The organism is Nonomuraea sp. B12E4 (assembly GCF_039871825.1).
Lineage (GTDB): Bacteria > Actinomycetota > Actinomycetes > Streptosporangiales > Streptosporangiaceae > Nonomuraea.
Map to the genome: position 1 here is coordinate 1 of NZ_JBDPME010000021.1, position 53,607 is coordinate 53,607.

Below are 53,607 nucleotides of genomic sequence, written 5' to 3' on the forward strand. Positions count from 1 at the left end.
GCTACAACACCCGCAGGAGACACTCCACGCTCAGCTACCTCAGCCCCATCGACTACGAGCAGCAGACCACCGCTAGAGTGCTGCTCGCCGCATGACAGCCGGTGTCCACGCTTCGGGGTGAGCCCCCGGCCACCCTGACCACCCAGGGGCGCGCGGTCGGAGTCGGTGTCCTGGCCGCGCTTCAGGACCCGCGCAAAGAGGTCATGAACATCCGCAACCTGTTCCCCGACAAGATCGCCCTCCGGCTGGATGAGTCGGAACAGGTGGACATGGTCCTCGGCGACGGCGCACGTGATCGCGGCGCCCTCGCTGACCACATCTCGCCCGTCCCCGAGATCGGCGCGGGCGTCGGTTACGTCCGGCTGGAAGCCAGCCCCGAACCCATCCGGGTACGCGCTGCCTACGTCTCCGATGCCGACATTTGCGCCATGGTCGACGCCTTCGTCCCGCACGGCGGTGCGGCATGAAGATCTGCTTCCACGGCACCGCCGACGAAATCAGCCTGGTCGCAGGCCGCCCGCTGCTGGTCCTGCTGACCGCTCACGACCTGCCCCACATGCGGGTCTTCGAGCTCTATCACCCCCGCATCCACGCTCACCCGCACCGAGAGCACTACCGGCTTTGCGCCCGCCTGGCCGAAACCACCGACGAGGGGAGGACCGCATGACCCATCCGTACGATCGCGCTCTACCCCGGGCTGTCCGCCTGGCCATGCCGATGGCCCGGGACGTACTCGAAGAGGTCGCCAAGCTCCACGGGGTCTGCATCAGGCCCATCCCTCTGCGGCGGCTCGACATCGTCACCGGCAAGTCGGAGATCATCGACGTTCCGTGCGGAGCCGTCCTCGACAGCAAGTGCCCGCCGTGCGCCAAGCGCAACCGACAGCTCCGCATGGCCCAATGCCGCGAGGGCTGGCACCTCGACAACGAACCCACGATCACACCCGACGAGCCGAACGAGGAGCAGCGCTGGCTGATCGAGTTCCGCGCCGACATGCAGGCCAGGCGAGATGCCGCCGAAGAGGCCGGCGACGACACCACCGACCTGGACGCCGTCCTGTCCGGCCTCGATGACGAGATCAACGCCGCTGGCATGCGCGGCAGCGTCACCGGATCCGCGGTGCCCAAGCGCACTCGATCGACCCGGCGGCGGCAGGACGCGCCCGACCTGCCCAAGCGCAAGATGACCAACACCACCCTTGGACGTACCTTCACCAGCTCCGACGGTAAGACCTACCGGCCGTCGCTGTTCGTCACGCTCACCCTGCCCAGCTACGGCAAGGTCCGTGACGGCGTCCCGATCGATCCCGACACCTACGACTACCGGCGCGCTGCCCGGGACGCGCTGCACTTCTCCAAGCTCGTCGATCGCTTCGTACAGAACCTGCGCCGGGTCGCGGGCTATGACGTGCAGTACTTCGCGGCCGTCGAACCTCAGAAGCGGCTTGCCCCGCACCTGCACATGGCCATCCGGGGCACCCTGCCGCGCGCGGAGATCAAGCAGATAGCCGCGGCCACCTATCACCAGGTGTGGTGGCCATCAACCGACGAAGTCCGCTTCGACGCTGATCAACTGCCCGTCTGGCAGGACGGCAGCGGCTACCTCGACCCGAGCACCGGTGAAGTCTTGCCCACCTGGGACGAGGCCCTCGACGCTCTGGACGAGGATGCCGAGCCTCTACACGTTCTCCGCTTCGGCGAACAAGTCGATGTCCAAGGGGTCCTCGCCGGAACCCCGGATGCCGATCAGTGCATCCGGTATCTGTCCAAGTACCTGACCAAGTCCATCGGCGAGACCCTCAATGGTGGCCAGGCCCAGCGTGAGCACGCTGCTTGCATGGTTGATGCCCTGCGCTACGAGCCGTGCTCGCCGACATGCCCGAACTGGCTGCGCTACGGCGTACAGCCCAAGAACGCCAAGACAGGGATGGCTCCCGGCCGATGCCGCTCCAAGGCCCACAAGCCCGAACACCTCGGCTACGCCGGACGCCGGGTCCTGGTCTCCCGTAAGTGGTCCAACAAGACCCTCGCCGAGCACAAGCAGGATCGCCGTACCTGGGTCCTGGAAGCCCTCGGCAAAGCCGACGAACCAACCGACCCACACCGCTACATCTGGCGGCCCGTACCGGCCGGAGACGCCAACGTGCCGCCCCTCGCCATGCGGCTGCTCCGTTCCGTCCACGAACGCCAGCGCTGGCGAGCCCACCTCCGCGAACTGGAGGCCAGAGCAGCCGGACAAGATCTTTCGGCAATTCGAGGGGAGGCCGCCTGATGGAGCGCCTGTTCTACCGTCCCAAGGATGCGGCAACCGTCCTCGGCATGAGCCGTACGGCCGTGTTCCGGCTCATCAAGTCGGGTGAACTCCGATCGATCAAGCACGACGGATACCGGCTGATCCCGGCAGCCGCACTCGTGGACTATGCCCGTGCCCTTGAGACTCGGGCGTCCGTGGAGGTGGCGTGATGACCGCTAGAAAGCCGAACGGGCGCTCATCGATCTTCCTCGGCAAAGACGGTTTGTGGCACGGCTGGGTCACGGTCGGCATCAAGCCGGATGGGTCACCTGATCGCCGCCACCGTAAGGGCAAGACAGAGGCGGAGGTGACACGCAAGGTTCGCGAGCTGGAAAACCAGCGAGAGTCAGGGCGCGTGAATAAGGCGGGCCGCGCTCCGACCGTCGCCGAATGGATGGCGGAGTTCCTCGATGTGATCTGCGCGCGCCTGGTCCTCTCCGAGAAAATGGCGCCGCGCACGCTGACGGACTACCGATCCAAGACGAGGAATTGGATCGTGCCTCTCCTCGGCAAGCACCGCCTCGACCGCCTCACTCCCGAGCACTTGGACACCGCCTACACGACCATGCTTGAAGAGGGCCTCTCGCCGAGCAGCGTTCTCAAGGTCCACCGCATCCTGTCCCGCGCCCTCACGATCGCCGTACGGCGGGGACGCATTCCTCGCAACGTCGCTACCCTGATCGATGCCCCCTCGGCCACCACTACAGAGATCGAGCCCCTCACGGCAGAGGAAGCGCGGCGGATCCTCGCTGTCGCTATGACCAAGCGGAACGGTGCTCGCTGGTCAGTGGCTCTCGCTCTCGGTATCCGCCAGGGTGAAGCTCTCGGGCTCCGCTGGTCGTACATCGACCTGACGACCGGAGAGATCAAGGCGTGGTTCCAGATCCAGCGGTCGGAGTACGAGCACGGTTGCGACGATCCCCACGCCTGTGGAGAGAAGTGGCACCGTAAGGCGTGCATGAAGAACTGCAAGGAACACCAGCACGACCGCGGCTGCGATCCGGACTGCAAGAAGCGCTCTCACCGATGCTCCAAGCGCTCCTGCCCGAAGGACTGCACCAGCCACGCCGACCGATGCCTGAAGCGCACTGGCGGCGGCCTCGTCTTTCGGCAGCGCAAGGGCAAGAGCAAGCTCACCCTTCAATGCCCTCCGGGGCTCCTGGCCCTCCTACGAGCCCACAAGAAGCTCCAGACCGCCGAACGGCTCAAGGCTGGGGATAAGTGGACCGATCACGATCTCGTCTTCACCACGCAACTCGGCGGCCCGATCGAGCGCACAGAAGACTGGAAGCAGTGGAAAGCCATCCTCAACCAGGCCGGCGTACGAGACGCCCGAGTCCACGACGCACGCCACACCGCCGCGACACTTCTGATCGAGCAAGGCGTCCACATCCGCGTCGTACAAGAGGTTCTCGGCCACACTCGCGTCACGACCACAGAGCGCTACACCCACGTGGCCACCCTCCAGATGAAGGACGCCAGCAACCGCATGGACCAGGCACTCTGGGGCTCGCCCTGACGGACAACTGCAACCCAAACTGCAACCCTGACCCCTGCAGAGATCAAAAAGGCCCTTCCCCAAGACTCGGGAAAGGGCCCTTCACGTGCGGAGGATCGGGGATTTGAACCCCGGATGGGCGGTAAACCCAAACCGCATTAGCAGTGCGGCGCCATAGACCTGACTAGGCGAATCCTCCTGGAGCCAGCGCGGCTCAGCACAGCGTACCGGCCTTCTGCCGAGGCGGCAAAGCGATTGCGCCCCCAGCCTTCACCAAGAGTTATCAACAGCCTGTGGGTAACCGCCTGTGGATGAAGCCCGCCCGAGCAAGGGCGGGCTTTCCGGGTGTGGATAACGTCGAAGCTGTGGATAACCGGGCTGCACTAGGCGGCCGGGTTCGCCTCGCCCTCGACCTCGATCTTGATCTTCTTGCCGATCAGGACGCCGCCGGTCTCCAGGGCCTGGTTCCAGGTGAGGCCGAACTCCTCGCGGTCGATCTCCGCGCTGATCGAGAAGCCCCAGACCACCTGGCCCCAGGGGTTCGTGCCGGCGCCGCCGTACTCGACCTTGAGCTCGACCTGCTTGGTGATGTCGCGGATGGTCAGGTCACCGACGACGGTGAAGTCCTCGCCGGAGTGCTTGACCACGCGGGCGTTCCGGAAGGTGATCTCCGGGAACTTGTCGACCGACAGGAAGTCGTCGCTGCGCAGGTGGTTGTCGCGGTCGGGCATGCCGGTCTCGATGCTGAGCGTCTGGATCGTGAGCTCGGCGGTCGACTCGAGCGGGTTCTCGGCGATCGTGACCGAGCCCTTGAAGTCGCCGAAGCTGCCGCGGACCTTGCTGACCATCATGTGCTTGACGACGAAACCGATATGGCTGTGGGCAACGTCAAGGTTGTAGGTGCCGGCGGCCGGGACAGTCAGCGACTCCCAGGTACGGGTGCTCATTGGGGTTCTCCTCAGTGGAAGGTTGTGGTGCGGATGTCTGCGGCAACAACTGTCTACACGAGGAATATTCCACCCGTCAACTTTCGTCGGCTAAGGTATGAGAGTGCTGAACTTTGACGACTCCCGGCTGACCGCCATCGGCTTGCTAAGCGAGGTTCACTCCGGCCTGATGGCCAAGTTCCAGCCGGCACTCAGCGCGGCGGGGTTGTCGGAGATCGACTTCGAGACCGTCATCCGGCTCGCGCGCTCGCCCGAGCAGCGGCTGCGGATGAGCGATCTCGCGGCGCAGACGAATCTGTCGACCAGCGGCGTCACCCGGGTGGTCGATCGGCTGGAACGGGAGGGGCTGGTGCGGCGCCAGGCCTGCCCGAGCGACCGCAGGGCTTCCTACGCGGTGCTCACCGGCACCGGGCGCGAGCGGCTGGAGTCCGTGGTGCCGCAGCACCTCCAGGACATCGAGGAGTGGTTCACCGGCCTGCTGGAGGATGAGGAGTTGGAAACCGTCCTGGCCTCGCTGCGGAAGATCAGGGATGTCGTACGGCCCTGCGCCACCGCCGGGGCCGACCACCGGCTCACCCCGGAAGTCCCGGCGACCTCCTGAGCGGCCTCAGCGCGGAAGGCCCAGGGCGCTCCTGAGTTTGGCCATGGCCCGCGACACCGTGCTCTTGACCGTGCCGACGCTGATCCCCAGTGTCCTGGCGATCTCCGGCTCGGTCATGTCCTCGTAGTAACGCAGCACGATCGCGGCCCGCATCCGCTCCGGCAGCTCATCGAGCGCCTGCTCCAGCAGTTCGTGCACATCACCGGCCACGTCCTGGGCGGCCGCCGCCGTCACCTCGGGCAGCTCGTCCGACGGGTACTCCTCCAGCTTGCGCCGCCGCCACTGCGAAATGTTGATGTTGACCATGGCCCGCCGCACGTAGCCGTCCAGCGCGCCACGGTCCTCGATGCGGTCCCAGGCCAGGTACGTCTTGGTCAGCGCGTTCTGCAGCAGGTCCTCGGCGTCCAGCGGGTGGCCCGTGAGCTGGTGGGCGGCGCGCAGCAGCGCGGGCCCGCGGGCCCGTACGTAGTCGCGGAACTCGTCTTCCCAGCCGGTGGTGGTCTGCATCGTGGCCAGAATCGCAGCCTGATGCCCTATTAAGCCTGAACCGTAATTCATGTTTCGGCCCGCCGAGGATAAAGGTAGGCCAAGGTCGGTGGCGGTTTCTTCGACACCGGGGGTGAGTTCCCTTCCCCGGGGATGGGTATTTTGCTCCCATCTGCGGGGGTACGGTGTGAGCCACCCCCTAGTCGTGTGAATCTAGTAACCGACGAGGGAGGGGCAAATGGGGTATCCGAGCGTTGAGCACCGCCGGGTGCTCGCCGCGGCCGCGCTCGGCCGCGAACCCGGCGTTCCCGGTCCTCACCCGGAAAACGGGGAACCTTTACGCGCCATCACGGGCGAGATCCTGGACATCAGCCCGCATCTCATCATCATCGAGACCCCCGGCGGCACCGAGGAACGGCTCGTGATCGCGCCGTGGGCCACCGCCTGGCATGGCTCCGACGTGGCACCCGCCGATCTGCCCGTGGGTTCCATGGTCATCATGCGGGGCCTGCGTGCCGGGCGCGTGGTCGAGAAGATCTGGGCCGACGCCACCCGCATCACCGGGACGATCCTCTCGATTCAAGGACGTAAAGACCTGACCGTCGAGCTCGACTGCGGTCCGCATCGCGGCCACCGTACGATCCTCATCCCCTATCGGGCGTCGGGGCGGTTGCAGGTGCGCCATCCCAAGTTCGAGCCCGGTTACCTGTTCGACGCGATCGGGATCAGGCGGGACGGGGCCGGGCTGGCGTTGCTGCCCGCGACCTCGCAGCCGCCCTACCCGGCGCGGGCCGTGCCCGCCGCGCCGTCGGCGTACGCGGGCACGCAGTCGCGCGTCTCCGGCCCGGCCACGTGGTCGGACACGTTCGACGAGGAGGAGCGGGGCGCGGCCTATCCGATGCTGGAACGTTCTGATACCGGCTGCTCCGAGGCCGGGATCTCGTGCGCCGGCCTGCCGTACCTTTCCATCGGATCGCTCCTCCAGATCACGAACCTGTGCTCCAAGCGCTCCGCCAACGTGCCGGTGGTGGCCTGCGGGTGCGTGGCGGGGCACTTCTGCGACCGCTGCGTCGAGTGCGACACCTCGCCGCGCGGGCGGATCGCGGAGCTGTCGCCGTTCGCGTACGTGGAGCTGGGCGGCGACCTGGTCAAAGGGTGCTTCAACGCGCAGATCGGATTGGGGTGACACACGTGCTGGAATCACAGCTCCCGCTGCTGGTCCTGCTGCTCCTGCTGGGGACGGGGGCCAAGGTGGGCACGGTGTGGTCCGGCGGTGAGCCGGGGTCACTGTCCAGGCTGGGGCCCGCCGTGCTGGTGCCGGAGCGCATGCAGGGCCCGGCGCTGCTGGTCTGCGCGGCCGGTGAGGTGACGCTCGCGACGGGGCTGCTGCTCACGACTCATCCGATCTTCCGGTGGGGTACGGTCGCCTTCTTCGCGCTGTCCACGTACGTGCTGGTCGAGCTGCGCAGGCGGCGGCCGGACGCGGGCTGTGGCTGCTTCGGCGAGGTGAGCTCGGCGCCGGTCGGGCTGCGTTCGATCGGCCGGACCGTGGCGCTGACCGGGATGGCCGGAGTCTCGGTGTGGGCGCCGGTGCCGGGCTGGGTGGCCGTGACCGAGCCGTCCTGGCTGACGGCCGCCGGCCTGGCCGTCCTGGTCGTGTTGTCGCCGGAGATCGAGGAGCTGATCGACCGCGTACGGTTCCGCGCCCCCTGCGAGCAGCGCCGCGGCCCCGCCGAGTCGGCCACGCTGGCCAGGCTGCGGTCGAGCGGCACCTGGCGGTCCCACCAGGCCGGGCTGACCTCGGCGGAGCCTTACGACAGTTGGCGCGAGCTGTGCTGGCGGTTCTTCGCCTTCCGCGACAACCAGCAGGACGACGTGGTCTTCGCGGTCTATCTGAGCGGGCGGCGCCCGGCGGTGCGGGTGGCCGTGGTCAGGACGGAGGACAGCAAGTCTCTGGCGGAGTATACGGAAGTATCGGCCTGACGGTAGAGAGCGTTAGATTTCGCTCGACAGGCACGGCGATATAACTCTATTGGGCTGTCTAGCTTCCCCACTAGACAGCCCAATAGAGGTCTAGGGGTGGCGCTCAGATCGGCTGAGCGCGCAGGAACTTCCCGAAGTGCGGCACCGTGAACGCGATCAGGCCGCGCTCGGCGCTGTAGATGAGCCCTTTCTTGATGAGGCTGTCGCGGGCGGGCGAGAGGCTGGACGGCTTTCGCCCGAGGGCGTCGGCCACCTCCGCGGTGGCGACCGGCTCGTCGCCGATCTGCGCCATGGCGTGCATGTAGTCGCGCTCGGCCGGGGTGGCCCGCTCGTAGCGGCTGCCGAAGAACCCGACGGCGAGCTCCTCCTCGGCCTCCGGCGCGGAGACCTTGACGTCTTCGATGGTGATCGGGCTGCGCGGCGCCAGGTCCCAGGCGACCTTGCCGTAGGCCTGCACGAAGTAGGGATAGCCGTCGGCCGCCTCGTAGAGCGCGTCGAGGGCCTCCTGGGTGAACTCCACCTCTTCCTCGCGCGCCGGCAGGATCAGCGCGAGATCGGCGGCGTCCCGGTCGAGCTTGTCGATGCGCGCGTAGCGGAAGAGCCGCTCGGAATAGCTCTTGCTGGCCGACAGCACGCTGGGCAGGTGCGGCAGCCCGGCCCCCACCACGATCAGAGGCCCGCCCGTCTGCGACAGCTCGTGGCAGGCGGCGCAGAGCGCGGAGACGTCGGCGGGCTGCACGTCCTGCATCTCGTCGATGAACAGCGCGATGCCCACCGCCAGGTCGGTGGCCACGCTCGCGGCGTCGACGAACAGCTCCGTGAGGTCGATCTCCAGGTCACCCGAGTCGGCGCGCCCGCGGCTGGCGGGCACCTCGATGCCGGGCGACCAGTGCGAGGTGCCCTTGGCCGCCGCGGGATCGCGCATGGCGAACGCCTTGAGCACCCCGAGGAACTCCTCGATGCGCTCGGGCGCCCGGTGGCGCGGGGCCAGCTCGCGGATCGCCATGTGCAGGGCCGCGGCCACCGGCCGTCTGATCGACTGGTCGGGGCGAGCCTCGATCTTGCCCGTGCCCCACAGCCGCTGCATCGCCATGGACTTGAACGTGTTGAGCAGGACGGTCTTGCCGACACCGCGCAGGCCGGTGACGACCATGCTGCGCTCGGGACGGCCACGGGCCACTCGCTCCAGCACGACCTCGAACTGCTGCAGCTCACGATCGCGCCCGGCGAGCTCCGGCGGCCGCTGCCCGGCGCCGGGAGCATAGGGGTTGCGCACAGGATCCACGCTCTCGGACTTTATTGCCGGATATAGCGGCCGTCTTAGATTTGGGAAGAAAGTGCTACGGCGTGTCCGGGCAGGCGCGGTCGCGAGCACCGTCATCGGGCAACACCCCCTCCCACCAGGCCGAACCCCTGTTCGATTTCGCTACCGAGAACTGTAGCGCGGACTCGAACACCTATGCGATGGTTTCGAGTAAAGATCTTCGCAACGGGCCGGAGGCGGTTGCCCCAAGGGCTTCTCACCAGCGAATCGGCGACACGGCCGGCGAGTGTAAGGCGTTTCCGGGCCGTCCGTAACCCCGCTGAGGGGGCTGAACTTGGCAGCCGTCCCGCCCGACCAATAGCGTTCGTGAGCATGCGGACCTTCGCGAACGTTCAGGAGCTCAAGGCGGCCGTCGGCGAGACGTTCGGCCCCACCCAGTGGCGCACCGTCACCCAGGAGCAGGTCAACCTCTTCGCCGACGCCACCAGTGACCACCAGTGGATCCACGTGGACGTCGAACGGGCCAAGGAAGGGCCGTTCGGGGGCACGATCGCGCACGGTTACCTGAGCCTGTCGCTGCTGCCCTCGTTCATGTTCGAGATGATCGAGGTGCAGGGCATCGCGATGGGGGTCAACTTCGGCCTCAACAAGGTCCGCTTCCCCCGTCCGGTGCCGGTCGGGTCGCGGGTCAGGGCGACGGGCGAACTCACCGACGTCAAGGGCACCCCGGCCGGCCACCTGTCCAGCCTGAAGATGACGATCGAGATCGAGGGCGAGAGGCGGCCCGCCTGCGTCGCCGAGACGCTCAGTCTGTACGTGCCGGCTGAATAACCGCCGTCCTCGTGCAACAGAAGCACGAGTCCCGTGATCCCTGGGGCTGTGAAGGATTTCGACGAGTTCGTCCGGGCCCGGAGCGATGCCCTGCTCCGGTACGGCTACGTACTGGCCGGCAATTCGGAGGACGCGGCAGATCTCGCACAGGAGGCGCTGGCCCGCCTGGGTGACGCCTGGCCCCGAGTGCGCAACAAGCACGACCCCGAGGGCTACGTGCGTACGATCATGGTCAGGCTGCACATCAAGCACTGGCGCAGCCGGCGCCGGGAGGACCTGGTCGCCGCCGTCCCCGAGCGCGGCGAGTTCGACCGGTACGGCGACGCCGACCTGTGGGCCGAGCTCCAGGAGCTGCCCCGCAAGCAGCGGGCCGTGCTCGTGCTGCTTTACTACGAGGACCTCCCCGACCAGGAGATCGCCGAGATCCTCGGCATCTCCCGGGGCACCGTGCGCAGTCAGGCGGCCCGCGCCCTGGACAAACTCCGGATCAGGCGAGAGTCGCCGGTACTGCGGGAGGCGCGATGAGAAGCGAAGAGGACCTGGTCCGGACCATGCGGGCGGCCGCGGAGCAGGCCGGGGGCCACGATCTCGCGTACGGCGTGGCCAGGCGGCGGCGCGCCCGGCGTACCAGGCAGCGGATGCAGGTGCTGCTCGCGGCCGTGGCGGTGGTGGCGGTCGCGGGCGGTACGACGGCGGTCCTGTCGGGCGAGGGCCGGCGGGCCGAACCGGCGGTCACCGTGTCGCCGCCACTGATCAAGGCGGCCGGCGAGCTGTGGCCCCAGGCCATCGTCAAGGTGCCGATGAGGAACGCCAAGGGCTGGAAAATGCACCCGGTGACCAGCTTGAGTGCGACCGAGGTGCTGCTGGCCCCGGAGTCCGGGTTCGAGAAGGGCGGGCGGCTGGAGGCGTACGACTCCGCTTCCGGGAAGACGCGGGTCCTCGGCGACGTCCCTTCCCCGCGGAAGGGGTACTACCTGCAGCAGTTCGCGGTGGGCAGGCAGTACGTCGCCTGGTTCGGCGAGACCCCTCGAAACTCCGATAAATGGGCAGATTTCTGGATCATTCCCCGGGAGGGCGGTAAGGCCAGGCGCGTCGGTGAGGTCGCGGCCGACGTCGAGTCGATCGGCCTCACGGACGACTCCCTTGTCTGGTCGGTCAAGGAGGGCGGTGTCCACCGCATGCCGCTGACCGGCGGCGCTCCGGAGCGGCTGCCCGGCACCGACGGCCTCCACCTCGCCTCCTGGCCGTGGGCGAACGCCCGGGCCGGCCAGTCCCCCATCTCGAACGTGACCCGGGTCGTCAACCTCGAGACCGGCCGTTCCTCCGACGTGGCGATACCGGACGGAGTCGAGATGATGCAGTGCAATGCGCAGTGGTGCGTCGGAAGGCGGCACGGCCTCGCGGTCGTCCAGCGGGTGAACGGTTCCGGGCGGAGAACACTGCCCGCCACGCTCCTGCCGATGGACCCCTGGTGGCTGGTCGGTGACCGGTATGCCATTTTCCGCGTGTACGACCCGAAGAACAGCCGGAGCCCGGGGCCGATCGCCGTCCTGTACGACCTGGCCACCGGGACGATGGCCGGGCTCAGCGAGAGGACGCCCGGCGTGCGGGGCGGGATCGTGAGGCGAGGTTCCCCCGCCTCGTCGCCGCCGAACGTGGTCATCTGGGATGCCGACCAGGAGTACGACGAGGTGTGCCGGAACGAGGCGTGCACGGTCAAGGCACGTGGGGGCGGCAAGGAGTACACGGTCCTGAATCTGGCGGCCGTTCCTGGGTGATCGCTTGGGCGTGCGGCGCCGTCAGTCGTACAGGCTCGGGTTGAGCCCGGTGAAGAACCCGGCGGACAGGATCGACCACAGCGCCCATCCGATCATCAGGCCCAGCCCCAGGCCCCTGGCCCAGGCTTTGCGGATGAAGTGGAGCCCGATTCCGGCACCGAGGCCCACGAGGGCCAGCACGACCCCGCCGGCTGCGAAGTAGGGGGCCTTGGTGCCGCTGTTGTCCAGGATGACGATGAAGAGGAAGAAGCCGATCACGATGTTGACGAGGCTGTAGAGGGCCAGGCCGGCGAACATCGATCCGATGAGCACGCCTGTGGAATTCCTGGAAGGTGGGGGTGCCGTGGATCCCGGCTGCCCAAAGGCCGGAGACCATCCGTACGGTGGTTGTCCGTTGGGCGGCCGGCCATGCCCTCCGTAACCTGGGGATTCGAGGTCGGACCGCTGATCTCGGGGCTGCTGCCAGCGAGCAGCCTCTGCCGGTCGCCCCCGCCCATGAGCCGACCCGCTCTGTCCGCGATCCCCCTGGGAATGCTGCCGCGACCCGGGGGGCTCCTGAGGCGGCGGCATCCCTCGTGAACCGTCCGGCTCCTCCGATGAGGATGGCGATGACGATGACGGCGGTGTGGTCATGAGTTCGACTTACCCCCTGGTCGCCATCAAATCAGCCTCCGTCGATCGACGTCCACACGCTGCTCCGCGACAGCCGTACCAGGGCCTGAACTTACGGCCACCGGTGCGGGACCCGGACCCGCAGCGCTATACGCCCTCCGAGTAGTAAAGCGCGGCCTGCACCCGGCTCTTCATCCCCAGCTTGTTCAGAACCCGGCTGACATGCGTCTTGGTAGTGGCCTCCGCCATGTCCAACTCCCTGGCGATCTCCGCATTCGACAACCCCCGCCCGATACACGCCAGCACCTCCCGCTCCCGAGGCGTCAAACCGCCTGGGTCCGCCGCGGGTTCACGGCGCGGCGCCCGCTCGGCGAACTCCGCGATCAACCTCCGCGTGACCCCCGGCGAGATCAGCCCATCCCCCCGAGCCACCACACGAACGGCCTCCACCAGCGACTCGGCATCGGCGTTCTTCAACAGGAACCCGGCGGCCCCGGCACGCAGGGCCCCGAAAACGTATTCGTCGACATCGAACGTCGTAAGGATCAGCACATCGCAGACACCGGCCAGCTCCCTGGTGGCCGTGATGCCGTCCAGCCGGGGCATGCGCACGTCCATCAAGACCACATCGGGCCGCAACTCCCGGGCCATGGCCACGGCCTGCTCCCCGTCGCCGGCCTCACCGACGACCTCGATGTCCCCGACCCCGTCAAGGATCAGAACGATCCCCGCCCGGACGGCCGCATGATCGTCAGCCACCAGCACCCTGATGCCCATCACACCTCCAGCTCATTTCCCAAGCGACCAGCACAACCCAATCCCCAACGCCGCCACCGCTCCTCCTCCCATGAGCCGGCGCCCCAACGGTCGGGTCACTGTCTGGAACGCGCCGTGACCTCCGGCTTCGAAGCCGGATCCTCACCCGGGCCGGACACCGGCGGCTCCTCGTCACCTGCCGCCTCATAACCTCCGGCCTCACGAGTCGCCAACGCCGGGGACGTCACCCCGTTGGCGGCTGTCGGCTCATGAGCCGTCTTGAGCGACGTGGGCAGCCTGGCCACCACCCGCCACCCATGCCCGTGCGGACCGGCGTCGAATGATCCGCTGACCAGCGCGGCCCGCTCCCGCATGCCGACCACCCCGGCCCCGGCACCAGCCCCAGGCAGCCGGGCGCCCCGCCCCCCGACAGCGTTGCCGACGATCAGCGAAACCGACCCCGCCCCGTAGGTGACGCCAACGGTGGCCGGCGAATCGCCGTGTTTGAGCGCGTTCGTCAACGCCTCCTGCAGGATCCGATAACCGGCCAGATCAACGGACACGGGCAGTTCCCGGGGCTCCCCCTCGATCCTGAGGTCCACGGTCAGCCCCGCCTGCCGGACCCTGTCCACCAAGGTCTCCGCGTCGGCCAACCTCGGCCGGGTCGCCTCGGGCTCGTCGCCTTCCTGCCGCAACAGCCCGATGATGGCCCGCATCTCGGCCAGCCCCTTGACGCTGTTTTCCCGTACGGACCCCATGACCTTGCGTATCGTCTCCTGATCAAGATCCTCGCGGGACAGCGCACCCGTGGACTGGATGGCGATGGCGCTGAAGTGGTTGGCGATCATGTCGTGCAGCTCGCGAGCCATGCGCGTGCGTTCGGCCGCGATGGCCGCCTGCCGGTCCAGCTCCGCCAGGTGCGCCACCTGCTCGGCCCGCACCCGCTCGGCGGCGGCCCGATCCCGCTGCTCCCGCAGCACCAGAGCAGTCGTGACAGGCACGACGAGCACCAGCGCGACCTGCACCCCCGCCATGGCCAGCACCCTCCAGTCCGCGGCGAAGAACCCGGCCACGGCCCCACCGGCGACCGCCAGCCCAGTCGTGACCCCCAGCAGAACCCGGGCGAACCGGGCCGGCCCGTAAAGCGCAGCGGCGTACAGATTGTCGGTGAACACCAGCACAGTCGCCAGCGACGGCCCCACGAACCCGTCCAGCGTGATCCCGAGAACCCCCAGCCCGAGGGAGACCAGGGGCGCCCGCTGCCGCACCACCACCCCGGCGCACGTCAACGCCAGCGGCACGCAGAGCACCCAGTCGGGCCGGCCACGATCGATGGCGCCCCCACCCGCGATCATGATGACCCCGACCGCGAAGGCCAGCACAGCCCACAACGCCGTCCGCTTCATGGCCCCATCCCACCACCCCCCGGCCACGCTGCCCTCCTGCATGGGGCCAGCCTGTGGATACACCTTTCTATGTATCCACAGGTTCGTTTCCACTGACGATGCCCCGGCCAGAAACCGGCCAGAAACTGAAATACGTGATTATCGCCATCCTCATCGCCTGCGAGATCGCCTTCTGGCTCCTCCTCGTCCTGGCCCTGGCAACCCGATACCTCTGGAAGCGCCGCAAGCTCAGCACCGCCCTCCTGATCGCCATCCCGTTCCTGGACGTCATCCTCCTGGTGACCGCCGCAGTGGACATGAAGGGCGGCGCCACAGCAGACATCACCCACGGCCTGGCGGCGACCTACCTCGCCTACTCGATCGTCTTCGGGCACAGCACGATCCGCTGGGCCGACGCCAAGTTCCACCACCGCTACGCCGACGGCCCCCCACCCCCCAAACCCCCACCAGGTGGCCGCGCCCGCACCCGTTACGAGTGGCGCTTCTGGCTCCGCCTGCTCCTGGCCTACGCCATATCCTGCGTCGTGATCCTCGCCCTGACCTGGTGGGTCGACGACCCCACCCGCACCCGCCCCCTGCTGGAGTTCATGCTCGGCCTGGCCAGGGTCCCCGTGATCGCCGTCCTTTGGCCCATCAGCCACACGCTGTGGCCTCGCAAGGTGGAGTCGGCGGAGCCATGATTGCCGTTTCTGGTTCGAGACACTGCCCACAACCCGCTATGCTTGCTTACGCAGCGAGCGGCCGTAGCTCAATGGATAGAGCATCTGACTACGGATCAGAAGGTTACGGGTTCGACTCCTGTCGGCCGCGCTCCAGCTCAAAGGCCCTTTGGGATCATCCCAGAGGGCCTTTTTCGTGGCCGTACAGCAGCCTTGTACAGCAACACGGCCCCACACAGCCGATCCCCCACGCATACAGCTCGTGCCGACGGGACGCCGGCCACTCTACTCAGGCACCGCCGAGGCCCTCTCGTAGGCGGTGGACCCAATCCGCGGGAAAGACCTGCTCAAGCCGCTCCCTGCTGGTCTCCAACATCCCCTCCTTCGCCAAGGGAAGAAGGGCGCCGTCCTGGACGGCCTTGTGATCCTCGGGCGCCGGGCAGATCAGGATGGCGAGGATCCGGCAGGTTCGTTGAAGCTCCTCGATCCCGGTCGTGTGGATCATGCTCTTAATGGGCTCCCAGGCCGTCCGTACGGCTAGACCCACCAGCGCATCGAGGAGAACACTGCGGCCCTCGGCCTTCCGGGACTGCATGATGACCGTCGTCACGTACTCCGGGATTCGGTCCATGGCCTTCGAGAACTTTTCGATGGCCCCGGCCACGGCGACGAGGAGATCGCACCAGAAATGGTTGGTAAGTTTCCTTCGGGCCTCTCGCGGCTTGCTCCCGCCGAACCTCTTATCGAGCTCCTGGATTACGGGGCCAGCAAGGATGTCTCCGATTTCCTGAATGCGGTCGATGGTGTCTGGGTTCTCGGATAGCCAGTCAACAAGATCGGCTGTGGCACTATCGGTGGCTGCTGCCTTTCTCTCCTTGGATGGCTTTCGTCGCCCTATGGGAGGCCGAGTTGCGGCCCAGGCGACGTCGCTGCGATCTCTCGCCTCCTGACGAGCATCGGGAGAGGGGTCTCGGGCCAACAAGAGACCGTTGGTCCAGCCGTGCTGCGCCCCACCGCACGCGGAACATCCGCAGTAATGCCCCTTGGCGCGCTCGCAGATCACAGGGTGCGTCATTCGCCCTCCGCTACGTCTGGCAGGAAGAGAACTGGCGCCTCACTGGAAGCCCCATTCCTTTGAACCACAAGCAACGAGAAGCGAAATGACCACCGTAGCCAGTCCGGCATATCCCTTCGGTTATGACAAGATCCTGTGCACACACATAGGTCCTCTGGGATACCCCCAAAGGACCTATGTGTGGTACCGAGAGATTAGTTATGCCTCGCTTGAACGGTCGAGGCTCTGATTGAGCCGGTCAAGCGCCTTACGGGTTTCGGGACTGGGGATTTGGGTGTAGACGTCCATGGTCATCGAGATCTGCGAGTGCCGCAGGATGCGCATCGCCACACGCGGGTGGACGTCGAGGGCAGCCAGGAGCGAGGCACAGGTGTGCCGGGTGTCGTGCACGCGGATACGCGGGACGCCTGCCCGACGGCAATGGCTCTCGAAGGCGCGGTTGAAGTTACGCGGCTCGATCGGCGTGCCCGTCCGGGTGGTGAACGTCAGATCCGAGTCCTTCCATTCGTCCCCAGCCATCTTGTGTGCCTCTTCCTGGACACGCTGACGGTGCCTGAGTGCCGAAACGCACAGGCCGAAGAGCGGCAGTGAGGCGGTCGAGTCCTCTGTCTTTGTCGTCTGCCGGTGGAGGAGTTGGCCGCCGACTCTGGTGAGTTGACGGGAGATCCAGAGCTGTTCGCCGACGAGATCTACGCAGTCCCATGCGAGACCAAGGACCTCTCCCCGGCGAAGGCCCAGGACGAGAATGAGCACGTACGCCGCGTAGAGAGGGTCTTCGGCCCTCCGTAGGTGTTCGAGGAACCTCCGTGCCTCATCGACGGTCCACACCGTGTGTTGGCGCTTCCGCTTGGTCTTGCTGGCGCTCGGGAGCGTGGTCAGTGAGGCGACGTTCTTCGTGATCAGCTCTTCCCGCAGGGCGTGGCCGAGCGCCGAGCGCAGGACCCGGCGAATGCCCGCGATACTGCTGCGGGAGAGGTAGCCCTTGCAACACTTGCCGATCGAGCAGCACCGCCGCTTACGCTCCGGGCGCTTGTGATCCTTACGCTGCGCGCAGCAGGTACAGAGCGTGGGCAGGGTGTTGAGCCAGGCTTGCACGTCCCGGACGGTGAGCTTGTCGAGGCGCTTCTTGCCCAGGCCGGGGACAATGTACAGCCGGACGAGCGGTTCATAAGCCACGTAGGTCGTGGGCTCACGGTTGGGCTCGATGACCTCAGCGAGCCAGCGCTTGAGGAAGGCGGCCAGCGTCTCGTGCTTGGTGGCCACCGGTCCCTTGCGGGCTTGCTCGTGGAGCTTGAGCCACTTCTCGTGGGTCTCCTCACGGGACTTGCCGTAGGCCCACTTGCGGGTGCGCTTGCCCTCGGGTGTGGTGACCCAGACGTAGCCCGCCCAGCCGTCCTTGTACGGGAAGATAGAGCCTTCTCCGTTCGAGCGCTTGCCCATCAGGCGGCCTCCTCACATAGACGGGTCACGTAGGCGTCCAGGGCCGATGACGGGATGCGGCGGCAGCGGGTGCCGACGAGGATGGACGTAATGTCGCCGGAGCGGATCAGGTTGTAGAGGGTCCATCGGCTGACCTTGAGGATGGCCATGGTCTCCGGAACGGTGAGCAGGTCAGTGGCCATGGTCATCTCCCTTGCTGATCGAGGCGGCCAGTGCTGATTCGCCGGGTGTGTAGCCCTGTCCGGCGTACTTCCAGTGGGCGAGGACCAGCGTGGTGCTGGGGTCGTGGGGCAGGCGGCGGAGTTCTTGGGCTTCGCGGTAGTCGAGGCGGGCGCGGCGTAGGGCGGTCAGGGTGGTGGAGTAGGCGCGGCTCTTGGTCGAGAAATGACCACGGAAGCCGAGCATGTGCGCCCACTGGCGCAGACGGAGTTCGGCAAGGTCCGGGTGGATGTTGGGATCGCCGAGGTCCCAGGCGGTGCGGATCAGGCGGGCGGCGTGGTCGGTGACGCCCTGGGCGCGCAGGCGGGCGAGGTCGCGGTGGGTGACGCGGCGGTCCAGGGTGCCGGAGGTCTCGGCGGCCTTGGTGGCGTACTTGGCGATGTAGCCCGCTACGGCGACTTCGGACAGGTCGTTGTCGGTCAGGCTGGTGGAGCGGATGGGGCGGACGTCGATGGTTCCCCAGGTGAGTGGCTGGCCGGTGGCCGGCGCTTTGAGGCGTACGGCTTGAGCGGCGGTGTGGATGACGGAGTCGAGGAGATCGAGGGTGACCCAGGCGGGCGGATCGGTGAGGTCGTCACCGGCGCGGCCATCGAGGCGAATGACAGCGTGGAAGTGGACGACGCCGCGTGCCTGGTACTCGGCAACCTTGGCGAAGGAGAGGCGTACGCGCTGGGCGAAGTCCTTGCGGGACATGCCCGCGGCGGCGGCCAACTGCTGGCGGAAGTAGACGGTGAAGCGGTGCCACAGAGCACCGGCGTGGGCGTTCCACAGGACGTGGCCGGTGTAGTCGTAGGTGTCAGGGTCGAGCGGTTGGCCGATGGTCGGGTCTCCGTTCTGGTGGTGGGTGAAGCAGGCCGGGCCGGTCCGGCGTGGGTGGCAGACGGGTGTGGTGCCGCCCTTGTCGGGGCCTCGGTGGACGGGGCCGAAGGACGGCGCGGTCAGGGTGGCCAGGACGCGCGGGTGAGTGCGGACGGCGGCCGGGACGCCCTTGTCACCGCCGAGGAGTCCCGCGCGGATGAGGTGGAAGGTGTCGCGCCGGTAGATCTCGGCGCAGGCCGGGCAGCGGGATGAGCGGCGGTTGCCGCAGCGGACGAGGAGCTGGCCGTGTGGTTCCTCGCGGGTGCTGTAGGTTCGCAGGACTTCGCCAGTGGCGTTGTCGAGCGTGTGGGTGTCGCCGGTGAGGCGGATCGGGTCGGTGCAGCCGTGGAGCCGGTCCACCTGGCGAAGCCAGCGGGTGACGTCGTGGTTGGAGCGGCGGGCCAGGTCGCGGATGGTCTGGCGGATGAGGTCGTCGAGGCCTGCGGGAAGCTCGGGAGCCTGGGTCACTGTGAGCCCTCCTGTCCAGAGCCTTCGCAGCACGGGCAGTAGATGGTCATGAGCCGTTGGGTACGGAGTGAGCGGACGCTGACGGAGCCGTATCCGTCGCATTCCGGGCATGGCCGGTGGCGCATACTGGAGTTCCTTCGTTGAGTGCGGAGGGTGACGCCCCACGGGGGCGGCGTGGCTGCCAGGCTTGAGCCGTCCCGTGGTGGCGTCGTTTTCGTTCAGTTCTGGTTGTCGATGCCAGTACCGGAGCAGTCTCGGCAGGTGTCGTCGTCGTACAGGCCGGTGCCGTTGCAGGTGGCGCAGGCGTAGGCCCGGATCTCGTCGCAGTTCATGGGTGGGTCACCTCCTTGCGGGGTGCAGGGGCAGGACTGGTTGGTCGAGTCGCAGCCCAGGCCGTCGCCGAGGTCACAGCCGTAGCGTGAGCAGCAGGTGCAGAACGGGCAGGGCAGACGGGTCATGACGTGGTGCTGGCGCCGCAGCAGTCGAGGCAGAAGGCCCAGGTGCGGATGCAGGCGGTGTTCTTGCCGCGTCCGACGATGAGGAAGTCCTCGACCTGGCCTTCGCCGTTGCAGGTCCGGCAGGTGGACGGCTGGATGGTCTTGCGTGAGCGGGTCATCGGGTTCTCTCTCCCTGGCAACTGGGGCAGGTCTCGGTGATCTCGGTGATGAGGGTGAGGCCGCCGTTGGGAGCTGGCTGGCTGTGGTAGCCGGTGATCGTGCCGGAGCCGAGGCAGCGACGGCAGTAGGGCTGGTTCATGCCGGGCCGCCCTGTACCGGGACCCAGGCGGCGCGGTTGCCGTTGGTGTGGCGGATGGCGGCCACGACGTAGCCGAGGTTGGTCTCGTCCAGGCTGGTGAGCGCCGGGCCGAGTTCGACGGGCAGGGCGTAGGCGATCGAGAGCGCGATGCGGAGCAGGGCGGCCTCGCCGCCTGAGCAGGGCAGGTGGCCGAGGACGAGTGCGTCGTAGGCGGCCTGCCAGTCGATGACCGCGAACGGCTTCTCCAGGTCGACGGCGATGTTTTGGAAGTCGGGTCGGCGTAGCCAGGTGCCGTGGTGGATCAGCAGTTCCACGGCGGCTTCGAACGGGTAGGAGCCGCGTGCCCAGGAGCGGGCGGCCTCGATGAGGTCTTGGTGGTTCATGCGACGGGTTCCTTTCGGATCAAGGTGAGGATGTCGGCGGCCAGGTCGGCCGAGACATGCATGCGGGTGGCGAGCTGGTCGCTGGTGATGGGCCGGTGATGTTTGGTGTGGTGGTCGTCGGCCAGGCGGCGGGCGTAGGCCAGCAGGGCTGGTGACGGCCCGGACGTGGGTGCGGGTTCGGCTGCTGGCAGCTCGACGGGCGCGAGCTGGACTACCTCGGGGATCTCGGCGCTGGCTTCTGCGGGTTCCTCATCGGCCGGCACCGGTGGGCGATGGGAAGCGCGGCGTTCCAGCATCGAGACCGAGACCAGGAACGCCACCGCGGGAGTGGCAGCGGTGATCCAGCCCCAAACGGTCGGCTTGGCGGTGGCGAGGTTGGCGGCCAGGGTCAGGACGATGCCGCCGGTCAGTACGAGCGCGGGCCAGGTGATCCGGCCGTGTCGGCGGCGGCCGGTGCGCTTGTCACGTTGGAGTTCGCGGGCGGCCATGACGCACATCAGGTCGATGCACACGGCGACCGCCCAGGACTGCCAGCTGAGTTGCCCGTGCCGGGCGGCCAGGTCGCTGATGTGGGTGAAGGAGCCGACGGCGGCGATCACGGCCAGGACCAGCACGGGTGCGGTGTCGAGCGCTGTCGAGCGGATGCGCCTCATGGGCGGGCACCTCCTTTCGGTTTCGGGCATGGGTCGGGTAGGGACTTGACGCGATGGGCTTTCGCCGAGCCGGGTGAGGAGAGGTCAGGCGGGTTCGCCTTCGCGGGCCAGTGCCTCCAGGTCCGCGTCGGTGACGGTCACGTCGTCGGTGGCGGTGAGTAGGTCGGCCCAGGTGGGTGCGAGGTCGGCGTGCGCCTGGGCGGCGGCCTCGGCGACTTGTTCGGTGACGTAGACGGATCGGGCGCGGTACCAGCGGCCGTCCTCGCCGACGACGATCGCGGTGCCGGGCATGTTGGCCGGAATCTGCCGGGCCGCTGCCAGGGCGGCCGGGTCGGTGTCGCCGAGGGTCATGGTCGCGGTCTCGGGGTCGTTGACCCGGTGGCAGACGCGGCCGGAGAGCTGGGATCGCAGGGCGGTGACGCCGGGGCCGAGGTCGGAGCCGACCCGTTGCCCGCAGACGAACAGGTAGACGCCAAACGCGCGGCCGAGCTGCGCCAGTCTGAGCAACGCTGTAGCGGTGGAGGCGATCTCCTCCTTTTCGCCCTTGTGGGCCATCAGGAACAGCTCGGCGACCTCGTCCACCAGGACCACGACCGGGGTGGGCTGGAGGAGTTCGGGCAGTTTCCAGATGTTGCGGACCTTGTGGCTGCGGCAGAGCGCCATCCGGATCTTGACCAGGCAGATCAGGTCATCGAGCAGGCTGGTGCACTCGGCGCGTTCGGTAGCCATCGCCGACAGCCGCGGTTCGTAGGGAGTGAGTTCCACGCCGCCCTTGAGATCGAACCCGACCAGGGCGACCTTCTGTCCGGCAAGGCCGGTGATCAGGGCGTTGAGCAGGGTGGACTTGCCAGACTGCGTGGCGCCGGTGTTGAGCCAGTGCGGAACGGTCAGGAAGTTGAGCACCCAGGGCGCGCCGGTCTCCAGCACGCCCACTCGCACCTTGAGCAGTCCTTCGGACAGGACCGGGATGGAGACATCGGCCAGCGGATCGCCTCTGGTGGCCAGCAGCGTGACGCGGCCAGGTTTCCAGGAGGCCAGCCGTACCGAGTGCACGCGCCAGGCGTGCGCGAGGTTGGACAGGCGAGCGTTGTAGTCGTCGGGCGTCTGGCCGTCCATGAGCTTGACGTTGACCCGGAAGCCGAGGCGGCAGGGACGGACGATGCCGAGCCGGGGCGGCTTGTCCACCTGCACCCGCCGGACTTTGCGCCTGTGCGACAACGAGACAGCCGCGTGTCCGACGACCGGGAGGCCGTCGAGGGTGTAGCGCCAGCGGCGCCGCTTGCGGGTGAGTGTGCATCCGTGGGCGACGTTGCCCCAGGTGAAGTAGACGTGCAGGGCCTTGAGCGGGTAGCCCAGGCAGAGCCAGAGTGAGACGGGGTGCAGCTTGCGCCACACCAGCAGGATCGTGCAGACCGAGGCCACGCTGATGGCCAGCGGTATGAGCCAGTCGGACATACTTGGAACGTTCCTTTCGAACTGCGAGAGGAAGGCCCCGGAGCGGGCGGTTAGCTGCCAGGCGATGCGCCCGCTCCAGGGGTGCTACCGGTGCGGCTAGGCCGCCTTGGGATTGGCCAGGGCGATGGTCTCGGCGCGAAAGCCGAGCCCGGACCGTCCGTTCATCGACCAGAAGAACGCGGCCAGGCCGACCGGCCGAACCTGCACGCCCTCGGGGATCTGCGGGAACGTCTCGCTCGGGAACGTCACCACGATCACCGGGTTGCGCCGGTCGTCGTTCGGCTTGGGCAGGAGCGGGATGGTGTAGAGCTCCCGTCCCTCCGCGTCCCTCTTCACCTCGCCTGTAGCGCGGTCCACGATCTTCGGCTCGGGCTCGCCAGCGACCGTGAACGCCAGGGCGGTGATGTCGACGGGGATGTTACGCATGGTGCTCTCCTTTGAAGGTTGCCTAACTTGGCTAGGCATCTTGCTCGACACCTTCATGTTGCCCAGCATGGCTAGCCATGTCAAGCATTCCCAGTTAACTGGACTAGGCAACCTAGAAGAACTAGGCTGATTTGCGTGATGAGTCTCGACCCGGACGACCCGCGTCCGCCCTACCAACAGGTCGCCAACGCCCTGCGCGCCGCGATCCTGACGAAAAAGATCCAGCCCGGCGAGAAGCTGCCCTCAGGACATGAGCTGGCGCAGAAGTACGGCGTGGCGCGCATGACAGTGCAGCAAGCCATCCGCCTGCTGCGAGACGAAGGCCTGGTGGTGTCGCGCCAGGGGAGCGGCGTGTTCGTCCGCGAACGCACCGAACGGCCAGTCGAGCTGCGACCCCACATCGAGCGGGCCTTCGAGGAAGCCAACGTCTCCATCGACTTCGCCGGCTTCTCCGGCGAAACCCTCAACGGGATGCTCCAGGAACCACTGGACAAGATCCGTCTGGGACGACTCACACCCGACTCGATCAACATCCGCATCCTGGTCCCCGACATGGAACACGCCATGTCGCTGCCCTGCAGGGCCGAAGACCTCGCCGACGATCCAGTGATCCGCAAGCGGGCTCTGCGCATCCAGGAGCGCAGCACCCAGGCCGTCGCCGACGCCGTACACGAACTGGCCGACCTCGGACTCGTCAAGGACGCCACAGTCCAGGTACGCGTCCACCAGACAGCGCCCGCGTTCAAGTTCTACGTGATCAACAAAGAGCGCGTGTTCTTCGGCTTCTACCCAGTGGTCAAGCACACCGTGAAGATCAAGGGCGAGCCGCACGAGCTGTACGACGTGATGGGCAAGGACTGCACCCTGTTCCACTACGAGATCACCGAGGACCCCGCCTCGATGGCCTCCCAGTACGTCGCCGAGGTGCGGCGCTGGTTCGACAGCATGTGGAACACCATCAGCCGCGAGGTCGAGCTGTGACCATCACGCCCGGCGAGATCCTGCGGCAAACGAGCGCCGTCCTGCTGGACTTCGATGGTCCCGTATGCCGCGTCTTTGCCGGCCTACCCGCACCTATCGTGGCAACCAGGCTCAAGGACCTGGTCATCGGCGACGGGGTGGCACTGCCGTCCGACATTGCGGAGCTGGACGACCCGCTCATGGTGCTCCAACGAACCGCGGATATCGCCCCTGCCTTGGTCGACAAGCTGGAGACCACACTCCTGGCGTCGGAGGTAGAAGCGGCCACGACCGCCGAGAGCACCCCGGGTGTACGCGAGTTCCTGCGAGCGTGTGGTGAGGCGGGGCGGCCGGTTGCCATCGTCAGCAACAACTCTCGGCCTGCCATCGAGACGTTCTTGAGCCTGGCCGATCTCGGTGAGTGGGTTGAGGCGATATCGGGGCGCCCAATTGGCGAGCCAGCGCAGATGAAGCCGCACCCCGGATCGACGCTGCGGGCATGTAAGGCGCTCGGTGTAGAGCCGGAGCAAGCAGTGTTGATCGGAGATTCCGACTTCGACATGAGAGCGGCGCAGAGCGCTGGAACACGCAGCATCGGCTACGCCAGCGAGCCGAGGAAGGCCGAGAGCCTGATAAAGGCCGGAGCCGAGGCCATAACCGACAGCATGACGGAGCTAGCGGAAGTGGCTGGCGGGCAGCCGCGAGAGCGGCCGTGATTCAAACCTTCCCTACGTCATCAAGCCGCCGCCCGATGGGCGGCGGGCGGCCGGGCGGTCCGGGCGGGCGTGCGGCCTCTCCGGGCCGGTCCCGCCCAGCCACCCCGCCGCACCATCGACCTCGGCTTACCTGCTGGTAAGGCGCAGCTTACCCCTTGGTATGGGCAGCTTACTTGCTGGATCAATTGTGACTTTTTTTATTCGCGCCGAATCTGCGAGGTCGCGCATCCATCGGCTGGTCATGAGGGGAATAATTGAGCCTCTGACCTGTATATCTAGGCTTGCAAGCCAGCTAAGTACATGCTAGCATGAAAGGTTTTTGGCGTGGCGCGCGGGCATCTTCGGAGAGGCTAAGGTCGGGAGTGTTCCGCCCGGCCAGGGGGCAGACACCACATCTCGACGTCCCTGGCGCGGGCGGCTGCTGCCAGCTCCCCCGTCTACCAGGAGGCCCGCATGCCTAACATACCCGTCCCCAGCAACTCCACCTTCACCGTCGCGATCCTTGCCACGCTCGCGATCGTGCTGACGTTCGCAGGAGCGACGGCGTCGGACGTCACTCAGATCATCACGGCTATCGTCGCGGTGTGCATCATGCGTTCCAACACCGGTCAGTCCGCGATTACCTAACGTGCAGCACGGTCCCGTGCCCGGACCTGGGCGATCACTTCAACTGAGGCCGTGACGATCGCTCACTCCGGGACTCACCGCAAGTGGCTGGGGCGATCGGCTGCCGCGGATCGACTTCGTCGATCCTTGCCATCGAATGAGAGGGCTGGCGAAAGGTGTCATCGAAGCCGAATCGTCGAGCACCTGGTCGGCAGTCTGCGGCAGGTCGAGCCAACCCTCATGGACGCTGAGGTGTAGGTGACCAACCGAGTGACGATGGAGGCGTACGAGCGCGGACGTCCACGGACCTAGCCTGACTGTTTTCGCAGGTCAGACCTCGTTGTGTGCCCTTTCCAGGCCGCGATCAAATGGCTTTGGGATCAAGAGGTCGGGGACGCGGCTGTACAGCAGGTCGTACAGCAACGCCGTCACACGTGATCACATGTCGCCGCTTCGCGATCACCTTCTGAGCAGGGCGGGACCTCGCTGACAGGTGGTCTGCTTTGCCCTACGGATCAGAAGGTTACGGGTTCGACTCCTGTCGGCCGCGCTCCATACGAAAGGCCCCTGAGTAGGCATTATGTCCTCAGGGGCATTTCGCTTTCGATCTTCACCCGGTCTCTTCCGCCTCTTCGGGAGCCACCTGGGGAGCCACCGGCCGGAGTTTCCCCAGGAGAGCGCCGGAAATCGCCTCCGTCGCCGCACGCTTGTCACCCTCCAGCAGCTGACCATAGACGTCCTTGGTGATCGAGATGCTGGCGTGCCCGCGGACCTCAGAGACGACGTGGAGCGGTGTGCCTTGCGCGAGCATCAGCGACGCGCCGGAGTGCCGCAGCTCGTGGGGATGCCAGTGCCCGAGTCCCGCCTTCTTGGCGAGCTTGGAGAACAGATGGGAGAACGTGTCCGGATCAGAGGGGTAGCCGAAACCGTAGGGAAGATCAGCCCGTGATCCATCCAGCTCTCGCCCGCCCGGAGCCGCTCTTGGTTGTGCGCGACCTTGTGCTTCTTGAGCGCTTCGACCAGCTCAGGAGTGAGGCACAGCAGCCGCCGTGACCGCTTCGTCTTCGGCTCCGAGATCACAGCTTGGTCCTCGTCGAAGCCTCCGGATCACGGTTCTTGATCCGCTTGACGGCGTGCGTGATGCGGAGCGTACGCGCTTCTGGATCGAACGCGTTCCACATGAGCCCGAGAGCCTCGCCGCGCCGCAGTCCGAAGACCAGCGACAGCAGCACCAGCACGCCCATGCGTTGATCTTCCACGTGGTCAAGAAGCTGCTTGGCCTGCTCGACGGTCAGCGTCCGTCCTCTTCGGTACGGACACGCGGTGGCATCGACAGCGCGGCCACGTTCCGCCCGATCAGGCCCTCACGCTCCCCGCCTGTCCGATGGCCTTCCGGAGTACGGCCCGCGTGATCCGGATGCTGTTCGCCTTGTAGCCAGCCATGCGCTTGGCCTGCCACAGGGCATCGACCTGGGCCACGGTGAGCTTGGTCAGCTTGTGACGGCCCGACCCCGGCTTGAGGTGCAGCCGTACCGTGTCCTCGTAGTCGTCCAAGGTCCCATCGGAGACGTGGCCGGGCAGGTGGAGCAACCAGCGATCGAGAAACGTGCCAACTGTCAGCCGGTCATCCGGGACGGGAGCACCCTTGGCCAGGATTTCTTTGAGCTTGCGGACCTTCTCGACGACTTCGGCGAGATCCCCGATCTTCCCGAGATCAACAGCGGTGCGGTGCGAAGGGAGAGCCGAAGGACAGCCTTCCCCGTGGGAGCCGATCAGCGAGTCAGGTCTGTGTCGCGTTCAACGAGGTAGACGTTTCGTCAGCTCAGGCAGAACTCGTTGCCCTCGATGTCCTGCATCACGAGGCACGACTCGTTTTCTTCATCGGCGGGCAGGAGCCGCACGCGTTTCGCGCCGAGAGGGATCAATCGTGCGCATTCGGCCTCGAGGGTTGCCAGGCGCTCTGCACCGACGAGTCCGGTGCCGACCCGCACGTCAAGGTGCAGCCGATTCTTGACGACCTTGCCTTCGGGGACGCGCTGGAAGTACAGCCGCGGACCGACACCCGAGGGGTCGCTGCATGCGAACCACGAGTCCCGCTGCTCGGGCGGCAGCGTGCGATTGAAGTCGTCCCAACTGGCGAACCCCTCAGGCGGTGCCGGCGCGACGTACCCCAACACCTCGCACCAGAAGCGACCGACACGCTCAGGTGAAGCGCAATCGAAGGCGACTTGAATCTGCTTAACGGATACCATGGGAAAATCCTTCCATAGATCACTATGCATACCGTAACCGCCCACCGTGCACCCCGGCCGGATTGGCGAAGTCCTGAAAAGATCCACAGCGCTCAGTCTGGGGGGTCAAGGCATGCCTCCGGCAGGAGCGCTCCGGCACCGAGGTGATCGCCACACGGCACTAAACCTAGAAGGGTGGCTGGGGGCTGATCACGCAGGTGGCATCTGTAGGGCGAGCACGCTCCGGTATCTCAACTGCGCCCATCTGACGTCAGATCCATAGGCAATTCATCATCGGATGACACGACATTTCACTGCGGCGGGGTGGGGTGCACGCGAGGTACATCGGGGTCGAGGCGCCAGGCCGCACAGGTAAGTGGACTCCTCCAGCAACTGTGGCGTGAGCTTGACTCCCGTGAGGTGCTCGGCCAGGGCGAATGCCGCCTTGTCGTGGATACTGCGATCGATGTCGTCGCCGAGGTCGAAGCCGACTCGTTGCATCATTGCTGAGAGTTCGTCCGGCGCGCTGCCGCGGCGGAAGGAGGGGAAAAGTGGGTCGAAGGAGAGGCGGATCTCCCCGTCCTCCACCCAGTGGAAGTAACCCACTGCGTTGACGTTACGGGAATGCGAAACGAGTCGCGTGCCAGCCGACAACGGTACGATGGCCTTCGGAGCCACGTCGAGCAGCAGCCCGAACTGCCATGGCCGCCCGCCCCCATGCTGCGGATGCTGGTTCCTTCGTCATTGGATTGCCGCGCCGAGCGGATAACCGGCCAGCAGTTCCCGGACCTGGGGTATGTCCGCGTACGGCCCAAGCTTGCGTAGGACCACGCGAGCCCGGTCGGTGGTGCGGTCGCCGGCCTCGCCGAGGGCGCGCATCGCGGCCTGGGCCTCGTCGTCGCGGGCGTGCGCCCAGGCCAGCCGGTCCAACGCGAGTGCTCGGGCGGGGCCGTACGGTTTGCCTACCTCGAAGACGCGGCCATACCTGCACACCGCCGTCAACGTCGTCGCGAGTGGAAGTTCGCCATAGTCAGCCTCATCGGAGGTGCCATGCTGTCCGTTCCGGTCGGCATCTGGGTCAACAGCATCAGCTGAACCCCCAACCCCCCGCAGGGCCCGTGTCGAGTCCGGCAGGAAGAGAGTGCGCTGTTCAGGCAGTGTCCTCCGCGGTGATGCGGGTCCCGATGTCCTCGCCCTGGCAGATGGCCTTCATGACGCCCACAGCCGCCACGTCGAAGACGTGCATGAGCAGCCCCTGCTCGTTGGCCAGCACGAACGCGCTCTCGTCCATGACTTTCACGCCGGCCGTCAGGGCCTCCCGATAGGTCAGATTGGTGTAGCGCTTCGCGTCCGGGTCGATGTTCGGATCGTTGTCGTACACGCCGTCGACGCCCCGCTTGGCCACCAGCAGCGCATCGGCTTCGAGCTCCAGGGCCCGCTGGACGGCGGGATAGTCGGTGGTGACGTACGGCTGGCCGATGCCGCCGGCGAGGAGCACGATCAAGCCACGTCGCAGGTGCCGATCGGCGCGGAGCCGGATGAAGGGTTCGGCCACGCTCTGCATGGGCACCGCGGTCATGACCCGCACATCGGTCTCTGAGCGTGCGGTCAGCACTCCACGGAGCATCAACGCGTTCATGACCGTGCCCAGCATGCCGATGTTGTCGGCTTCCGCCCGGCCGATGCCCCACCCTTCCGCCATCCTGCCGCGGAAATAGTTGCCGCCCCCGATCACCACGGCGACCTCGACACCGAGTTCGCGCACCGACAGGATCTCGTCCGCCAGTTGCGCAAGGATGTCCGGATCCGTGCCCCAGCCGGTGGCTCCGGCAAGCGCCTCACCACTGAGTTTCACCACAACACGCGAGTAACGACGCACACCCGATCCCTTCACCGGGGCCGCTCACTCGGCGGCCCGGCCAAGGATATGTGGAGCCGTCCACCATCAGTGGACGACGGTCGCCCGTGTCGTACGCGGGGCAGTGAGGAAACCCGCCGCGTGCTCGCCCTGGCCGCCACGGCCGGCAGCAGGAGGACACCCCAGAACAGCAGCTCTCCCGGTACGTGCTCCAGCGCGTACGGTCCTTCCAGCGGGAAAGAAGCCGAGACCGGCGCGGAGCAGAACCAGCCAAGGGTCTGCCTGCCGATCCCGGAAGTCGTGAGGATCACCGGTCCGGACGCTGCCAGAACCGCACCGAAACGGAGTGCCAGGGCCATCGGGGACAACGCCGTCGCTCGTCAGTCCCGTGCCAGCGCCTCGGCCACGTGCCGGTGGCCGATCGTCTCGTAGCCGACCACCGTCACGGCCGGCGCGAGCATCAGCACCACCAGGCACCACGACATGCTCATGCCCAGCTCGGCGCAGACCACGGCGAGCACCACCACACCTGCGGTCCCCGCCAGGAGCAACAGGTGGAACGGGTCTCGGTGCCGCATGAAGATCGAGTACAGGACGTACAGCATGAGGACGAAGAACGACATCGGCACCGCGACCGTCAGCACGGTGGCGGTCGTGTCCAGGGTGGCGACGTGTTCCAGGAAGTACGCCGCGACGTGGAGGCCGGCTCCCGTGGCGGCGATGGAGCCGAACAGCAGGATGTGGCCGGCGCTCCACACGTAGGCCCGCTCCCGGTGTCGCTCCAGCACCTCACCCCAGGGCACGACGAAGTACATCCACCAGATGCCGAACGTGAGGCCGATCCCCGCGACGGCGAGCAGGGCGACGTCCGCGGTCCAGCCATGTTCGGTGTGCACGAGCGCGTTGAGGGCCGCGACCGTGCCGAGCACCCCCTCGCCCAGCGTGATCAGCACGAGCAGGCCGTGCCGCTCCGCGATGTGGTGCGCGTGCCACGGCGTGGGGCTGCGGCGCTGGGCCAGTACGGGGCCGACCAGCTCGACGGCGAACAGTACGGCGCTCGCCGCCAGGAACGCCGCGAAGGGCAGGTCCACCAGGGCCACCGTCACCCAGCCGACCTGTGCGACGCCGATCGTCCACATGAACTTGCGCGCCGCCGGCAGGCGCCCGGGGTCGTGCCGGGCGACCAGCGCCCAGAGGAACAGCATGGACACCCGCATCACGACATATCCGAGCACCATCACGTCAATGTCCGGGGACGCCCCGCGGTCGATGGACGCGAACATCTCCGCGATGCCGAGCGCGTTGACGATCACACCGACCATCTGCACCATGGTGGCGACCCGGAACACCCAGTCGTCGTTGTCGTACGCCGAGGCGAACCAGGAGTAGTTCATCCAGGCCCAGGCGACGGCGAAGACCGCGAAGCAGAAGCCGGTGATCGCCGTGCCGAGATGACCCTCCGCCAGGTAGTGGGCGAGCTCGTTCGCGGCGGTCCCGAACGCGACGACGAACGTCAGGTCGTACAGGAGCTCCAGCGGGGTCGCGGTCCGGTGCGACTCCTCCGGGTTCCGGCCCGAGAGCGGCCGGTGCCGATGGTCCCTGCGAGGATCCCTGCGGTGGTCAGCCTCAGCCATGCGGCGATCCTCCCATCGAGCGAGAAATGCCGGAAACGGAAGTTCATGCCGCGGCCATCCGCCCGGTCCACGGCTGGGCGTGACCGCCCGCGACGATCCCAGCCGAGCGCCACCACAGGACCCGCTTCACGTTCAGCGGAGGGGACGGGATGATGATCGTGTGCTGATCGAGCGTGTTCGGGCGATGTGGGCGGGTCTGGCGCAAGTGCCGGTGGAAGTTCCGCGAGCCGGCGAGACGCAGGTCGTGGTCGCCCCCCGGTCGCTGCTGTGCCCGCCGGACTGGGTGGGCCTCGTGTGGCGAGATCAGCTCGGACGCCTTCGTGGTCAGGGAGGGGGCCGACGTGATCTCCGGCTGCGGGTATCGGCCCTGGGTGGACACGGTGGCGCATCTGTCGGTGTTGACCGCTTCGCACCGGCGCGGCCGGGGTTACGCACGGATGGCCGCCTCGGCGGCCGCCGCAGACGCGCTCGATCGGGGGCTGGTGCCCCAGTGGCGTGCGCGGGTGGAGGCGTCGCGACGCGTGGCCCGGGCCCTGGGGTTCCGTCAACTGGGCAGGCAGGTCAGTCTGCGGTTGCCGGTTTGAACGCGTAGTCCACCCCGGCCCGACAAAGCCTGTAATAAGGTCCTTTACCATGCCTGAGCCGCTGTATCCGGATGATCCTCCCGCGATCGCCCAGTACCGGCTGATGGGCCGCCTGGGTGCCGGCGGGCAGGGCATCGTCTATCTGGGCCGGGCCCCGAACGGGCAGTACGTGGCGGTCAAGGTGCTGCACGGCGCGGTCTCCGACCAGGCACGGGAGCGGTTCGCCAAGGAGCTGGCCGCGGCCCGGCGGGTCGAACCGTTCTGCGTCGCCCAGGTGCTCGACGCCACGTTCGAGGGCCGGCGGCCGTACATCGTCACCGAGTTCGTCGAAGGGTTGTCGCTGCAGCAGGCCGGCGTCCACCACGGCCCCGCGCTCCACCGGGTGGCGGTCTCCACCGCGACGGCGCTCACCGCCGTGCACCGGGCCGGGATCGTGCACCGCGACTTCAAACCGGCCAACGTGCTGCTCGCCAAGGACGGGCCCCGGGTCATCGACTTCGGGATCGCCCGCGACACCGAGGCCTCCCTCACCGTCACCAGCAGCATCGTCGGCACCCCCGCCTACATGGCGCCGGAACAGCTCGGCGGCCACTACACGGGGCCCGCCGCCGACGTGTTCGCCTGGGGCTCGGTGATGGTCTTCGCCGCCACCGGCCGGCCGCCCTTCGGCACCGACCACCTGCCCGCCGTCGTCGCCCGCATTCTGCACGCCGCCCCCGATCTCGGCGACCTGCCCGAGCCCCTGCGTTCCGTCGTCACCAACTGCCTGGCCAAGGAGCCGTCCCGCCGCCCGACCATGCAGGACGTGCTCCTCCAACTGCTGGGCGAGCAGCGCGTACGTCCGCCTGTCCCGTCCGACCTGGTCGCCGACACCCAGCCGAACGTCCGCCCGTCCCGCCTGCGCACCGGGCTCGCCGTGGCCGGCACCGCCGTCGTCGCCACCTCCGTCACCCTCGCCGCGACCGTGCTGCTGCTCCGCCCGCCGCAGGGGCAAGGCCCGGACCCCGGGGCGGCCACGGATCCACCCAGGTCCGCGGCCTCCGAACCAGCGCAGGACCCGGCACAGAATCCAGCGCAGGACCCGGCACAGGACCCGGCAAAGGACCCGAAGCGGGATCCAACCCCCACGGGGTCCTCGCCTGCCCCGACCGCCGGGAACGCGACCGCCGACCCGGCCTCCGCGGCCGTCGTCCTCCGTAGCCTGCGCGCGCCGGGCAAGAAGGGCGGTTGCCATCCGAGCGGCGTGCGCCCCGTGGCCCGGGGAGAAATCGTCGACGACATCGACCCGATCAGGTACCGCTGGGTGCTCGACGGCCGCGAGAGCGGCGTGAGCACCACGTTCGCGCCCAAGGGCCCCTTCAGCTTCCCCTCCCGGTCCGGCTTCACCGAACCCGGCACCCACAAGGCCACGTTCTGGCTGCTCCGCCCGGGCACGCCCCGGCAGATGACCATCACCGTCAAGGTCTGCTGACCCTGAGCCGGGTCGGCCCTTGGGGCATCCGGCCAGCCGCTTCTTCACCTCGCGGTCGAACCGTACAGTGCCGTCATGGACGAGCCACCTGACGTGGCGGACGACCGGCCCTCCGCCTGCCCCGCGTGCGGAGCCGGGCCCGAGCAGCCGACCGACCCGGACCGCGTGTGGGCCGGCGTCCGCTACTGCGGACATCCGAGGTTCTACGACCACGGGCATCGCGACGGCACCTGCCCGTGCCTCGCGGACCGCTGGGTTCGGTCCCCCGGCGCCGGCCGTCGGCGACCCGATTCCCGTCGGCCGGTGGTGCTATGGTCGCGATCATGGCCAACCGCTCCTACCTTTACTCCGCGGACTCACTCCCCACCCCGGAAAACCTGCCGAAGCCGGTCCGGTGCGTCTCAGAGCACAACTGGAGCATCCCGCTGGCGCACAAGATTCTGGTCGGGCGCGAGACGACGGTCGTTCCGTCCATGATCTGGAATCCCCGCATCGGCATCGCCGCTGATTTCGCCCGCGGCGCGGAGCTGCTCGGCGACCTTCTTCGCGTGGTGGGTCAGGGGCTCGCGGACGACGAGTTCACCGCGTGCGTCGACAAGGCCATGGCTCATCTGGACAAGCAGCGGGGGAAGTTCTTCCTGCTGGAGACCGGGGAGATCGTCTCGCTCAGCGGCGGCGACCCCGAGGAGGCGGTGCGCGACCTGGTCACCCACGACATCCCCGACGCCGTGGCCCAGGCCGAAGCGGCGCTCGCCGGGGACAATGAGGAGTGGCTGACGTCCGTACGCGCCAAGTGGCAGGAGCATTTCGCATCCTTCTACAGCGAATGGCTCTATTTCTCCTTCCCCGATGACTGACCAGAGCTGACGCCCGTCCAGCACGCCGCGTCATGGGAGGACCATGAGGCTCCGATACCCTCGACTGTCGCTCCGCAGATCGCTCCCCGGCCGTTCCCCCGGACGGTGGATCGTGGTCGCGCTCGGGCTGGCGGTGCTCGTGTCGGCGCTCGCCGGCGCCGCCGGGCCCTTCTGGCAGACCCGCCAGTTCCGCGAGGTGGCCGCGTGCGAGCAGGATGCCGGCGGCTGTTTCGGCAACGAGGACGGCTCCATCGCCGGCCGGCGCACCTACACCACCACGACGACGAGCACCGACGCCAACGGCCACACGAGCACGACCACGACCACCCACTACGAAGTCACCTGGCAGCGGGCCGACGGCTCCCGGCAGAGTCGCGACGTGTCGGAGAGCTTCTACCGCAAGTCCGGGGAGGGGCAGCCGGCCAGGCTGCGGCTCTGGCGCGGGGAGGTCGTCGGCGTGGAGGTGATGGGCGGCGAGCAGTGGTTCCTCCCGGAGGTCGGCGCGACGCTCGGCTACTGGCTCTGCCTGGCCTGGTTCGGGCTCGGGATCCTGCTGTGGGGGCTGCTGTTCGGCTGGTGGGACGGGCTGTTCATGCTCGGCTTCCGCACGTTCGCCTGGATGTTCATCAGCATCGTGCCGGTGAGCATGACGACAGAGGCCCTGGCCTACGGCCTGGACGGCGGGATCGACCTCATCCTGCCGGTCGCGCTGGGCCTCTTCTTCGTCGGGATCGCCGGCTGGATACTGCTCGGCTCGCTCGAACGATGGTGACCTCACTCCACCCCGGGCCCGCCACGTCCCCCCACGCCACCCGCGCCACCCGCGGCACAAATTCATCCAGGCCGGTCACCGGGAAACGCACCGTCTCACCCGTCTCGGCTGACAGGTACGCGGCCATCATCAGCTCGCCGACCTCGGCCCCGTGCCGCAGGCGATCCCTCCGAAGGAGTGGCCAAGTGCACACCTGCGACCGCCTCCTGGCCATCCAGTTCGACGACGGCCCCTCGCGCTACCGGACCGAGACGCTGCGGATCCTCCGCGAGAAGCGGGTGCCCGGCGTGTTCATGGACACCGGTGCCCGGGTCGAGGCGAATCCGCAGTTCGCCCGGTTCCAGTTGGCCGAGGGGCACCGGCTGCTCAACCACACCTACAGCCACGCGAACCTCGACGAGGTGCTGGCCCGAGAGGGCCCCGACGGCGTCCGTAGGGAGATCACCGCGGCGGAGGCCGCGTTCGCCGCCGCCGGTGCCCCGATCTCGTTCCGGGGCGTCCGGCCGCCGTTCGGCGCCGCGAACGCGCAGGTCCGGCAGATCATCGCGGACCTCGGCTACACGGCCTACCTGACCCGCGTCGGCACCGACGACTGGCGGCCTGCGCGCACGCCGCGGGAGATCAGCGACGCGATCGTCGGCCGGCTCCACCCGGGCGCGATCATCTCGCTGCACGACGGCCCGTACGACACCCCGGCCGGCCCCGGCACGAACGGCGCGCTGGCGCTGCTCATCGATGCCGCCCGCGAGCTGGGATATCGCTTCGGCACCGTCGACCGCCACGGCAACGTGGTGCCGGACCGGCTGGTCCCGGTGGACCGCCCGATCCCGGTGGTGGAGAACCCGGTGCCGTACGCGCCGCCGGCCTGCCCCGGCGAGCCGCCGGAGCCGTACGTCATCGTCGGCTGACGGGAAAGGCCCGCCCCCAGGCAGCGCCTGGGAGCGGGCCTTCGCGTCCTCCTCAGGAGGATCCTGTCGTGATCAGACCGTCGCGATCAGATGCGGTCGAACCGGTCGAGGTTCATGACCTTGTCCCACGCCGCGACGAAGTCCTTCGCGAACTTCTCCTTCGCGTCGTCGCTGGCGTAGACCTCGGCGAGCGCGCGCAGCTCGGAGTTCGACCCGAAGACGAGGTCGACGCGGCTACCGGTCCACTTGACAGCGCCCGAGGCGTCGGTGCCCTCGAACGTGTTGGCGTCCTCCGAGGTCGCCTTCCACGTCGTGCCCAGGTCGAGCAGGTTGACGAAGAAGTCGTTGGTCAGGACCCCGGGGGAATCGGTGAAGGCGCCGAGCGAGGACTGCTGGTAGTTGGCGCCCAGGACGCGGAGACCGCCGACGAGGACCGTCATCTCCGGGGCGCTCAGGGTCAGCAGGTTGGCCCGGTCGAGCAGCAGGTATTCGGCCGGCAGCCGGTTGGCCTTCCCGACGTAGTTGCGGAACCCGTCCGCCCGCGGCTCGAGCGCGGCGAACGACTCCACGTCCGTCTGCTCCTGCAGCGCGTCACCGCGGCCCGGCCTGAAGGGCACCTCGATGTCGAAACCGGCGTCCTTGGCGGCCTTCTCGACGCCCGCGCCACCGGCGAGCACGATGAGGTCGGCCATCGAGATCCGCTTGCCGCCGGTCTGGGCGGCGTTGAAGCCCTCCTGGATGCCCTCCAGCGTGCGCAGCACCGTCGCGAGCTGGTCGGGCTCGTTGACCTCCCACCCGCTCTGCGGCTGCAGGCGGATGCGGGCGCCGTTGGCACCGCCGCGCTTGTCACTGCCGCGGAAGGACGAGGCCGAGGCCCAGGCGACGGACACGAGCTGCGGCACCGACAGGCCCGAGTCCAGGACCTGGGCCTTGAGCGCGGCGACGTCGGCGGCGTCGACGAGCTCGTGCGTCACCGCGGGGATCGGGTCCTGCCACAGCAGCACCTCGCTCGGGACCTCCGGGCCGAGGTAGCGCTCGATCGGGCCCATGTCGCGGTGGGTCAGCTTGTACCAGGCCCTCGCGAAGGCGTCCGCGAGCTCGTCGGGGTTCGCCAGCCAGCGACGCGTGATCTGCTCGTAGATCGGGTCCACGCGCATCGAGAGGTCGGTCGTGAGCATGGTCGGGGCGTGCGTCTTCGACGGGTCGTGGGCGTCGGGAACGGTGCCCGCCCCGGCGCCGTCCTTGGGCCGCCACTGGTTCGCGCCGGCGGGGCTCTGGAACAGCTCCCACTCGTAGCCGTACAGGATCTCGAGGAAGCTGTTGTCCCACTTCAGCGGCGTGTTCGTCCAGATGCCCTCAAGGCCGCTGGTGATCGCGTCGCCGCCCTTGCCGCTGCCGTAGGAGCTCTGCCAGCCCAGGCCCTGCGCCTCGATCGGGGCGGCCTCGGGGTCGGGGCCGACGAGCTCCGCCGGGCCGGCGCCGTGGGTCTTGCCGAAGGTGTGGCCGCCCACGATCAGGGCGGCGGTCTCCTCGTCGTTCATCGCCATCCGGCGGAACGTCTCACGGATGTCGCGGGCCGCGGCGAGCGGGTCGGGGTTGCCGTTCGGCCCCTCCGGATTGACGTAGATGAGGCCCATCTGGACCGCGCCCAGCGGGTCTTCGAGCTCCCGGTCGCCGCTGTAGCGCTCGTCGCCGAGCCAGGTGGTCTCGGGGCCCCAGTAGACGTCCTCGTCAGGCTCCCACACGTCCGCCCGGCCTCCGGCGAAGCCGAAGGTCTTGAAGCCCATCGACTCCAGGGCGACGTTGCCGGTGAGGATCATCAGGTCGGCCCAGGAGAGCTTCTTGCCGTACTTCTTCTTGACCGGCCAGAGCAGGCGGCGGGCCTTGTCCAGGTTTCCGTTGTCCGGCCAGCTGTTGAGCGGGGCGAAGCGCTGCTGCCCGGCCCCACCGCCGCCACGACCGTCGCTGATCCGGTAGGTGCCCGCGCTGTGCCACGCCATCCGGATCATGAACGGGCCATAGTGACCGAAGTCCGCCGGCCACCAGTCCTGCGAGGTCGTCAGCACCTCGGCGATGTCCCGCTTCACGGCCGCGAGGTCGAGGGCCTTGAACTCCTCGGCATAGTCGAACTCCTCGCCGAGCGGGTTGGCCACCGCGGGGTTCTTGGCGAGGATCTTCAGGTTGAGCCGCTCCGGCCACCACTGGCGGTTACCGCCACCCTGGGTCGGGTGCAGCGCGCGGTCGTGCACGACCGGGCAGCCACCCGCCCCCTCCGCCTTCGCGTCTGTGACGATTGCGTCATGGTTCTCGGACATGGAAATCCTTCCGGACTTGGGATCATGATGGTCAGGCAGTGCGGCTGCTGGAGCAGTCGGGGCACAGGCCCCAATAGATGACCTCGGCCTCTTCGATCGAGAACCCGTGGGTGTCGGACGCGGTCAGGCAGGGCACCTCTCCGACCGCGCAGTCGACGTCCGCGACGGCACCACACGATCTGCACACGATGTGGTGGTGGTTGTCCCCGACCCGACCCTCGAACCGGGCCGGGCTGCCGGCCGGCTCGATGCGGCGGACGAGCCCGGCCGCCGTGAGCGCGTGGAGGGCCTCGTAGACGGCTTGGAGGGAGATATGGCCGACGCGATCGCGCACCCCGGCCGTGAGCGCGTCCACCCCGAGGTGGTCACCGTCCCGGACGGTCTCCAGCAGGGCGACGCGGGCGGCTGTCACCCGGAGGCCTGCACCACGCAGCTCGTCGGCGGTGGTCGGAGTCTTGGGTGCGGTCATGGCGCCAACCTATCGGCATAAACACGAACTATACAAGAGAACGAACTCTCCAAGTTTACTATCGTGCCGGGCAAGTGTTCGTGCAGCTCATCACGCCACCAGGGGCTGCTCGTCCAACTCGGTCAGCTGCACCGTACACAGGCCGCCGCGCTCGGCCCGCACACCGTCACCTTGAGCCGCGTGCCGGGGGCGAGAACGAACTCCCGCCTGAGCACCGGCGTCACCCCCGGGTGACGCCGGTGCTGCTTTCCCGGCGTGCCGCGAGGTAGCCTGAGCACATACGAGCGCGCCCCGGTGCCCCCGCGGCATCAGGTGATCAGTGACGCGCCGTTCGTGATCTTCTCCCAGGTGTCACCGGCGGAACCGCCGTGCGCCATCTCTCCCGGGCTGCCGTTGCGGCCCGCGCGTTCCCACCCTCACTCCGGCCCCGCCGCGCGTTCAGAAAGGCATGCGACGACGATGAAGCGCTACATCCTCACCGGCACCCCCGGCTCCGGCAAGACCACGATCCTGCGGAGCCTGGCGGCCCTCGGATACGCGACGGTCGAGGAGGCGGCCACCGCGGTCATCGCCGACGAGCAGGCACGCGGCGACGCCGAGCCGTGGGCCCGGCCGTCCTTCATCGACAAGGTCGTGGCCCTGCAACGGCACCGGCAGACGCGACCCGCGGCACAACTCCCTGGCGACTCGGCCGCCTTCTTCGACCGCTCGCCCGTGTGCACCCACGCCCTCAGCACCTACGTCGGGCACCCGATCTCCCCCAACCTGTCCGCCGAGCTCGAGAGGATCGCCCGGGAAGAGGTATACGACCGGCACGTGTTCTTCGTCCGCAATCTCGGCTTCTGCGAGCCGACCGAGGCCCGCCGGATCAGTTTCGAGGACTCCCTGGAGTTCGAACGCCTCCACGAGCAGACCTACCGCTCCTTCGGCTTCCGGCTCGTCGACGTCCCGGCCGGGCCGCTGTCCGAACGCGTGGCCACGATCCGGACCGCGCTCGCCCGCCTCCGCGGCCGAGGCTAGAGCTCGCCCAGCTCGCCGAGGGGTTTGTTGGTCCAACGGGCCCCTGCCAACTCGGCCCGCGCGCCAAGCCAAGGGAACGACACGGCGGCGGGCCCGGCGCCGCAGCGTCCCCGGTTCGTCGCGGACCGGCGGGTCAGGCCAGGTCGTGCGCCTGGGCCAGGAGTTCGGCCGAGCGCAGCCAGGCCTTCCTGTCCGCGGCCGAGAACACCGCGATCAGCTCGTCGGCCTGGGCGTGCTCGGCGAACCAGGTCACGTAGTCACGCACCTCGTCCGGGTTGCCGACGGCGGAGTAACGGGCCATCTGGACGATCTGCTGCCCGGCCGGCGAGTCGAGGATCATGTCCGCCTCCTCCGGCGTGAACGTCCGCCCGCGCCCGAGAAACCGGCTCACCCGATACCGCTTGGAGTTCAGGAACTGCTCCTGCGCCTCCTCTGTCGTGTCGGCGGCGATCACGTTGAGCGCCGCCATCACGTGCGGGCGGTCGAGCTGCGCGGAGGGCTTGAAGTCGCGGCGGTAGATCGCGACGGCCTCCTCCAGCGCGGCGGGGGCGAAGTGGGAGGCGAACGCGTACGGCAGCCCGAGCGCGGCGGCGAGCTGGGCGCCGAACAGGGAGGAGCCGAGGATGTACAGAGGCACGTTCGTGCCCTTGCCCGGCGTGGCGTCGACCCCCGGGATCCGGGACTCGCCCGTCAGGTAGCCCTGCAGCTCCAGCACGTCCTGCGGGAAGGTGTCAGCTGCGGAGGGCGTGCGGCGCAGGGCCCGCATGGTTTGCTGGTCGCTGCCCGGCGCCCGCCCGAGGCCGAGGTCGATCCGGCCCGGATGCAGGGTTTCCAGGGTGCCGAACTGCTCGGCGATGGTCAGCGGGGAGTGGTTCGGGAGCATGACGCCGCCCGCCCCGAGGCGGATCGTCCGGGTGTGGGCGGCTATGTGCGCGATGAGCACGCTGGTCGCCGAGGAGGCGATGCTGGGCATGTTGTGGTGCTCGGCGTACCAGATCCGCCGGTATCCCAGCTCCTCCGCGCGCTGCGCCAGGGTCAGGCTCGCCGTGAAGCTGTCGCTCGCCGTCTCGCCCTCACCAATATGCGCCAGATCAAGGATGGACAGCGGCAGAGCCATGAGTAACGCGCCTTTCGACAGACCTATGTGCCGGCAGTAGGTAACAGCCGGGAAGGCGGCGTTATTTCGCCGATGAGCCCCTGCGAGGGCGCCGCGCAGGGGCTCATCGGGGCTATGAGGTCGTCAGGAGGCGGTGCAGGTGACGGTGGACGGGTTGCCGTTCTGCCCGCTGTGGTTGGCCAGGAAGCCGAACGTGGTGCTCGCACTGGCGGCCAGGGCGCCGTTCCAGTTGAGGTTGGTCACGGTGACGGTGCCGCTGCCGGACAGGGTGCCGTTCCAGAGCTGCGAGATCGTCTGGCCGTTCGGGAACGTCCAGCCGACCCGCCAGCCGCGGATGGCGCCCGAGCCGTTGTTCCGTACGGTGACCTCAGCCTGGAAGCCGTTCTGCCACTGGCTCGTCACGCGGTACGTGGCCGCGCACCCGCCCGGTCCCACGGTCGGCGTCACAGTGGGGGTGACCGTCGGGGTGACGGTGGGAGTCACGGTAGGAGTCACAGTCGGGCTGACCGTGGGCGGCGGCGCGGCCATGGCCAGGTCGTACGCCCGCTGCGGCACGAACTGCCCGGCCCCCGCGATGCACCCGTCCGCCTCTCCGGGCGGCTTGACCCACAGGTAGGCGTCGATCGCCGAGTCGCCCGTGTTCGTGGTGCTCCAGATGCCCGTCGCGCGGCCCGCCGGGTCGCACCACTCGCTGCCGAGCGGGCCGTTGCCGTTGCGGCTGGTGTCGATGACGGCCTTCAGCCGGGACACGCCGGTCGCCGCGATGATGCTCTTCGCGTACGACACCAGCCCGGGCGTGGCGCGGTAGTTGGAGGTGTTGACCGCGATGCCGTCCGCGCTGTTGGCCACGTCCGAGCCGGTCAGCCGGGAGGCGGCCTCCGAGGCGCCCAGCCAGGCGTCGTGACCGATGTCGAAATACACCTTGACCTGCGACGACGTGCCCTTGAACCGCTTGCCCGCGTACGCCATGGAGGCCCGTACCTCGGCCTGCTCGGAGGCGTTCATGCAGTTGGACATGATCGCCAGTGCGTCCGGCTCCAGCACGATCGTCGCGGGCCGGCCGCCCAGCCCGGTCGCGATCTGGTCGATCCAGGCCCGGTAGGCCGTGTGGTCGGGGGCGCCGCCGGCGCTCGGGCCGCCGCAGTCGCGGTTCGGCATGGCGTACACGACCATGATCGGGATCTTGCCGGCCGTCGCGGCGGCGCCGACGTAGGCGTCGACCTGGCTGCGCACCGTGGCGGGGTTGTACGTGGACAACCACCGGCCCTGGGGCACGGCGGCGATCCTGTCCCTGATCACCGCGGTCCGGCTGTCGCCCGGGTTGGCGGCCACCCAGCGGGCCGCGTTGGTCTGGGGATCGACGTAGAAAGCGGAGTCGGCGGCCCGGGCGGTGGACGACGAGAGCACGACCGCCCCCGCCACGGCCGTGGCGACCGCCGTCAGGAGCGCCGCCAGCACGGGCCTGCTACGAGACTTCACCATTCACTCCGTCCGTCATGTGGGAGCGCTCCCACCAGCTTCCCGGATGGTAGGTAGCCGTGCCTGGCCGATCAAAGACCTCGGATCTCCTCTGCCGCCATCCCCGCAGGCCAGAGGCATTCAGGGGGTGAAAGTTTCACCCGGCCGGACCTGCTCGGCCAGGCACGCCTCGAAGACGGCGGTCAGCCGGTCGACGTCGGCCGCCGTCGGGACCACGGGACCGAGGCGTCGGCGGGTGGAGGCGATGCCGAGGAAGACGGCCGTCGCCATGCGGGCCCGGGCGACCGCGTCGGGGCCTTCGAGGTGGGACACCAGCGGGTGGAGCACCGCCGCGATCAGCCGCTCGCGGGCCACCGCCTGAACCTCCGGATGGCCGGCCGAACGCTCCAGCGTGCGCAGGACCGGGCTGTCCGGGGGGTGCTCCATCCGGGCGGCCGCGTATTCGGCCAACCGGCGCGGCAACCCCTCCCTGGGGCCTTCGAACAGGGCGGTGAAAGTCGGCTCGCCCTCCAGGACCGCGCCGAAGAGGCCCGCCTTGGAGCCGAAGTAGCGGCCCACCAGGGCGATGTTGGCCTCGGCCGCGCGGGCGATCATACGAACGGTCACGCGTTCGTAGCCCTGCTCACCGAACAGCGTGCGGGCGGCCTGAAGGATCCGCTCCCGCGTGGCCTCGCGGTCGCGCGGTCGAGCCTCGCTCACCTGGGCGTTCATGCCCCGAACTCTACTGAGCAACCTCCACTTGCCGCGCGGCTAGTAAACATGCGTATACTCAAGTGAGGTAAAGTTGTCGTAAGGGGATGTGGTGTCTTGGTAGCGCAGACTCAGGCCGCACCCCCCGCGAGGCGGCAGTACACCCACCGCGAGATCCTCGAGGTCATGTCCGGGCTCATGCTCGCCATGCTCACGTCGATGATCTCGACGTCTGTGGTGGGCACGGCGCTGCCGACGATCGTTGGGGAGCTCGGCGGTCAGGACCAGTACTCATGGGTGGCCTCGGCCACGATGCTGACGATGACGGTGTCCACGCCGTTGTGGGGCAAGCTGTCCGACGTCTTCGGACGGAAGCTGCTCTTCCAGTCCGCCCTGGGGTTGTTCGTCGCGGCCTCGCTGGTGGCCGGTCTGTCCCAGAACATGGGGCAGCTCATCGCCGCGCGGGCAGTACAGGGCCTTGGTGTGGGCGGTTTGTCGGCTCTCGCGCAGGTGATCCTGGGTGACATCGTGTCGCCCCGGGAGCGCGGCCGGTACTCCGGCTACATGGGGGCGGTCTTCGGGATCTCCACCGTGGCGGGGCCGCTGCTGGGCGGGTTCATCGTGGACGCCGACTGGCTCGGCTGGCGCTGGTGCTTCTATGTCGTGGTGCCGTTCGCGGTGGTGGCCTTCCTGGTCATCCAGAAGGTGCTGAAGCTGCCGAAGATCACGCGCAGCACCTCGATCGACATCTGGGGCGCGACCACGATCACGGCCAGCGCGAGCGCGCTCATGCTGCTGCTGACGCTCGGCGGCAACGAATTCGAGTGGAACTCGTTCTGGACCTACTTCCTGGCCGCGATCTGCCTGTTCATGCTGGCCCTGGCGGTGCTGGCCGAGCGGACCTCGCGCAACCCGATCCTGCCGCCGCGGCTGTTCCGCAACCGTACGTTCGTGCTCACCGGCCTGGCCTCGCTGTTCGTCGGTATGGCGATGTTCGGTGCGATGATCTACCTGCCGCAGTATCTGCAGATCGTCAAGGGGCTCAGCCCCACCAGCTCGGGGCTGATGACGTTGCCCATGGTGGTGGCGCTGTTCCTGGGCGGTGTCATCTCCGGCAAGATCGTCACCCAGACCGGCAAGTGGAAGATCTTCCCGGTGGCGGGCCTGCTGATCGTGGCCGTCGGGCTGTTCCTGCTGTCCAGACTGCATGTGGACTCCAGCGAGTGGCTCATCGGGTTCGACGTGGCCGTGCTGGGCACCGGGCTGGGCCTGTCCATGCAGATGCTCATCCTGGCCGCCCAGAACGGCTCCGAGCTGCGTGACATGGCCTCCACCACCTCGGGTGTCTCGTTCTTCCGCTCGCTGGGCGGTGCGGTGGGCGTGGCCGCGTTCGGCGCGATCCTGACCAACCGCCTCAGGGACGAGATGGCCTCGATGCTCCAGGCAGGGCACATCGCGTTGCCCGGCGGCGGCTCGGACGTCCAGCTCGGCAGCCCCGAGGCCATCCAGCACATGCCCGGCCCGATCAAGAACATCGTGCTGGAGGCGTTCACCCGCGGGCTTGAGACCGTGTTCATCGTGGGCGTGCCCATCGCGCTGCTCGGGTTCCTGGCCGCGCTCCTGCTCAAGGAGCTGCCACTGCGCGGCTCCAGCACCCCGCCGCCGGAGGCCAGGCCCCTCAGCAAGGACGACCTGGTCCTGGCCGGGCTGCTGCTGGAGCTCGTCGCCCAGCGCGTCGAGCGGGCCAACGGCGCGCGTTCCGCCCTGCTCACCGCCGTCGCGAGGATGGCGCCGCCCGACGACCGCTCCGAACGGGAGCGGGCCAGGTCGGTCGCGCACGACCTGCTGCGGCCCACCTCGCGCGCGCTGATCGCGCGGGCCGCACCCCCCCAGAAGGACCTCGTCACAGGAGGCATCTCTTAATGATTCGCAAGTTCGTCGGTGCCGTCGCCGCCGCCCTGGCCGTCATGGCCGGGTTGTGGCTGATGATCGCCCCCTTCGCCCTCGGCACCCAACCCGAGGACGCCGACTGGACGGATCCCACCGTCACCGAGTTCTTCACCGGCCTGGGCGTGGCCGTCGTGGGGCTCATCGGTGTGATCTGCTTCGTGCTCGCGATCCACGAGGAGCTGGTGGTCCGGGGCCTGGTCGCGGTGCGGCAGCACCACGTCGAGCCGGAGCCCGAGCCCGCGCCGCCCGCGCCCCAGACGTCCTCCGCCGAGCTGGCGAGCCTGCTGGCCCCGCTCGTCGAGGCGCTGCGCGAGGACCTGAACAATCCGGGTGAGCACCGCCGCAACGGCAAGGCTTCCCTGGTCGGAATGGAGGACAACCGATGAAGGCCAAACTGGGCGTCTCCGCCCTCGTCCTGCTGTTCCTGGGCGGACTGTGGCTGGTCGCCGCGCCGTTCGCGGTCGGCTACCAGCCGCGGGGGGCCGGCTACGTGGACGCGACGGTCAACGACCTGTGGCTCGGCGGCTCGATCGCCGTGCTCTCGTTCGTCTCGCTCGTGGTCTACGCGGCCGACGCCCTGCGCGAGCTGGCCCGCCGCGGCAAGCACGCCGACGCCTGACCCGCTGGAAATGCCGTGTTCGGCGGTGACACAGACCCGGGACGGGAGCCTCTGACCGGCCCCGCCGGGGAGTTCGAGATCGGCAAGGACGGCGCCGGCCTGCTCGTGGTGGGTTTCGACGGATCGGGCCCGAGCCGCAACGCGCTCGCGTACGCGGCCGGGCTCGCCCGCAGGGACAACGCCGCGCTGCTCGTCGCCTTCGTCGAGTCGCTCTACAGCACCACCCTGTGGTTCTACGCCGGGTCGCCGATCATCCCCGACTCGGCGGTGGACCTCACCGACGACCTCAAGGAGGAGCTGAAGGGCGCCGGGGTGCCGTGGCAGTTCGTCAGCGTACGCGGGGACGCGGCGCGCGAGCTGGAGACGCTGGCCGCGGCGTACAAGGCCGACGCCATCGTGGTGGGCCGCTCGCGGTCCTCGTGGCGGGGCTCGGTGGCGGTCGGGCTGGCCAAACGGTCCACACGAACGGTGCTGATCGTGCCCTTACCAGGCAGGATGTCGCATATGGTGGCCAGATGAAACGTTCTGCCACCATGGCGCTCGTGGTGCTCGCGTCCGTTTCGTGCGGAACACAGCATCAGGCCGCGGCGCCCGCGACGGCGACGACCGTGCCCGTCGCCGCCACGACCACCGCGCCCACCACCTCGTCCGCCACCGCTTCTCCCGTCACGACCCCTCCGCCCGCCACCCACACGCCGGATGCCGCCGCGCCGCCGCCGTTCAGCGCCAAGGTCACGCGGGTCTCGCGGGACAGGCTGCCCTACTCGTGGCGGTCCGGGTGCCCGGTCAGCTATCGGGACCTGCGGCTGGTCTCGCTGACGTACTGGGGCTTCGACGCCAAACCGCACACCGGGGAGCTGGTGGTGCGCTCGACGGTGACCGACGACATCGTCAAGGTCTTCAGGAAGCTGTACGCGTGGCGCTGGCCGATCAAGCAGATGAAGCTGGTGGACGCGTACAAGGGGGACGACTTCGACTCGATCGACGCCGACAACACCTCGGCCTTCAACTGCCGCCCGGCCACCGGGTCGAGCAACTGGTCGAATCACGCCTACGGCATCGCGATCGACATCAATCCCCGCGAAAACCCGTACGTCACCGCAAATGGCCAGACAGCGCACCAGAACGCCAAGAAGTTCACCGAGCGTCCCCTCAAGGAGAAAGGCGTGATCAATCCCGGCGACAAGGTCGTCAAGGCCTTCGCCCAGGTCGGCTGGGAGTGGGGCGGCTACTGGTCGGGCACCAAGGACCTGCAGCACTTCAGCAAGGGCGGAGGCTGAGAGCAGTCCGGAGGTGTCCGGTCGCTGTCCTTGCGGGGCACATTTTCGTAGGGAACGATCGGCACCTGTGATGCTTTGCGCTGTATCCGTTATGAGGAAGAGCGTGTGATGCGACTCATCGTTACGTCCCATCTGACACTCGATGGGGTCATGCAGAGCAACGGCAAACCCGAACCGGAGCTGAACGACGGCTTCGAGCACGGTGGTTGGCAGGTGCCGTATTTCGGCCAGGACCTGGCGCGGCTCACCGCGGGCTGGATCGCCGCGGCGGACGCGTTCCTGCTGGGGCGCACGACCTACGAGCTCTTCGCGGGCTACTGGTCCAAGGTCACCGACCCCGACGACCCGCATGCGACCCGGCTGAACGCCCTGCCCAAGTACGTCGCGTCCACGACCTTGGACCGGGTGGAGTGGAACAACTCGACTCTGCTCCGGGGCGATCTGGCCGAGGAGGTCGCCAAACTGAAGCGGCGGCCCGGCAACGAGCTCCAGGTCCATGGGAGCGCGGCACTCGTCCGTACGCTCATGAAGCACGACCTGGTCGACGAGTATCGCCTGCTCATACACCCCGTCGTCCTGGGCGGCGGCAAGCGACTCTTCGCCGGCGGGACGGCCCCGACCGCCTTCGAGCTCATCGACACGAAGATCATCGGGCGCGGGGTGGTCGTCCACACGTATCGGCCGTCGGGCAAGCCGGAATACGTCGTGGCCACCCTTGGGCAAGAGGGCGATGTTGTCAGGGACTCCGTGGGCCTGGGCCGACAGACCGCTACATAGACGACATACAACGCTATATCCGCTTAAATCATCCGATTGCACATCGGGACATGAAATTTACTAGGAAACGCATCCCTCTCCGCAGAACTCTCCCGAATACGGCGAGATTCCGAACGTTTCCGGGCCGTCAGACGACCGATTCGAGCCCGCCACGATCAACGGCATTCACACAGGTCGACGCGGATACCCTTGACCTCGGGGCAGGCGGCACCGCCCCACGAGGCGCCACCACCATCCCGGCAACAACGGAGGCTGAGCGAATCCCCCGACGTACCACCACCGTCTCCGGCAAGGACGGAGGCTGTGCGAATCCCCCCGACGTAACCACCCACCACCCTGGCGGCAAGAGCGGAGGCTGAGAGAATCCCCTCATGGCGGCTAAGGACGGCGACGGCTGGACCGTGTGCTCCCTGGGTCACAGACACTGGGGTCTGCACGGCGCTTCGGGGCTCCTCGTCGTACACCATGACGATCTCGGCGTGCCACACGTGCTCATGCAGAAGCGTTCCTGGTGGAGCCACCACGGCGGGACCTGGGCATTGCCCGGCGGGGCGCGTGACAGCCACGAGGACGCCGTGGCCACCGCGTTGCGCGAGGCCCGCGAGGAGGCGGCGCTGGCCGAGGAGGGACTGCGGGTGCAGGGCGTCTATCGCGACGACCACGGCGGGTGGATGTTCGAGACGGTGATCGCCGAATCGGCCGTGATGCTGGCCGCGGCACCCGCCAACGACGAGAGCGTCGAACTGCTCTGGCTGCCCCTGCCCGAGATCACCGGCCGGACGCTGCATCCGGGCTTCGCCGCCACGTGGAGCGAGATCCAGGGCGTGATCAGGCCCGAGACCGTCGTGCTCGACGTGGCCAACATCGTCGGCGCCCGGGCCGAACGCGGCTGGTGGCACGACCGGCTGGGCGCGGCGACCCGGCTGATCGAGGACGTGGCGCGGCTCAGGCTGTCACACCCGGTGCTGTCGCAGTGGTTCCCGAGGGTGGTGGCGGTCGTGGAGGGGGCGGCGAGGAGCGCGCCGGCCGTACCGGGGGTCCAGGTCGTGGCGGCCATGGGCAGCGGGGACGACGCGATGGTCGACATCGTGCGCCAGGCCAAGCCATGGGAGCACGTGGTCGTCGTCACCGCCGACCGGGGCCTCAAGGAACGCGTCCGAGCGCTGGGCGCCGACACCGCAGGCCCGAAGTGGCTGCTCTCCCAACTCCCCAGCCCGGGCAAACGCACCTGAGCGTCTCCCCACCGCGCCCGCCGGTCGGTGCGCCACCACCGCACCGCCGTAGTGCCACACCACGCTGCACGTAACTGGGCGGACGAACGGGGCCGGGCGAACCGGACGGGACTGGCGAACCGGGCTGGGCGGAGGTCGCCGGAAGACCCGGGCCGGGCAGACGTGGCTTTAGAGGTCGGTGGGGCAGACGATGTCGAAGGCGGCGCGCAGGCCCGTCACGTCGAGCACTCGTTCCAGCACCCCGTGCACGCCCACCAGGGTTAACGATCCGGCGCGGGAGATCCGGCGCTGGTGCTCCAGCAACACCCACAATCCACTGGAGTCGCAGAACTCCAGGTCGGTCGTCTCGATGACGACGCGCATCCGGCCCTCGGCGAACAACGTCGCCAGGGCCTCCTTGAGCAGTGGCGCCGTCACCTTGTCGAGGTCGCCGTCGAGGCGCACGAAGGCGCCCGATTCGGCGCGTTCCACCTCGACGTTGAGATCCGCCACCTCCTGAACGTACACCCCTGTCACCACAGCCGCTATCGTGGTTTCCGCACGGGAGGGTTCGCATAGTGGACGAGTGCAGCCGCCTTGAAAGCGGCCAGGTCAGCGATGGCCTCGTGGGTTCGAATCCCACACCCTCCGCTCACTCGCGCACGCCCGCGAAGCCGTCGCCCACGCAGGCGGCGAGCTGGAGGTAGGCCTCCCTGGTCATCTCCTGGAGCCGATCCAGGTCGATCTCGGCGCCCTCCTCCAGATGCGGGTCGTAGGGCACCCGGATGACCGCGCGGCACCTGGCGGCGAAATGGGCCTCCAGCTTCTTGATGTCCACCGCCGACTTCGACCGGGGCCGGACACTGCACAACACCACGGTCGCCGCCTTCACCAGGTCGCCGTAGTGGTGGGCCTCCAGCCAGTCGAGCGTCGCCGAGGCCGCCCTGGCGCCGTCCACCGACGGGGAGCTGACCAGCACGACCTGGTCGGCCAGCCCGAGCACGCCGCCCATGGCGGAGTGCAGCAGGCCGGTGCCGCAGTCGGTGATGCAGATGGAGTAGAAGTTCTCCAACACCTGGGACACGGCCTGGTAGTCGGAGCCGCTGAACGCCTCAGACACCGACGGGTCACGGTCGGAGGCCAGCACCTCCAGCCGCGAGGGAGCCTGCGAGGTGAACGCCCTGATGTCGACGTACCTCTTGACCTGCTCACGCTCGTTGAGCAGGTCGCGTACGGTGGCCGAGGTCTCCAGGACCAGCTTGTCGGACAGGGTGCCCCGGTCGGGGTTGGCGTCCACGGCGATGACGCGGTCGCCGCGCATCTGGGCCAGGGTGGCACCGAGGCCGACCGTGGTCGTGGTCTTGCCCACGCCCCCCTTGAGGCTCAGCACGGCCACGCGGTGGTGCCCGGTGGTCACCGGGGTACGGGCCCGGGTCATGAGCTCGCGGCGACGGCGTACCTCCGGGGGCTCGCCCGGCTTGATCCAGCCGCCGGAGGCCCGGTAGATCAGGCGCCGCCAGCCCTTGGCGGGGGCATTGCGCCTGCCGCGCAGCAACGTCTCCGGGTCGAGGCTGTCGGCGGTGGGGCGGCCGGTGATCGGAGGTCTGGGCGGGGCGGTGAAGACGGGGACGGGAGCGGGGCGGCGGCGCACCGGCAACGGCACGGGTGCGTGCGACGCCTCGGAGCGGGACGCCGCCCCGGGGTGTGACGCCGCCTCGGAGCGGGACGCCTCGGGGTGTGACACCGCGCTGTGTGTCGTGTCGGTGTGAGGCGCGTCGGCGTGCGTCGTGTCGAGCTGGTGCGGGTCGGTGTGCGGCGTGCTGAGGTGCGACGCGTCGAGATGGTGCGCGTCGGTGTGTGACGGCACGCTGGGGGGCGTCCCGATGTGCGTGGAACCGCTGGGCGAGGTGCCGGTCTGCGGGATGTCGGCGTGCGGGATCTCCCGCTCGGCGGGCCGCCACTCCTGCTGCTCGGTCCACGCGGGACGCTCCGGCTGCTGGTGGCGCTCCTCGGACTCCGGCTCAGGACGCCGGGAGGGCGCCTCCGGCTCGCCCCACTGCGGCCGCTCGTTGACCGGCGAGGTCTCCGAGTCAGACCAGAGCGGGCGCTCGCCCGCCGTGGAAGTCTCCGACTCCGACCAGAGCGGGCGCTCACTCGCCGTAGAAGCCTCCGACTCCGACCAGAGTGGGCGCTCACTCGCCGTAGAAGCCTCCGACCCCGACCAGAGCGGCGAGCCTGCCGGGTCCGGCCACTGTGGACGATCGTTCGTCGGGGAACTCCCGGGCTCCGTCCACTGCGGGGGCACGATCCTCGGGAGGGTGTCCGGCTGCTCGGCCCAGTGCGGGCGCTCGTTGGCCGGGGAGGTGTCCTGCCACGCGGCACGGTCCTCCTCCTCCTCCGCCGCCGCGTCGGCCTCCGCCTGGGCCTCCGCGTGGGCCGGCTCAGTACGGGCGGGCTCCTCGGGCTCCTCCGCGGTGGGCTCGGCGGTGGGCTCGGCGGTGGGCTCGGCGGCGGGCCGCGACCAGTCGGACGGGCCCGACCACGGCTCCTCGGCCTGCTCGGCGGTCTCAGGGGTGGCGAACGACAGCGAGTACGTGTCGGTGTCGTCGGGCCGCGGCAGCGGCCTCAGCGGGGCGAGGAAGGGGTCGTCCTGGGCGGGCGGCGCCGCCGGCTCCTCCTTGGTGCTCGCCCTGCCGAGCCATTCGCCGGCCTCGCTCTCCCCCTCGGGGAGTTCCTCGGCCGCCGCGGAGCCGTACACGGAGTCGACGGCGGCCCGGAACAGCGGCGGCGTCTGTGTCTCGTGCTGCGTGGGAACCAGCAGCCACGGGTCCTTGGGGTACGGCGAGACGACCGTCTCATCGGCTGCAGCCGCCGAGGCGCTGACCGGGACGGGGGCCTCCTCCGTCTCCTTGATCGCGTCGAGCCAGGCGAGCTGTTCCTCAAGAGATTCTTCTCGATCGTGTCTTGCCACCGTGTTCCCCCTCGGGTGGGTCTAAAGGGGCAGCAAATACAATGCAGATTAACGCCATGGGCTCCCGCACAACCCGGCAACCCACAACTTCTTTGCCCCGCTACCGTGGTTCGCATGCGAGCGATTGAGATCACTGAGCCGGGTGGACCTGAGGCGCTGGAGTGGCACGAGGTGCCCGATCCGCCGGTCGGGCGTGGAGACGTGCTCATCGACGTGACCGCCTCCGCGGTGAACCGTGCCGACGTGCTGCAACGCCAGGGCTTCTACAACCCGCCGCCCGGCGCGTCGCCGTACCCGGGGCTGGAGGTCGCGGGCGTGGTGGCCGAGGTCGGCGCGGACGTGGAGCAGTTCAAGGCCGGCGACCAGGTGTGCGCGCTGCTCGGCGGCGGCGGTTACGCCGAGCGCGTGGCGGTGCCCTGGCAGCAGGTCATGCCGGTCCCCGACGGGGTCACGACGCGCGAGGCGGCGGGGCTGCCCGAGGTGGCGTGCACGGTCTGGTCCAACGTGTTCATGATCGGGCGGCTGCGGAGGGGCGAGACGCTGCTGGTGCACGGCGGGGCCAGCGGGATCGGCACGTTCGCGGTGCAACTCGCCAAGGCGCTCGGCTCACACGTGGTCGCGACCGTGGGATCCGCCGCCAAGGGCGAGCGCGTGCGGGAGCTGGGCGCCGACGAGGTGATCAACTACCGCGAGGAGGACTTCGCGGAGAAGGTTCAGGCCGACGTCATTCTCGACATCATGGGGGCCAAATACCTCCCGGGAAACATCCGAGCACTCCGCACCGGCGGGCGGCTGGTGATCATCGGGCTACAGGGTGGCCGCAAGGGCGAGATCGACCTCGGCGCCATGCTCGCCAAGCGCGTCACCGTGCACGCGACGGCGCTGCGCTCGCGCCCCGTGGATGAGAAGGGCGCCATCGTACGCAGCGTCGTGGACAACGTGTGGCCCCTGGTCGCGGCGGGGGCGGTGCGTCCGGTGGTGTACGCGGAGGTGCCCATGGCGGAAGCGGCCGAAGCTCATCGAATGTTGGATTCCGGGGAGCACGTAGGGAAGATCCTGCTAGTACGGTGAGTGTATGAATGCTGAAGAGAAGAACACCCCCCACATCGTGGTGGTGGGCCCGGACTTCCAAGGTCAGGGCGATAACGGCGAGGATGACCGGTCGGTGACCAACCTGGTCGAGCAGCCCGCCAAGGTGATGCGTATCGGCAGCATGATCAGGCAGCTCCTCGAGGAGGTCCGCGCGGCTCCCCTCGACGAGGCCAGCCGCAAGCGGTTGAAGGAGATCCACGAGTCCTCCATCAAGGAGCTCGAGGACGGCTTGGCCCCGGAGTTGGTGGACGAGCTCGAGCGGCTGTCGCTGCCGTTCACCGACGAGAACGGCACGCCGCCCAGCGAGGCCGAGCTGCGCATCGCGCACGCCCAGCTCGTCGGCTGGCTCGAGGGTTTGTTCCACGGCATTCAGACCACGCTGTTCGCGCAGCAGATGGCGGCCCGGGCCCAGCTCGAGCAGATGCGCAGGGCGCTGCCCGGCGTGCCGCAGGGTGACGACCAGCAGCGGCCCCCCAGCGGTTCCGGACCCTACCTGTAGAGCTTCTCGATCACCTGCGCGACGCCGTCGTCGTCATTGGCCGCGGTCACGTGATCGACCGCTGCCAGCACGTCGGGGTGCGCGTTCGCGACCGCGTACGATGTGCCTGCCCAGCCCAGCATGGGCAGGTCATTCGGCATGTCGCCGAACGCGACGGCGTGGACGGGCCTGATCCCGTGCCGCCCGGCGAGCGCCGCCAGCGCCGAGGCCTTCGTCACGCCCTGGGCGCTCATCTCGATCAGCCCCCGGCGGCTGGAGTGCGTGGCGGTCACCAGGTGCCCCACCAACTCGTGCACGGTGGCCTGCAACTCGTCCGCCGTCATACCCCGGTGCAGCACCAGCAGCTTGGCACACGGGCGGGCGGTCACGGAGTCGACGCGCACCGTCGCCGCGTGCCGGTCCAAGCCGCCCAGCATGAAATCCGACTCATGCGCAAAACCGGCTTCATACTCGACCGAAAATGCGAGATCGGGCACGTTCGCTCTTAGCTGAGCGACCACTTCCTGGAGTACGTCGACCGTGATCAGGTGAGATTCCACTATCCGTTCGGTATGGAGATCGTAGATCAGTGCCCCGTTAGCGCAGATGGCCAGCCCACGGTGCCGCACGACACTCGCGACCTCGCCCATCCACCGAGGCGGGCGACCCGTCACGAACACGAGCGCGGCTCCCGAT

At 68.4% G+C, this 53,607-nt stretch carries 62 protein-coding genes, 3 tRNA genes and 1 pseudogene (1 of these 66 only partly in view); 32 read left to right on the top strand and 34 right to left on the bottom strand.

What is annotated here, in order from left to right; translation table 11 throughout:
* Positions 1-128: 128 nt before the first annotated feature.
* The 5 genes and pseudogenes from ABGB18_RS34740 to ABGB18_RS34760 all read left to right on the top strand — a co-directional run.
* Positions 129-467 (top strand): annotated as a pseudogene (locus tag ABGB18_RS34740) (cell division protein FtsK); the annotation flags it as partial.
* A complete protein-coding gene (locus tag ABGB18_RS34745; RefSeq protein ID WP_347699903.1) occupies positions 464-667 on the top strand; it encodes a hypothetical protein in 204 nt (67 codons plus the stop codon). The pseudogene ABGB18_RS34740 and the gene ABGB18_RS34745, both read left to right, overlap by 4 nt.
* On the top strand, positions 664-2,271 hold the full coding sequence (locus tag ABGB18_RS34750) for a replication initiator (RefSeq protein ID WP_347699904.1): 1,608 nt from the start codon (positions 664-666) through the stop codon (positions 2,269-2,271). The genes ABGB18_RS34745 and ABGB18_RS34750 overlap by 4 nt, the downstream gene beginning before the upstream one ends.
* Complete coding sequence (locus ABGB18_RS34755; protein ID WP_090943412.1) at positions 2,271-2,462, top strand: helix-turn-helix domain-containing protein; 192 nt, start codon at positions 2,271-2,273, stop codon at positions 2,460-2,462. The genes ABGB18_RS34750 and ABGB18_RS34755 overlap by 1 nt, the downstream gene beginning before the upstream one ends.
* A complete protein-coding gene (locus ABGB18_RS34760; RefSeq protein WP_347699905.1) occupies positions 2,462-3,811 on the top strand; it encodes a tyrosine-type recombinase/integrase in 1,350 nt (449 codons plus the stop codon). The genes ABGB18_RS34755 and ABGB18_RS34760 overlap by 1 nt, the downstream gene beginning before the upstream one ends.
* An 88-nt stretch (positions 3,812-3,899) precedes the next feature.
* On the opposite strand, the gene ABGB18_RS34765 is transcribed toward ABGB18_RS34760, so the two are convergent.
* Both ABGB18_RS34765 and ABGB18_RS34770 read right to left on the bottom strand, forming a co-directional pair.
* Positions 3,900-3,989, bottom strand: a tRNA-Ser gene (locus tag ABGB18_RS34765).
* 184 nt (positions 3,990-4,173) lie between these two features.
* A complete protein-coding gene (locus ABGB18_RS34770) occupies positions 4,174-4,737 on the bottom strand; it encodes a YceI family protein (protein ID WP_347699906.1) in 564 nt (187 codons plus the stop codon).
* A gap of 97 nt (positions 4,738-4,834) precedes the next feature.
* Between ABGB18_RS34770 and ABGB18_RS34775 the strand changes: the two genes are divergently transcribed.
* On the top strand, positions 4,835-5,338 hold the full coding sequence (locus tag ABGB18_RS34775; RefSeq protein ID WP_347699907.1) for a MarR family transcriptional regulator: 504 nt from the start codon (positions 4,835-4,837) through the stop codon (positions 5,336-5,338).
* Between the two features lie 6 nt (positions 5,339-5,344).
* Here ABGB18_RS34775 and ABGB18_RS34780 read toward each other — a convergent pair whose 3' ends face one another.
* Positions 5,345-5,845: a SigE family RNA polymerase sigma factor gene (locus ABGB18_RS34780; RefSeq protein ID WP_347699908.1), complete on the bottom strand. Its 501-nt coding sequence runs from the start codon at positions 5,843-5,845 to the stop codon at positions 5,345-5,347.
* Between the two features lie 217 nt (positions 5,846-6,062).
* Here ABGB18_RS34780 and ABGB18_RS34785 point away from each other — a divergent pair, with 217 nt between their 5' ends.
* On the top strand, positions 6,063-7,010 hold the full coding sequence (locus ABGB18_RS34785; protein WP_347699909.1) for a hypothetical protein: 948 nt from the start codon (positions 6,063-6,065) through the stop codon (positions 7,008-7,010).
* A gap of 5 nt (positions 7,011-7,015) precedes the next feature.
* Positions 7,016-7,807, top strand: a complete 792-nt coding sequence (locus ABGB18_RS34790; RefSeq protein WP_347699910.1) for a MauE/DoxX family redox-associated membrane protein — start codon at positions 7,016-7,018, stop codon at positions 7,805-7,807.
* Between the two features lie 103 nt (positions 7,808-7,910).
* Here ABGB18_RS34790 and ABGB18_RS34795 read toward each other — a convergent pair whose 3' ends face one another.
* The gene (locus tag ABGB18_RS34795) at positions 7,911-9,092 is read right to left on the bottom strand and encodes an ATP-binding protein (protein ID WP_347699911.1); all 1,182 of its coding nucleotides are present in this window, start codon (positions 9,090-9,092) and stop codon (positions 7,911-7,913) included.
* 351 nt (positions 9,093-9,443) lie between these two features.
* On the opposite strand from ABGB18_RS34795, the gene ABGB18_RS34800 reads away from it, so the two are divergent.
* Genes ABGB18_RS34800 through ABGB18_RS34810 form a run of 3 tightly spaced genes read left to right on the top strand, consistent with a single transcriptional unit; the run spans position 9,444 to position 11,680 of the window.
* Positions 9,444-9,902 (top strand): MaoC family dehydratase, encoded by a 459-nt coding sequence (locus ABGB18_RS34800; protein ID WP_347699912.1) that lies wholly within the window; start codon positions 9,444-9,446, stop codon positions 9,900-9,902.
* A gap of 48 nt (positions 9,903-9,950) precedes the next feature.
* Positions 9,951-10,427 carry a SigE family RNA polymerase sigma factor gene (locus tag ABGB18_RS34805; RefSeq protein WP_347699913.1) on the top strand — a complete coding sequence of 159 codons (477 nt, stop codon included), beginning with the start codon at positions 9,951-9,953 and terminating at the stop codon, positions 10,425-10,427.
* Positions 10,424-11,680: a hypothetical protein gene (locus ABGB18_RS34810; RefSeq protein WP_347699914.1), complete on the top strand. Its 1,257-nt coding sequence runs from the start codon at positions 10,424-10,426 to the stop codon at positions 11,678-11,680. The genes ABGB18_RS34805 and ABGB18_RS34810 overlap by 4 nt, the downstream gene beginning before the upstream one ends.
* 21 nt (positions 11,681-11,701) lie before the next feature.
* Here the strand turns inward: ABGB18_RS34810 and ABGB18_RS34815 are convergent, their stop codons facing one another.
* The 3 genes from ABGB18_RS34815 to ABGB18_RS34825 form a co-directional block, all read right to left on the bottom strand.
* Entirely contained in the window at positions 11,702-11,992 is a 291-nt protein-coding gene (locus ABGB18_RS34815) for a hypothetical protein (protein ID WP_347699915.1), read from the bottom strand.
* A gap of 447 nt (positions 11,993-12,439) precedes the next feature.
* The gene (locus ABGB18_RS34820; protein ID WP_347699916.1) at positions 12,440-13,069 is read right to left on the bottom strand and encodes a response regulator transcription factor; all 630 of its coding nucleotides are present in this window, start codon (positions 13,067-13,069) and stop codon (positions 12,440-12,442) included.
* Positions 13,070-13,164: 95 nt separating this feature from the next.
* Positions 13,165-14,496 carry a histidine kinase gene (locus tag ABGB18_RS34825; RefSeq protein ID WP_347699917.1) on the bottom strand — a complete coding sequence of 444 codons (1,332 nt, stop codon included), beginning with the start codon at positions 14,494-14,496 and terminating at the stop codon, positions 13,165-13,167.
* A gap of 92 nt (positions 14,497-14,588) precedes the next feature.
* On the opposite strand from ABGB18_RS34825, the gene ABGB18_RS34830 reads away from it, so the two are divergent.
* Positions 14,589-15,134, top strand: a complete 546-nt coding sequence (locus tag ABGB18_RS34830; RefSeq protein WP_347699918.1) for a hypothetical protein — start codon at positions 14,589-14,591, stop codon at positions 15,132-15,134.
* A 57-nt stretch (positions 15,135-15,191) separates the two neighbouring features.
* Positions 15,192-15,264: transfer RNA gene (locus ABGB18_RS34835), tRNA-Arg, on the top strand.
* 138 nt (positions 15,265-15,402) lie between these two features.
* On the opposite strand, the gene ABGB18_RS34840 is transcribed toward ABGB18_RS34835, so the two are convergent.
* The 10 genes from ABGB18_RS34840 to ABGB18_RS34885 all read right to left on the bottom strand — a co-directional run bounded on the left by ABGB18_RS34840 (position 15,403) and on the right by ABGB18_RS34885 (position 22,846).
* Positions 15,403-16,092, bottom strand: a complete 690-nt coding sequence (locus ABGB18_RS34840; RefSeq protein ID WP_347699919.1) for a hypothetical protein — start codon at positions 16,090-16,092, stop codon at positions 15,403-15,405.
* Between the two features lie 294 nt (positions 16,093-16,386).
* Complete coding sequence (locus ABGB18_RS34845) at positions 16,387-17,628, bottom strand: site-specific integrase (protein WP_347699920.1); 1,242 nt, start codon at positions 17,626-17,628, stop codon at positions 16,387-16,389.
* Positions 17,628-17,810 carry a helix-turn-helix domain-containing protein gene (locus ABGB18_RS34850; protein WP_347699921.1) on the bottom strand — a complete coding sequence of 61 codons (183 nt, stop codon included), beginning with the start codon at positions 17,808-17,810 and terminating at the stop codon, positions 17,628-17,630. The genes ABGB18_RS34845 and ABGB18_RS34850 overlap by 1 nt, the downstream gene beginning before the upstream one ends.
* Positions 17,800-19,173 carry a replication initiator gene (locus ABGB18_RS34855; protein ID WP_347699922.1) on the bottom strand — a complete coding sequence of 458 codons (1,374 nt, stop codon included), beginning with the start codon at positions 19,171-19,173 and terminating at the stop codon, positions 17,800-17,802. Before ABGB18_RS34855 ends, ABGB18_RS34850 begins: the two co-directional genes overlap by 11 nt.
* A gap of 218 nt (positions 19,174-19,391) precedes the next feature.
* Complete coding sequence (locus ABGB18_RS34860) at positions 19,392-19,631, bottom strand: hypothetical protein (protein WP_347699923.1); 240 nt, start codon at positions 19,629-19,631, stop codon at positions 19,392-19,394.
* On the bottom strand, positions 19,628-19,789 hold the full coding sequence (locus ABGB18_RS34865) for a hypothetical protein (RefSeq protein ID WP_347699924.1): 162 nt from the start codon (positions 19,787-19,789) through the stop codon (positions 19,628-19,630). The genes ABGB18_RS34860 and ABGB18_RS34865 overlap by 4 nt, the downstream gene beginning before the upstream one ends.
* A gap of 136 nt (positions 19,790-19,925) precedes the next feature.
* Positions 19,926-20,312: a hypothetical protein gene (locus ABGB18_RS34870; RefSeq protein ID WP_347699925.1), complete on the bottom strand. Its 387-nt coding sequence runs from the start codon at positions 20,310-20,312 to the stop codon at positions 19,926-19,928.
* On the bottom strand, positions 20,309-20,965 hold the full coding sequence (locus ABGB18_RS34875; RefSeq protein ID WP_347699926.1) for a DUF2637 domain-containing protein: 657 nt from the start codon (positions 20,963-20,965) through the stop codon (positions 20,309-20,311). Before ABGB18_RS34875 ends, ABGB18_RS34870 begins: the two co-directional genes overlap by 4 nt.
* 84 nt (positions 20,966-21,049) lie before the next feature.
* Positions 21,050-22,420 (bottom strand): FtsK/SpoIIIE domain-containing protein, encoded by a 1,371-nt coding sequence (locus ABGB18_RS34880; RefSeq protein ID WP_347699927.1) that lies wholly within the window; start codon positions 22,418-22,420, stop codon positions 21,050-21,052.
* A gap of 96 nt (positions 22,421-22,516) precedes the next feature.
* Complete coding sequence (locus ABGB18_RS34885; RefSeq protein WP_347699928.1) at positions 22,517-22,846, bottom strand: hypothetical protein; 330 nt, start codon at positions 22,844-22,846, stop codon at positions 22,517-22,519.
* 138 nt (positions 22,847-22,984) lie between these two features.
* Here ABGB18_RS34885 and ABGB18_RS34890 point away from each other — a divergent pair, with 138 nt between their 5' ends.
* The 3 genes from ABGB18_RS34890 to ABGB18_RS34900 all read left to right on the top strand — a co-directional run bounded on the left by ABGB18_RS34890 (position 22,985) and on the right by ABGB18_RS34900 (position 25,149).
* Positions 22,985-23,827, top strand: coding sequence for a GntR family transcriptional regulator (locus ABGB18_RS34890; RefSeq protein WP_347700065.1), 843 nt, complete (start codon positions 22,985-22,987; stop codon positions 23,825-23,827).
* Positions 23,824-24,522, top strand: coding sequence for an HAD-IA family hydrolase (locus ABGB18_RS34895; protein ID WP_347699929.1), 699 nt, complete (start codon positions 23,824-23,826; stop codon positions 24,520-24,522). The genes ABGB18_RS34890 and ABGB18_RS34895 overlap by 4 nt, the downstream gene beginning before the upstream one ends.
* A gap of 453 nt (positions 24,523-24,975) precedes the next feature.
* Positions 24,976-25,149 carry a hypothetical protein gene (locus ABGB18_RS34900; protein ID WP_347699930.1) on the top strand — a complete coding sequence of 58 codons (174 nt, stop codon included), beginning with the start codon at positions 24,976-24,978 and terminating at the stop codon, positions 25,147-25,149.
* 589 nt (positions 25,150-25,738) lie between these two features.
* On the opposite strand, the gene ABGB18_RS34905 is transcribed toward ABGB18_RS34900, so the two are convergent.
* The 9 genes from ABGB18_RS34905 to ABGB18_RS34945 all read right to left on the bottom strand — a co-directional run bounded on the left by ABGB18_RS34905 (position 25,739) and on the right by ABGB18_RS34945 (position 31,230).
* Positions 25,739-26,086, bottom strand: coding sequence for a tyrosine-type recombinase/integrase (locus ABGB18_RS34905; RefSeq protein ID WP_347700066.1), 348 nt, complete (start codon positions 26,084-26,086; stop codon positions 25,739-25,741).
* Between the two features lie 118 nt (positions 26,087-26,204).
* A complete protein-coding gene (locus tag ABGB18_RS34910) occupies positions 26,205-26,387 on the bottom strand; it encodes a hypothetical protein (protein WP_347699931.1) in 183 nt (60 codons plus the stop codon).
* 97 nt (positions 26,388-26,484) lie between these two features.
* Positions 26,485-26,904 carry a hypothetical protein gene (locus ABGB18_RS34915; protein WP_347700067.1) on the bottom strand — a complete coding sequence of 140 codons (420 nt, stop codon included), beginning with the start codon at positions 26,902-26,904 and terminating at the stop codon, positions 26,485-26,487.
* A gap of 41 nt (positions 26,905-26,945) precedes the next feature.
* Complete coding sequence (locus ABGB18_RS34920; RefSeq protein WP_138667703.1) at positions 26,946-27,380, bottom strand: VOC family protein; 435 nt, start codon at positions 27,378-27,380, stop codon at positions 26,946-26,948.
* 270 nt (positions 27,381-27,650) lie between these two features.
* Entirely contained in the window at positions 27,651-28,037 is a 387-nt protein-coding gene (locus ABGB18_RS34925; protein WP_347699932.1) for a DUF6461 domain-containing protein, read from the bottom strand.
* 63 nt (positions 28,038-28,100) lie between these two features.
* Positions 28,101-28,352 (bottom strand): hypothetical protein, encoded by a 252-nt coding sequence (locus tag ABGB18_RS34930; protein WP_347699933.1) that lies wholly within the window; start codon positions 28,350-28,352, stop codon positions 28,101-28,103.
* A 157-nt stretch (positions 28,353-28,509) separates the two neighbouring features.
* Entirely contained in the window at positions 28,510-29,253 is a 744-nt protein-coding gene (gene pyrH / locus ABGB18_RS34935) for a UMP kinase (RefSeq protein ID WP_347699934.1), read from the bottom strand.
* A gap of 344 nt (positions 29,254-29,597) precedes the next feature.
* Positions 29,598-30,851, bottom strand: coding sequence for a low temperature requirement protein A (locus ABGB18_RS34940; RefSeq protein ID WP_347699935.1), 1,254 nt, complete (start codon positions 30,849-30,851; stop codon positions 29,598-29,600).
* 43 nt (positions 30,852-30,894) lie between these two features.
* Positions 30,895-31,230, bottom strand: coding sequence for a hypothetical protein (locus tag ABGB18_RS34945; RefSeq protein WP_347700073.1), 336 nt, complete (start codon positions 31,228-31,230; stop codon positions 30,895-30,897).
* Here ABGB18_RS34945 and ABGB18_RS34950 point away from each other — a divergent pair.
* From ABGB18_RS34950 to ABGB18_RS34970, 5 genes are all read left to right on the top strand, one after another.
* On the top strand, positions 31,193-31,435 hold the full coding sequence (locus ABGB18_RS34950; protein ID WP_347700068.1) for a GNAT family N-acetyltransferase: 243 nt from the start codon (positions 31,193-31,195) through the stop codon (positions 31,433-31,435). The genes ABGB18_RS34945 and ABGB18_RS34950 overlap by 38 nt on opposite strands.
* A 49-nt stretch (positions 31,436-31,484) precedes the next feature.
* The gene (locus tag ABGB18_RS34955) at positions 31,485-32,906 is read left to right on the top strand and encodes a protein kinase (protein ID WP_347699936.1); all 1,422 of its coding nucleotides are present in this window, start codon (positions 31,485-31,487) and stop codon (positions 32,904-32,906) included.
* A gap of 323 nt (positions 32,907-33,229) precedes the next feature.
* Positions 33,230-33,763 carry a hypothetical protein gene (locus ABGB18_RS34960; RefSeq protein ID WP_347699937.1) on the top strand — a complete coding sequence of 178 codons (534 nt, stop codon included), beginning with the start codon at positions 33,230-33,232 and terminating at the stop codon, positions 33,761-33,763.
* 43 nt (positions 33,764-33,806) lie between these two features.
* On the top strand, positions 33,807-34,535 hold the full coding sequence (locus tag ABGB18_RS34965) for a hypothetical protein (protein WP_347699938.1): 729 nt from the start codon (positions 33,807-33,809) through the stop codon (positions 34,533-34,535).
* A gap of 185 nt (positions 34,536-34,720) precedes the next feature.
* Positions 34,721-35,443: a polysaccharide deacetylase family protein gene (locus ABGB18_RS34970; protein WP_347699939.1), complete on the top strand. Its 723-nt coding sequence runs from the start codon at positions 34,721-34,723 to the stop codon at positions 35,441-35,443.
* An 86-nt stretch (positions 35,444-35,529) separates the two neighbouring features.
* Here ABGB18_RS34970 and katG read toward each other — a convergent pair whose 3' ends face one another.
* Together katG and ABGB18_RS34980 are read right to left on the bottom strand one after the other, a co-directional pair.
* Positions 35,530-37,758, bottom strand: coding sequence for a catalase/peroxidase HPI (katG, locus tag ABGB18_RS34975; protein WP_347699940.1), 2,229 nt, complete (start codon positions 37,756-37,758; stop codon positions 35,530-35,532).
* Positions 37,759-37,789: 31 nt separating this feature from the next.
* The gene (locus ABGB18_RS34980) at positions 37,790-38,227 is read right to left on the bottom strand and encodes a Fur family transcriptional regulator (protein WP_347699941.1); all 438 of its coding nucleotides are present in this window, start codon (positions 38,225-38,227) and stop codon (positions 37,790-37,792) included.
* Between the two features lie 459 nt (positions 38,228-38,686).
* On the opposite strand from ABGB18_RS34980, the gene ABGB18_RS34985 reads away from it, so the two are divergent.
* Entirely contained in the window at positions 38,687-39,247 is a 561-nt protein-coding gene (locus tag ABGB18_RS34985; protein ID WP_347699942.1) for an AAA family ATPase, read from the top strand.
* A gap of 133 nt (positions 39,248-39,380) precedes the next feature.
* Here ABGB18_RS34985 and ABGB18_RS34990 read toward each other — a convergent pair whose 3' ends face one another.
* From ABGB18_RS34990 to ABGB18_RS35000, 3 genes are all read right to left on the bottom strand, one after another.
* A complete protein-coding gene (locus tag ABGB18_RS34990; protein WP_347699943.1) occupies positions 39,381-40,364 on the bottom strand; it encodes an LLM class flavin-dependent oxidoreductase in 984 nt (327 codons plus the stop codon).
* 123 nt (positions 40,365-40,487) lie between these two features.
* The gene (locus ABGB18_RS34995) at positions 40,488-41,846 is read right to left on the bottom strand and encodes a glycoside hydrolase family 6 protein (RefSeq protein ID WP_347699944.1); all 1,359 of its coding nucleotides are present in this window, start codon (positions 41,844-41,846) and stop codon (positions 40,488-40,490) included.
* Between the two features lie 117 nt (positions 41,847-41,963).
* The gene (locus ABGB18_RS35000; RefSeq protein WP_347699945.1) at positions 41,964-42,554 is read right to left on the bottom strand and encodes a TetR family transcriptional regulator; all 591 of its coding nucleotides are present in this window, start codon (positions 42,552-42,554) and stop codon (positions 41,964-41,966) included.
* Positions 42,555-42,650: 96 nt separating this feature from the next.
* Between ABGB18_RS35000 and ABGB18_RS35005 the strand changes: the two genes are divergently transcribed.
* From ABGB18_RS35005 to ABGB18_RS35035, 7 genes are all read left to right on the top strand, one after another.
* On the top strand, positions 42,651-44,456 hold the full coding sequence (locus ABGB18_RS35005; protein WP_347699946.1) for an MDR family MFS transporter: 1,806 nt from the start codon (positions 42,651-42,653) through the stop codon (positions 44,454-44,456).
* Positions 44,456-44,869: a hypothetical protein gene (locus ABGB18_RS35010; protein ID WP_347699947.1), complete on the top strand. Its 414-nt coding sequence runs from the start codon at positions 44,456-44,458 to the stop codon at positions 44,867-44,869. Before ABGB18_RS35005 ends, ABGB18_RS35010 begins: the two co-directional genes overlap by 1 nt.
* Entirely contained in the window at positions 44,866-45,102 is a 237-nt protein-coding gene (locus ABGB18_RS35015; protein ID WP_347699948.1) for a hypothetical protein, read from the top strand. Before ABGB18_RS35010 ends, ABGB18_RS35015 begins: the two co-directional genes overlap by 4 nt.
* A 15-nt stretch (positions 45,103-45,117) precedes the next feature.
* The gene (locus ABGB18_RS35020; protein ID WP_347699949.1) at positions 45,118-45,621 is read left to right on the top strand and encodes a universal stress protein; all 504 of its coding nucleotides are present in this window, start codon (positions 45,118-45,120) and stop codon (positions 45,619-45,621) included.
* The gene (locus ABGB18_RS35025; RefSeq protein WP_347699950.1) at positions 45,618-46,382 is read left to right on the top strand and encodes a M15 family metallopeptidase; all 765 of its coding nucleotides are present in this window, start codon (positions 45,618-45,620) and stop codon (positions 46,380-46,382) included. Before ABGB18_RS35020 ends, ABGB18_RS35025 begins: the two co-directional genes overlap by 4 nt.
* Positions 46,383-46,490: 108 nt before the next feature.
* Positions 46,491-47,159 (top strand): dihydrofolate reductase family protein, encoded by a 669-nt coding sequence (locus ABGB18_RS35030; protein ID WP_347699951.1) that lies wholly within the window; start codon positions 46,491-46,493, stop codon positions 47,157-47,159.
* A 371-nt stretch (positions 47,160-47,530) separates the two neighbouring features.
* Positions 47,531-48,391 carry an NUDIX domain-containing protein gene (locus ABGB18_RS35035; protein WP_347699952.1) on the top strand — a complete coding sequence of 287 codons (861 nt, stop codon included), beginning with the start codon at positions 47,531-47,533 and terminating at the stop codon, positions 48,389-48,391.
* Between the two features lie 168 nt (positions 48,392-48,559).
* Here ABGB18_RS35035 and ABGB18_RS35040 read toward each other — a convergent pair whose 3' ends face one another.
* The gene (locus tag ABGB18_RS35040; RefSeq protein ID WP_347699953.1) at positions 48,560-48,898 is read right to left on the bottom strand and encodes an STAS domain-containing protein; all 339 of its coding nucleotides are present in this window, start codon (positions 48,896-48,898) and stop codon (positions 48,560-48,562) included.
* A gap of 36 nt (positions 48,899-48,934) precedes the next feature.
* Between ABGB18_RS35040 and ABGB18_RS35045 the strand changes: the two genes are divergently transcribed.
* Positions 48,935-49,021: transfer RNA gene (locus ABGB18_RS35045), tRNA-Ser, on the top strand.
* A 1-nt stretch (position 49,022) separates the two neighbouring features.
* On the opposite strand, the gene ABGB18_RS35050 is transcribed toward ABGB18_RS35045, so the two are convergent.
* Positions 49,023-51,341 (bottom strand): AAA family ATPase, encoded by a 2,319-nt coding sequence (locus ABGB18_RS35050; protein ID WP_347699954.1) that lies wholly within the window; start codon positions 51,339-51,341, stop codon positions 49,023-49,025.
* 114 nt (positions 51,342-51,455) lie between these two features.
* Here ABGB18_RS35050 and ABGB18_RS35055 point away from each other — a divergent pair, with 114 nt between their 5' ends.
* Both ABGB18_RS35055 and ABGB18_RS35060 read left to right on the top strand, forming a co-directional pair.
* Positions 51,456-52,412 (top strand): NAD(P)H-quinone oxidoreductase, encoded by a 957-nt coding sequence (locus ABGB18_RS35055; protein WP_347699955.1) that lies wholly within the window; start codon positions 51,456-51,458, stop codon positions 52,410-52,412.
* Between the two features lie 4 nt (positions 52,413-52,416).
* Complete coding sequence (locus ABGB18_RS35060) at positions 52,417-52,932, top strand: bacterial proteasome activator family protein (protein ID WP_347699956.1); 516 nt, start codon at positions 52,417-52,419, stop codon at positions 52,930-52,932.
* Here ABGB18_RS35060 and ABGB18_RS35065 read toward each other — a convergent pair.
* Positions 52,923-53,607, bottom strand: partial view of an HAD family hydrolase gene (locus ABGB18_RS35065; RefSeq protein WP_347699957.1) — the 3' portion only. It continues 86 nt past the right edge of the window; only the last 685 of its 771 coding nucleotides appear in the window; its start codon lies off the right edge, out of view; it ends in the stop codon at positions 52,923-52,925. The two genes, ABGB18_RS35060 and ABGB18_RS35065, sit on opposite strands and share 10 nt — an antisense overlap.

Coding starts and splice junctions, on each gene's coding strand:
- ABGB18_RS35035 (WP_347699952.1), top strand. CDS start 47,531: ATGGCGGCTAAGGACGGCGACGGCTGGACCGTGTGCTCCCTGGGTCAC.
- ABGB18_RS35025 (WP_347699950.1), top strand. CDS start 45,618: ATGAAACGTTCTGCCACCATGGCGCTCGTGGTGCTCGCGTCCGTTTCG.
- ABGB18_RS34955 (WP_347699936.1), top strand. CDS start 31,485: ATGCCTGAGCCGCTGTATCCGGATGATCCTCCCGCGATCGCCCAGTAC.
- ABGB18_RS34775 (WP_347699907.1), top strand. CDS start 4,835: ATGAGAGTGCTGAACTTTGACGACTCCCGGCTGACCGCCATCGGCTTG.
- ABGB18_RS34845 (WP_347699920.1), bottom strand. CDS start 17,628: ATGGGCAAGCGCTCGAACGGAGAAGGCTCTATCTTCCCGTACAAGGAC.
- ABGB18_RS34800 (WP_347699912.1), top strand. CDS start 9,444: ATGCGGACCTTCGCGAACGTTCAGGAGCTCAAGGCGGCCGTCGGCGAG.
- ABGB18_RS34885 (WP_347699928.1), bottom strand. CDS start 22,846: ATGCGTAACATCCCCGTCGACATCACCGCCCTGGCGTTCACGGTCGCT.
- ABGB18_RS34990 (WP_347699943.1), bottom strand. CDS start 40,364: ATGGCTCTGCCGCTGTCCATCCTTGATCTGGCGCATATTGGTGAGGGC.
- ABGB18_RS34785 (WP_347699909.1), top strand. CDS start 6,063: ATGGGGTATCCGAGCGTTGAGCACCGCCGGGTGCTCGCCGCGGCCGCG.
- ABGB18_RS34810 (WP_347699914.1), top strand. CDS start 10,424: ATGAGAAGCGAAGAGGACCTGGTCCGGACCATGCGGGCGGCCGCGGAG.
- ABGB18_RS35010 (WP_347699947.1), top strand. CDS start 44,456: ATGATTCGCAAGTTCGTCGGTGCCGTCGCCGCCGCCCTGGCCGTCATG.
- ABGB18_RS34865 (WP_347699924.1), bottom strand. CDS start 19,789: ATGACCCGCTCACGCAAGACCATCCAGCCGTCCACCTGCCGGACCTGC.
- ABGB18_RS34960 (WP_347699937.1), top strand. CDS start 33,230: ATGGCCAACCGCTCCTACCTTTACTCCGCGGACTCACTCCCCACCCCG.
- ABGB18_RS34755 (WP_090943412.1), top strand. CDS start 2,271: ATGGAGCGCCTGTTCTACCGTCCCAAGGATGCGGCAACCGTCCTCGGC.
- ABGB18_RS34875 (WP_347699926.1), bottom strand. CDS start 20,965: ATGAGGCGCATCCGCTCGACAGCGCTCGACACCGCACCCGTGCTGGTC.
- ABGB18_RS35000 (WP_347699945.1), bottom strand. CDS start 42,554: ATGAACGCCCAGGTGAGCGAGGCTCGACCGCGCGACCGCGAGGCCACG.
- ABGB18_RS34940 (WP_347699935.1), bottom strand. CDS start 30,851: ATGGCTGAGGCTGACCACCGCAGGGATCCTCGCAGGGACCATCGGCAC.
- ABGB18_RS34780 (WP_347699908.1), bottom strand. CDS start 5,845: ATGCAGACCACCACCGGCTGGGAAGACGAGTTCCGCGACTACGTACGG.
- ABGB18_RS34880 (WP_347699927.1), bottom strand. CDS start 22,420: ATGTCCGACTGGCTCATACCGCTGGCCATCAGCGTGGCCTCGGTCTGC.
- ABGB18_RS34965 (WP_347699938.1), top strand. CDS start 33,807: ATGAGGCTCCGATACCCTCGACTGTCGCTCCGCAGATCGCTCCCCGGC.
- ABGB18_RS34890 (WP_347700065.1), top strand. CDS start 22,985: ATGAGTCTCGACCCGGACGACCCGCGTCCGCCCTACCAACAGGTCGCC.
- katG (WP_347699940.1), bottom strand. CDS start 37,758: ATGTCCGAGAACCATGACGCAATCGTCACAGACGCGAAGGCGGAGGGG.
- ABGB18_RS34920 (WP_138667703.1), bottom strand. CDS start 27,380: ATGGTATCCGTTAAGCAGATTCAAGTCGCCTTCGATTGCGCTTCACCT.
- ABGB18_RS34825 (WP_347699917.1), bottom strand. CDS start 14,496: ATGCAGGAGGGCAGCGTGGCCGGGGGGTGGTGGGATGGGGCCATGAAG.
- ABGB18_RS35055 (WP_347699955.1), top strand. CDS start 51,456: ATGCGAGCGATTGAGATCACTGAGCCGGGTGGACCTGAGGCGCTGGAG.
- ABGB18_RS34980 (WP_347699941.1), bottom strand. CDS start 38,227: ATGACCGCACCCAAGACTCCGACCACCGCCGACGAGCTGCGTGGTGCA.
- ABGB18_RS34900 (WP_347699930.1), top strand. CDS start 24,976: ATGCCTAACATACCCGTCCCCAGCAACTCCACCTTCACCGTCGCGATC.
- ABGB18_RS34860 (WP_347699923.1), bottom strand. CDS start 19,631: ATGACCCGTCTGCCCTGCCCGTTCTGCACCTGCTGCTCACGCTACGGC.
- ABGB18_RS34985 (WP_347699942.1), top strand. CDS start 38,687: ATGAAGCGCTACATCCTCACCGGCACCCCCGGCTCCGGCAAGACCACG.
- ABGB18_RS35030 (WP_347699951.1), top strand. CDS start 46,491: ATGCGACTCATCGTTACGTCCCATCTGACACTCGATGGGGTCATGCAG.
- ABGB18_RS34995 (WP_347699944.1), bottom strand. CDS start 41,846: ATGGTGAAGTCTCGTAGCAGGCCCGTGCTGGCGGCGCTCCTGACGGCG.
- ABGB18_RS35015 (WP_347699948.1), top strand. CDS start 44,866: ATGAAGGCCAAACTGGGCGTCTCCGCCCTCGTCCTGCTGTTCCTGGGC.
- ABGB18_RS34820 (WP_347699916.1), bottom strand. CDS start 13,069: ATGGGCATCAGGGTGCTGGTGGCTGACGATCATGCGGCCGTCCGGGCG.
- ABGB18_RS34770 (WP_347699906.1), bottom strand. CDS start 4,737: ATGAGCACCCGTACCTGGGAGTCGCTGACTGTCCCGGCCGCCGGCACC.
- ABGB18_RS34750 (WP_347699904.1), top strand. CDS start 664: ATGACCCATCCGTACGATCGCGCTCTACCCCGGGCTGTCCGCCTGGCC.
- ABGB18_RS34760 (WP_347699905.1), top strand. CDS start 2,462: ATGACCGCTAGAAAGCCGAACGGGCGCTCATCGATCTTCCTCGGCAAA.
- ABGB18_RS34745 (WP_347699903.1), top strand. CDS start 464: ATGAAGATCTGCTTCCACGGCACCGCCGACGAAATCAGCCTGGTCGCA.
- ABGB18_RS34850 (WP_347699921.1), bottom strand. CDS start 17,810: ATGGCCACTGACCTGCTCACCGTTCCGGAGACCATGGCCATCCTCAAG.
- ABGB18_RS34870 (WP_347699925.1), bottom strand. CDS start 20,312: ATGAACCACCAAGACCTCATCGAGGCCGCCCGCTCCTGGGCACGCGGC.
- ABGB18_RS35060 (WP_347699956.1), top strand. CDS start 52,417: ATGAATGCTGAAGAGAAGAACACCCCCCACATCGTGGTGGTGGGCCCG.